Here is a 55,129-nt window from a genome sequence, read left to right on the forward strand (position 1 = left end):
GCCTTTCTGAAGTTAAGCATAATTTCCGCCCCATCTGAACCTTTCCGAAATTCCGCTGACCCTGATTGCAACCTCGCTGCAGGTCAAGCTATTTGATCTTTTCAGAGCACGATCCAATCTGGCTGTCTGTTTTGGGCTCGAACCGGACATTCATTCACACCAGCCCGTCCCAAAAAAAAGCCGGGCCATAAGGCCCGGCAGTCCAACAGGGAGGTGCATGTCATAACCCGGACATGCGCGGGTTGGGAGTACTCTAATTACACATCCAGAGTATCACTTTGATCCACGTCAATCCACCCGGAGTTACGAGACCAAGCGATATCCGCCCGATTCTGTGACCAAAAGGCGCGCGTTCGATGGATCGGGTTCGATCTTTTGGCGCAGACGATAGATGTGGGTTTCCAGCGTATGTGTGGTGACACCGGCGTTATAACCCCAGACCTCGTGCAGCAGGACGTCGCGGGCGACCACGCCATCTGCCGAGCGGTATAGGAACTTGAGAATGTTGGTTTCTTTTTCGGTCAGGCGGATCTTGCGATCCTCTTCGGTGATCAACATCTTCATCGCTGGCTTAAAGGTATACGGCCCCAGCACAAAGACCGCGTCTTCGGATTGTTCATGCTGGCGCAGCTGCGCGCGGATACGGGCCAGTAGGACCGGAAATTTGAACGGCTTAGAGACGTAATCATTGGCACCGGCATCCAAACCCAGAATGGTATCTGCGTCGCTGTCATGGCCGGTCAGCATCAGGATCGGGCTTTTGACGCCTTGTTTGCGCATCAGACGGCACAGCTCACGACCGTCCGTATCCGGCAGACCGACGTCCAGAATGACCAGATCGTAAATCGCCTCGCGTGCACGCTCCATGGCGGATTGACCGTCTGCCGCTTCGAATACGTCGAAATCCTCGGTCATCACGAGTTGCTCGCTGAGCGCCTCGCGCAGATCTTCATCGTCATCCACCAGCAGGATTTTCTTGAGCTGAGCCATGTCCGGTCCTCCTAAGCCTTTTCCACCATTTGCGTGCGGAAGATGCAATCAACAAGATTTACTGCAATGGTCTCACGCCCTCGTGTCTGACGCAGAGGAATTGTTTCACTTTTTCTTCTGTTCGGGTTAGACGAAGACCAACACGTTATAGGGTAACATAGATGAGTCTTATCCCCGATATCTCGGAATTGCTGGCACGGGCCCGCGCGGATCTGCGTATGGGCGTTCCCGTCGTATTGACTGATGACAGCGGGTTCAGCGTCATAGCGATAGCGTCCGAGACATTAAGCGCACAACGGCTGGCCGACCTACGGAACTTCGAAGGTCAGCCTGTGGTCGCGATCACCGTAAGACGCGCAGAAACGCTGAAGGCACGTGCCTATGATGGCGACCTCGCACGGGTAATTATCCCATCAGACACCGACATCGCATGGGTTCAGGCGGTCGCCGATCCCTCGGATGATCTAAATACCCCGATGAAAGGCCCTCTGATGTCCGAGCGTCAGGGTAGTGCCAACCTGCACCGTATTGCCATCGCTTTGACGAAGTCCGCACGCCTCTTGCCGGCCGCCGTGGTGGTTCCAATTGATGACGGTCGCGATTTTGCGGTGGCACATGGCCTGACCTGCATCGACCATACCCGCGCTGCGCCGCATCTGGCAGATCGAAGCGCCCTGCACGCGATTGCCGCCGCGCGCCTACCAATGGAAGTGTCCGAGGCCGGTCGTCTGCATGTTTTCCGCCCCGAAGATGGCGGCGAAGAGCATTATGCCGTGGAAATTGGGCGTCCGGACCGAAGCAAACCTGTGCTGGCCCGTTTGCATTCGGCCTGTTTCACAGGCGACTTGATGGGCAGCTTGAAATGCGATTGCGGGCCGCAGCTGCGTGGTGCGCTTGCCCAGATGGGGTCCGAGGGCGCAGGCGTGTTGCTGTACCTCAATCAAGAAGGGCGCGGCATCGGCCTTGCCAACAAGATGCGGGCCTATTTCCTGCAGGATCAGGGTTTTGATACGGTCGAGGCCAATCACCGATTGGGGTTCGAAGACGATGAACGTGATTTCCGACTGGGATCGGACATTCTGAAAGAACTTGGGTTTTCGTCGGTTCGATTGCTGACAAACAACCCGGCGAAAATCGCGATGATGGAAAAGACAGGCATCGCGGTGACCGAAAGAGTACCGCTGAAAGTGGGCGAAACAGCCCATAATCGGGGATACCTGGCAACCAAGGCCGCAAAGTCGGGCCATTTGCTGTGACCCCGGACGATCTGGTTCTTACTCCGCGGGGCATCCGGTTTGCCGGGCGCCTCTTTCCTTGTTCGATCGGAAAAGGCGGCCTGACGGATGACAAGCACGAAGGCGATGGGGCAACGCCAATCGGTGTGCATCACATAGTCAGTATGCTGTTTCGACCAGATAGAATAGCAGCTCCGTCCTCATGGGCCATCCCAATAGGCCCCGGTGATCTTTGGTCTGATGACAGCGCGGACAGCCAGTACAATCAGATGGTCAGCGCGCCCTATGCCCTCAGCCACGAAAAGCTGCGGCGCGCGGACCCCCTGTACGATCTTGTTCTGATCACCGACTGGAACTGGCCGAACTCTGTGCCGGGCCGCGGGTCCGCCATTTTCCTTCACCAGTGGAGACGCCCCGGCTACCCAACCGAAGGCTGCGTTGCGTTTCGCCGCGATCATCTGCATTGGATCGCGCGTAGAATTTCCCCCGGAACGCGTCTGATTATCCCGCAGGTTTGACCCGCTCGCCAAAGATGGCGGACCCCACACGCACATGGGTGGCGCCCAGTGCAATCGCCTGCTCGAAATCACCGCTCATCCCCATCGACAAGCCCTGTAACCCGTTGCGTTCGGCGATCTTGGCCAGCAACGCAAAATGCAGCGAGGGTTCCTCTTCAACCGGCGGGATTGCCATCAGACCCTGAACCGGCAAATCCAGTCCGCGACACTCGGCGATGAAGGCATCTGCGTCAACCGGCATGATCCCCGCTTTCTGCTCTTCTTCTCCGGTGTTGACCTGGATGAAAACATCAGGGCAGTGGCCAAGCTCTTGCGCCAACCGCGCAAGTATTTTCGCCAGCTTGGGCCGGTCCACCGAGTGAATCGCGTTGAACAGCTCCATTGCCTGCCGGGCCTTGTTGGTTTGCAGCGGTCCGATCAGGTGCAGGTCAATCTCTGAGAATTTCTCTTTAAAGCCCGGCCATTTTTCGGCCGCTTCCTGCACGCGGTTTTCCCCGAAACAACGGTGGCCCTGGCTTAGCACAGCCTCAACACGTTCATTCGGCTGGACCTTTGAAACCGCGATCAGCTTTGTCGAACCCGCAAGTCGTCCGGCGGCGGATTCGGCCTTGGCGATGCGGGCAGTGATGTCGTGCAGCGACATGGATTTCCTCTCTCTGCTTTGGGGCAGGAAAACACCAAGTCCGCGCAAAAGAAAAGGGCAGGTCCGAAGACCTGCCCTTAAACTTTGTGGTTTAGCTCAACTTAGAAGTTGAACTGAGCACCGAAGTCGGCACGTACACGGCTGTCGCCGTCGCCGCGCTTCTCTTGGCCGAGACCACCGCGCAGCGATGCACCGCCGCCCAGGTCGTACTTAACGCCGATACCATACTGCTGCAGGTCGTCATCCGCCGAACCGTCACCGTAAGCAGCGGTCAGAGTGGTTGCCGCGCCCAGGTTGTAGGCCAGCGACAGACCGTATGCGGTGCCGTTGCGATCGTCGTTTACAACGTCATCGTCAGCTACAAACAGTGTGCCCGAGAAGTCACCGAATTCTGCACCCAGGGTCAGAACGGTCAGCGACTGCTTTTCGCTCGCGCTGTTCACGTTCGCCTTGGTCTGACCATAGGCCAGTGCAGCGGTGATGTTGTTGAAGTTGTAGGTTGCGCTGATGTCCCAGCGGTCTGCGTCCTGCGCAACACCGTCAAAAGCAATAGTTGCCTGGTCATATGACGCGCCGAATGCGAAATCGCCAACTGCGTACTGGAAGAACACAGCGTTCGAACCCGAACCGGTCGACGAATAGCCCAGGAAGCTATAGTCAACGCCCGAGTACTGACCGATGAAGGCTTCCAGGCCAGGCTCGTTACCGTAGTAGTTTGCCAGGTTGTCGAAGGCACCCGCAACGTTGCCGGCGTCAACACGCAGACCACCGTAGATGACCGAGAAGCGTGCGCCGTTCAGACCAGCCGAGTTGGCTTCGCCGGTGTCGGCGTTTTCGTCAGCCTGCAGACGAACACGAGCCGAGAACTCAACGCCGCCGTCGGTTTCTGCGGTGCCGTCGATGTTCAGGCGGAAGCGCGAGACCAGGATGGTGCTGTCGGTTTCGACGTTCGCGGTGCCATCGGCAACGATATCGCCGTTTGCGTCTGTGGTGAAGTTAGGAACGTCACCGGTACGGTCTTCATAGTAGCCAATACCAAAACGGCCATAGCCGCTGAATTTAACGTCGGCCGCTGCAACACTTGCGGTTGCGATCAGAGCGGTCGATGCGAAGAGAACTTTTTTCATCTTGTTTCCCTCGGTTTCAAAAGTTTTTCTACTCGACACATGCCTCAGCACATGTCTCAGCACGGGAACCGTTTCGCTCGGATTACCCCCAAAGCGCAAGCTTGCCTTAAATGTGAAGGGTGCATTGGCCCCAAATTGGTGCAAGGATGCCACAGTCGATATTTGGGGACTAAACTGCCGTCCACACTGACATGTGTAACAAGAATAGGGTTGTTGCTGAACTGGACCTTGTCTAGGAGTAACACTTAACAAAGTAGACCAAGTGAAACAGGACCAGTCGACAATGCGCCTGCAGACGATTTTCGGTTTGATCATAATAACTGCTGCCGTGTCGGCCTGCGGACAGAATCAGAGTGCGGCTCCGAATCCCGCATTGCTGTATACAGATAGCACACGTACAGAAGAACGAGAGCTGAACGATCCGGAGCGCACAACAATCTGGGACGTATTCAACCGCGGGAATGCCGAACAGATCGTCAATGTGAATCGGTATCTTTGGGCTGCCTCGCTGGATGTGCTGAATTTCCTCCCGATTCAGGAGGTTGATCCATTTACCGGCGTGATCGTAACAGGTTACGGCACGCCGCCTGGTGGCGGACGCTCTTATCGCGCGACCGTGCATATAAGCGACCCGGCCCTGGCGGCGCGGTCGCTTTCGGTGGCACTGCAGACCAGCGGGGGCGCTCCGGTAAGCGCCGCGACGTCGCGGGCGGTCGAGGATGCGATCCTAAACCGCGCACGCCAGTTGCGCATTGCGGACAACAAACTCTAGCCACCCGCCGAAAATCACAATATTACCACGCCGGGTTCACGCCCGGCGTTTTCATTCACGAAGGACCGCACAATGTCGCGCTACTCGGCCACCGAAATCGAAGCAAAATGGCAAGAGGCCTGGGACAAGGCCGGGATCTTCACCGCCGACCACACGGCAGACAAGCCGAAGTATTACGTGCTTGAGATGTTCCCTTACCCGTCAGGGCGAATCCATATGGGGCATGTGCGCAACTATACGATGGGCGACGTCATTGCGCGTCACAAGCTGGCGACGGGGCACAACGTGCTGCACCCGATGGGCTGGGATGCTTTTGGAATGCCGGCAGAAAACGCCGCCATGGCCATTGGCGGCCACCCGAAAGACTGGACATACAGCAACATCGCCGACATGCGCGGGCAGATGATGCCGCTGGGCTTGTCGATCGATTGGTCCCGCGAATTCGCCACCTGTGACCCCGAATATTATGGCCAGCAACAGGCTCTGTTCCTCGATATGCTCGATGCCGGGTTGGTTTACCGCAAAAACGCCGTGGTGAACTGGGACCCGGTCGACATGACCGTTCTGGCCAATGAGCAGGTGGAAAATGGACGCGGTTGGCGCTCGGGCGCTCTGGTGGAACGGCGCGAGCTGACCCAGTGGTTTTTCAAAATCTCGGACTATTCCGAAGAATTGCTGGATGCGCTTGATACGCTAGAGAACTGGCCTGCCAAAGTGCGGCTGATGCAGGAAAACTGGATCGGCAAGTCGCGCGGCCTGCAATTTGGCTTCGAACGTACTGATGGTGGTGAGCCCATCACCGTCTATACGACTCGGCCCGATACGCTGTTGGGCGCGTCCTTTGTTGGTATTTCGCCGGATCACCCGATTGCCAAGCAGCTTGAGGCCGAAATCCCCGAAGTTGCTGAGTTTGTTGCCGAATGCCGCAAGGGTGGCACCACGGAAGAGGCCATCGAGACGGCCGAAAAGCTGGGTTACGACACCGGCATTCGCGTGCGTCACCCGCTGGACCCGAATTGGGAACTGCCGGTCTGGATCGCCAATTTCATCCTGATGGATTATGGAACTGGCGCGATCTTTGCCTGCCCCGCGCATGACCAGCGTGATCTTGATTTCTGCCGCAAGTATGGCCTGCCGGTCATCGACACCTTCTTTGCACTGGATGACGATAAGCCGGTCGACAAGATCGCCTTTGTGCCGCCGAAAACTGAAAAAGTCCGCTGGGTGGACCACTTCGCAGGCCTGACCGAGGCCTCTGGGGATGAGGCGATCAACGCCACCGTCGATTTCGCGGAAAAAGCAGGTTGGGGTGAAGGCGTCACCAAATATCGCCTGCGCGATTGGGGGCTCAGCCGTCAACGCTATTGGGGTTGCCCGATTCCGGTCGTGCATTGCGACAAATGTGGCACCGTGCCCGAGAAGAAAGAAAATCTGCCGATCGAATTGCCTTACGACGATGGCAACGGCAAACCCATCGACTTCTCGATCCCCGGCAACCCGCTGGACCGCCATGCCAATTGGCGTGACACCCCTTGCCCGTCTTGCGGCGCGCCTGCCAAACGTGAAACGGATACGATGGATACGTTTGTCGATTCGTCGTGGTATTTCGCCCGTTTCACCGCGCCACGCGCTGACACACCCACCGATCTGGCCGAGGCCGAATACTGGATGAACGTCGACCAGTATATCGGCGGTATCGAGCACGCGATTCTGCACCTGCTCTACTCGCGCTTCTTCGCGCGGGCGATGAACATCACGGGTCACCTGCCTAAGAAAGCCATCGAGCCGTTCAATGCGTTGTTCACGCAAGGCATGGTCACGCATGAAATCTATCAGACACGCGACGCCAATGGCCGTCCGGTTTATCACCTGCCTGAAGATGTGACCGACGGAAAACTGGCCGACGGCACCGAGGTTGAAATTATCCCCTCGGCCAAGATGTCGAAATCCAAGAAAAACGTGGTCGACCCGGTCAGCATCATCTCGGCCTTCGGCGCGGATACCGCGCGTTGGTTCGTCCTGTCCGATTCGCCGCCTGAACGGGATGTGGAGTGGACCGCATCCGGGGCCGAGGCTGCGTTCAAGCACCTCAGCCGTGTGCATCGGATCGCCTCGGAAATCGCCGAATCGGATGTTCCGGCCAATGCCGAGGATGAAACCCTGCTGCGCGAGATGCACAAAGCCATCCATGACGTCACAGGCGGAGTCGAATCTTTCGGCTTCAACGCCTCAATCGCCAAGCTCTATGCTTTCACCAACACCCTGGCCAAATCCAAGGCGGGCACCGCAGCCAAACGCGAGGCCGCCAAAACGCTGGCACAGCTGATGTCGCCGATGACCCCGCACCTGTCCGAGGAGCTTTGGCAGCTGCTGGGTGGCGAAGGGCTGGTTGCCACGGCATCATGGCCGGTTGCGGATGCAGCTATGCTGGTGGACGACACCGTCACCCTGCCGATCCAGATCAACGGCAAGCGCCGCGCGGAAATCTGCGTGGCCAAAGATATGCCCAAGGACGAGGTTGAAAAAGTCGCGCTGAGCACCGAAGCTGTGCAAAAGGCGCTGGATGGCGCCACACCCAAGAAAGTAATCGTTGTACCGGGCCGGATTGTGAATGTCGTCGTTTAACCGCAGAACCTTGTTGCTGATGCCCTTGGCGCTTGCCGCCTGCGGGTTTGAACCTGTGTACGCTCCAGGCGGATCGGGCTCGGCCCTTTTTGGTCGCGTAGAAGTGTCGGCACCAAACACGGTCACCAGCTTTCTTCTGGTCGAAGATCTGGAACAAAAGCTAGGCCGTAGCGCAACATCCGGCAGTGAATACAGTCTGGACGTTTCCGTCGTGACCCAGACGGTGGCGGCATCGATCACCTCAACGAACGAAACCAACCGTCTTATCATCAACGGGACCGCCAACTATTCGCTTAGATCGAAAGCGACGGGGCAAGTTCTTGCCTCTGGCTCGGTGACGGACTTCGTGGGGTATTCGGCTGCTGGTTCCACCGTATCCACACTGGCTGATGAGCGGGATGCTACGCAGCGCCTGATGGTGATTCTGTCCGATCAGATCATCAGTAGGCTGTACGCCACGCCGGGCCTGTCCGCATGAAGCTGAGCCCGCGCGAGGCCGAGGGATATTTCTCGAGACCCGACGCGGATAAGACCGGGCTGTTGATCTACGGTGCGGATGCGATGCGCGTGGCGCTAAAGCGGCAACAGGTTTTGGCCGCTCTGCTGGGCGCCAATGCCGAAGAAGAGATGCGGCTGACCCGCCTGCCCGGAAGCGATCTGCGTGGCGATCCGGCCTTGTTGCTGGACGCGGTCAAGGCGGTCGGGTTCTTTCCCGGGCCACGCGCTGTATTCGTCGAAGACACAACCGACACGGCCGCCCCAGCAATCCTTGCCGCGCTGGAAGATTGGGTAGCTGGCGATGCCCAGATCATCGTAACCGCCGGGCAGCTCAAAGCCAGTTCCAAGATTCGTAAAGCGTTCGAAGCACACCGCTCGGCCTATGCGGTAGGTATCTATGACGACCCACCATCCCGGGCCGAAGTCGAACGAATACTTTCTGAGGCCGGTTTGCAGAACATCCCGCGCGATTCGATGGCCGCGATTGCTGAGCTGGCAACCAGTATAAGCCCCGGTGACTTTACCCAAACGATTGAGAAACTGTCGCTTTACAAACGCGATGACAGCTCCGAACTGACCATTGAAGACGTCGAAGCCTGCGCGCCCCGCTCGACCGAGGCCGCACTGGACGATGTGCTGAACGTGGTTGCCGATGGTCGCGCGGGTGAAATCGGCCCGCTGATCCGACGTTTGCAGTCACAAGGAACCAATGCGGTCAGCCTGTGTATCGGCGCGACAAGGCATTTCCGCACTTTGTATGCCTGTGCATCCGATCCCGGCGGAGCAGCGCAGGGAATCGGCAAGCTGCGCCCCCCCGTTTATGGAAAGCGCCGCGACCGCATTTTGCGTCAGGCCCAAGGGTGGGGTGCGCCAAAATTGCAAACTGCATTGACGGTTCTGACCGATACCGACCTGTCGCTGCGCTCGGCCGGGCAAACCGCACCGGCCATGGCATTGGTCGAACGCGCCATGATCCGTCTGGCGATGCTGGCGCGGACCCGCTAACCGCTTTGATCCAACCAATGTGCCGCCGCGCGCCCAGCCCAACGGCCGGTCGCCAGGCAAGCTGTCAGAAGGTACCCCCCGGTCGGGGCCTCCCAATCCAGCATCTCGCCTGCGCAAAACACTCCGGGATATGCAGTCAGCATGAGCCCCTCATTAAGCGCCGCACGTGACACACCTCCTGCTGTGGAAATGGCCTCGTCCATCGGGCGCAGGCCCGCGTGGGTGATCTGCAGATGCTTGATCGCCCTCACGTCCAGCGACTGGATCTGACCGTGGCGCTTGGACATTTCATGAAACAGGGCAACCTTTTGCGGAGACAGGCGCAGAGATTTCTTCAGCCACTGCGAAAGGGTCGTTTTCGATTTCTTTGACGCAAAACGATTGCGCAACGTATCGGCATCCAAATCCGGAAACAAATCGACAAAAAGCGGTGCTCTGTCACGCAAGGCCGGGGTCAGTGAGTACAGTCCGCCCCCTTCCAACCCTTTCGCCGAAACCGCAGCCTCGCCGCGGCTTTCCAACTCTCCGGCCCTCCATCGCACCGATTTCAAAGCCGCGCCAAAATGAGGCTGCATATGGGGGCTCCATTCCACGGAAATGGCTGAGTTTGCGGGTGCGAAAGGTGTGAGGGGCACGCCATTACTCGTCAGCACCGATGCCCATGCTCCGTCTGATCCCAACCGCGACCAGCTTGCCCCGCCCAGCGCAAGAACTGTCACATCGGGGCACAGGTTCTGCCTGCCATCATCCGTGTCGAAAACGGCTTGGGCACCGTCCCAGCCAACCCACCGCCAACGTGTTCTGATCTGAACGCCAGCCTCTGCCAGCCGTGCCAGCCACACCCGCAACAGCGGAGATGCCTTCATCGACGTCGGAAACACCCGGCCGGTCGAGCCCGTGAACAACTCTTGCCCCAGCCCTTGCGCCCAGGTTTGCACGTCCGACGCATCGAATTCGGCAATCATTGGTCGCAACCAGGTCGCGGCCTCACCATAGGACCTCAGCAAAATCTCAAACTGTTCGTCCTTGGTCAGGTTCAGCCCGGACTTTCCCGCCATCAGGAACTTTCGCGCAACCGAAGGCTTGGCCTCTGCTACAACAACAGAGTGCCCGGCTTTGGCCAGTTCCTCGGCTGCCATCAGGCCTGCGGGTCCACCGCCGATCACCAGTGCCTGTGCCATCCCTGCCCTCTTGCCTTTCGCGCCACCCGGCGCAACCTTACCTGTGTGATGACGAACAGCGATCCGATCTGCCCGCTCTGCCGCCGTCCGATCCCGGATGGGGGCGGAAGCCTGCACCATCTGATCCCAAAACTCAAAGGGGGCAAGGGCGGACCCACCGTCCTGCTGCACCAGATCTGCCATAAAGAAGTGCACGCGACCCTGACAGAGGCTGAATTGGCTCGTGAATTCAACACTGTGGAAGCACTGCGCGCCCACCCTCGGCTGGAAAAATTCCTGAATTGGGTCCACAAACGCCCGCCCGGGTTTCGGTCGAAGGTTCCGGGCAAGCGGCGCGGGCGTTGATCAGCCGGGATTAACCGGGTCGCCAAACGCATCCCGCGTCGGCGCGGCAAGCCCCTGAAACTCCAACCCGCGATAATCGGGAACATTGGAAAATTGGGCACCGTCGACATGCTGGAACTCCAGCGTTGTGTAAGGGCGTTTCCAAAGCCATTCGCGGTTTTCCACAGCCCAAGGGTCTGGGTTTGGCGGAACCTCGTCGGTGAATGCGTAAAAATGCAGATCAAAGCCATACTGCCCGACGTCCTGCATCGAAAGCAGGCGCATACCCTGATCACGGCAGAATGCGTCCTCGGCTGCCATATCCCCGGTGCGCAGGGTGATCTGACCGATACAAGCTTGTGCAAACGGCTCGTTCGGGTCTGCGGCATTTGCTGGCCGGTTGCCTTCGAAATCATGCTGAAGCAGCTCGATCACGAACCCCTCGGGGTCTTTGAGGTGAGACATGTACCCGATGTCCATGAACTGTTTCGGGTCCGAGACCTCAACCCCCTTGCCCCGCAGGAACGCGGCGGCCAGATCAACGTCCGGTACTGTAATGCCGATCTTCCAATAGCGTTGTCCTGTGTCATGGGAGTATCCGCCGCCGCCAGGCATCAGCAGCAAATCGGCGTCCTGCCCCAAATAACCGATGCGCAGACTCACCCCCTGGGCCTGAACCGACATCCCAAGGACATCCGTATAGAATGTGCCCAGTTGTTCAGGATCGGCGACGCGCAGTCGCAAGCCAGACAGCCTCATCCGCACAGCCCGGCGATACGGGCTGCGATCTCGGGATCGGCGGCGGTGCTATCAGCGACCAGTTCACGCGCTGTCGGCATCAGCGCGTCCGGCGCCACCACCCGGTCCACCAGACCAAAGGCATAGGCCTCATCCGCCGTGATCTTTTGACCAGCCATCAGGATCATCTTGGTGCGGGACGGTCCGATCAGGGCCGACATGCGGGCGGGATCAGACGGTTGCGGTAGAAAACCCAGTTTCATTACGGGATAGAAAAACTTGGCGGACGGGACCGCAATACGAATGTCACAGGCGAGCACCATCCCGTTCGCGCCGCCGGCCAAAGTGCCATTCAAAGCAGCAACGGTCAGGCATGGCAGGGCAGCGATCGCACCCGACAAACGCTCCCATACGTCCGAGGTTGCAAGCCCGGCGCGCGCCTCGTCCAGATCGGCCCCGGCGCTGAACACGCTGCCCGCTCCGGTCAGGATAAACGCGCGCGCCTCGGTGGCGGCCTCGGCAATCTCGGCCAATTCGGTCAACATCGCCCCGGTCAACGCGTTAGCTTTGCCGGGGTTGTTCAGGGTGACGATCCACAACCCATCTTCTTTGTTCAGTTCGATCACGTCAACCCAACCCTTTGTCGAATATCTTCGCGCCGCAGCGAGATTTCGGACCCCAAAAATTCATCGGCATCCGCCGTGCACATCCACAAAAGCGCCTTGGCTGGCCAATCGGCAGGAATATGATCGCTCCAGTCCAACTGGCTGACGGCGTTGATACCGCTTGTCTTGATGACCCGCTGCATATCCGTCGCCACGGTCCCCGGCGACAGACCCATGGCGCGGATACCGTGCAACGATTCCTCAAGATGGAGGCATTCCGTCAGCATTTTTGCACCTGCCTTGGAGGCACAATAGTGGCTCCATGCCTCGACCGGGTTCGAGGCCGCGCCTGATGATACGGTCAGCACGGTGCCCCCGCCTGCTGCGCGCATGATGGGCAGGGCTGCGCGCATTCCGTAGAACACACCCTTGAGGTTTATGTCGATCGCCTTGTCCCAGGCCGCGACATCCGCGTTCGAGAGATGGAAGATCGGGTCAATGACACCGGCATTCCCGATCAGAACATCCAATCCGCCAAAGCGGTCGACGCAATCTGCCACAGCCTGTTCGACCTGCGCAAAATCACTGACGTCACATTCCAGCGCGATCACATTTTCGCCCAGCGCAGATGCCAATGCGGCGATCTGATCGCGACTGCGCGCGACCAGCGCCACGTTTGCGCCTGCTGCGGCAAAAACGCGCCCTGCCTCTGCCCCGATGCCGCGGCTGGCCCCGGTTATCAGTACGGTTTTCCCCTGCATTTGGATCCTCTACCTCTATCGGTTTGAAATTGTGTGAATGCTTACCGCGCGAAAGGGTAAAGGGTCCAGTCCTTGCCCCTTGACGCCCGACGCCACAAACACGACGATGCCGGCAAAATTATCTAGAAGGGTACTGTAATGTCCGTTTTCCTTCGCCGCAGTTGCGGTGCTGTTTTGGCTTATGCCGTTATCACACAAGGTGCACTTGCCGACCTGACCTCACAGGATGTCTGGAATGACTGGAAAACCTATCTGGGTCAGATGGGGTACACCGTTTCGGGCGACGAAACCGTTGCAGGAAATGTCACGACGATTGCCAACATGGCCATGTCCATGGACTTACCGGAAGAAGAGGCAACTTTTCAGATGGTCGTTCCAGAAATGACCCTGACGGAAAATGGCGACGGTACGGTGAGTATTGGTTTCCCCGAGAATTTTCCGATGACGATTTCCGGAGAGGGGGACGGCGAAAAGTTCTCGGTCAATGTCGATTATTCGCAGAGCGAGATGAACCTGATCGTTTCAGGCTCGCCCGACGAAATGACTTACGACTATTCGGCCGACACGATAGGCATCAAGCTGGATGGTCTGAATGTGGACGGCGAAAAGATGCCCGCTGATGCGTTGGCGCTCAGCCTGAACATGACAGATCTGGCTGGCAGCTCGGTCATGAAAATCGGCGAAAACCGTGACATTGATCAGAAATTCACCGCGGGTGGGATGACCTATGATATGGCGTTCCAGGACCCGGACAGCGGCGACACGGCCAAGGTAGACGGCTCGATGAGCCAGCTGGCGTTTGAAGGTACAAACGTTATCCCATCCGAATTCGACATCTCGGACCCGCAGGCCTTCTATAAGGCGGGCTTCTCGTTCTCGGGGCTGTTCACCTACGGATCCGGCCAGAACGCGATTGCAGGCACCAGCGAAGGCGAGGCATTCTCGGTCGGAAGCGAATCCCAAGGTGGCAAATTTGGCGCCAGCATCGACGCCGAGCGTCTTGCCTATGACATCGAGCAGAACAGCGCGAAAGTCGCAGTGACGACCGCCGACCTGCCCTTCCCGATTGAAATCGCGATGGAGAATGCCGGGTTCAAGTTTGAAATCCCGGTGCAGAAATCCGAGGAAATCCAACCGTTTGGATTCGCCATGAACCTGACCGACTTCACCATGTCGGATATCCTGTGGAGCATGTTCGACCCAGCAGGCGCCCTGCCGCGCGACCCGGCGACTATTGCGCTGGACACGACCGGGACCGCCAAGGTTCTGTTGAACATCTTTGATCCTACCGCAGTCGAAAACCTGGATGCATCTGACGCCGCACCGGGCGAGTTGCACTCGCTGAAGATCAACGAACTGCTGGTGTCTCTGGTCGGGGCCAAGCTGACCGGTGAAGGCGATTTCACCTTCGACAACTCCAACGTCTCAGAGTTCGACGGAATGCCCGCGCCGACCGGTGTTGCCAAGCTGAAACTGAATGGTGCCAACGCCCTGATCGACAAGCTGATCGAGATGGGTCTGGTGTCAGACAGCGATGCAATGGGCGCGCGGATGATGATGGGTCTGATGGCCGTACCGGGTGACGAGCCCGACACGCTGAATTCAGAAATCGAATTCACTGCGGATGGTCAGATTCTAGCGAATGGCCAACGTATCAAGTAGCACTTCGGGAAGGCGGCATCGCTGCCTTCCCAAACCTTCGCCCGCGGTGCGAACCCTGGCATCGGACGCATCGTGCCGAATTCCCTTTCAATAGATTGCTCAACCAAAAATAGCCGCAGGCCTTGCGAGACCGGCGGTCCAAGGCTAGGTCGAATGCACACAGACCGGAGGCCTCATGACCCGCACACCCGAAGAAATCAGCCATAACCTGCTGGACGCGGCCCGCAAAGCCGGGGCTGAAGCGGCGGATGCCATCGTTCTGGATGGCTCATCGGTATCGGTTGAAGTCCGCAGTGGCGCGCTGGAGCACGCGGAACGGTCCGAAGGCACCGACCTGGGACTGCGTGTGTTTCTGGGCAAGCGGCAGGCGATCGTCTCAAGTTCGGACAGTCGCCCCGAAACACTGACGGCGATGGCGCAACGTGCAGTGGCCATGGCAAGCGAAGCTCCGGAAGATCCTTTTACAGGGTTGGCCACGCCCGACCAGCTTGCAAAAGACTGGGATATCGCGGCACTGGAACAATTCGACCCGACGCCCGAGCCATCGGCAGAGGCGCTTTTGCAGGATGCGCTGGCTGCCGAAGCTGCCGCTTTGGCAATTCAGGGTGTGTCCCAGGTATCGGACGCTGCGGCCGCCTATGGCACCCACCGCGTGCATCTGGCCGCCACAAATGGCTTTTCTGGCGGGTATTCTCGCAGCAGCCGCTCGACCTCTTGCGTGGCCATCTCTGGCGAAGGCACGGGGATGGAGCGTGATTACGACGGCGACAGCCGAACGTTTCAAAACGATCTGCGCAGCCCCGATGAAATTGGCCGCACAGCAGGCGAACGCGCCGTTGCTCTGATTGGGGCACAAAAGCCCGCGACAGGCACGTTCCCTGTTCTGTTTGACGAGCGGATCTCGTCTTCGCTGATCGGTCATCTGTTGGCCGCCAGCAACGGCGCCGCCATTGCTCGTGGTGCGTCATGGCTTAAGGACAGTCTGGGAGAGCAGGTGTTGCCTGAGCACCTGTCACTTATCGAAGACCCGCACCGCCCACGTATCTCGGGCTCTCGCCCGTTTGACGCCGAAGGATTGCCAACACAGCAAAGGGCCGTTGTTGAAAACGGAGTGCTGACCGGTTGGACACTGGATTTGGCCAGCGCACGGAAACTGGGCATGGCCTCAACTGGGAACGCGGCGCGTGGCGTGTCTGGCCCGCCGTCGCCCAGCAACTGGAACCTGAGCTTGACCCAAGGCCAACGCAGCCGGGACGATCTGTTGCGTGACATGGGAACCGGCCTGCTGGTGACCTCGATGATCGGATCGACGATCAACCCCAATACCGGCGACTACTCACGTGGGGCATCAGGCTTTTGGGTCGAAAACGGGGAAATCACCCACCCCGTCAACGAATGCACGATCGCTGGCAATCTGCGTGACATGCTGAAACGGATTATTCCGGCAAATGACGCACGCACGTATTTGTCCCGCGTGGTGCCATCGGTCCTGATCGAAGGAATGACACTTGCCGGCAACTGACCTGCAACTGCTGATTGACGCCGCATTAGAGGCCGGAAAGATCGCCACTCAGTTTTCGGGGACCACGGCGCAACGCTGGGATAAACCCGACGGGGCCGGCCCGGTAACCGAAGCTGATCTGGCCGTGAACGCGATGCTTGAGCAAATGCTGCCCGCAGCGCGTCCGGGGTATGGCTGGTTGAGCGAAGAGACCGAGGATTCAGCTGACAGGCTGTCGAAAGACCGTGTTTTCATCATTGATCCCATCGACGGCACCCGCAGCTTTGCCGAAGGCTCGCGGACCTGGGCCCATTCATTGGCCATCGCCGAACAGGGCGAAGTGACGGCCGCTGTGATCTACCTGCCGCTGCGAAACCTGCTATACGCCGCAGCAAAAGGTCAGGGCGCTACGCTCAATGCCGAAAAGATCCGGGTCAGCGAACTCGGTGTGTTGGAAAGCGCCGAGGTTTTGGCCGCGAAACCCAACATGCAGCCGCAACACTGGCGTCAGGGGCAGGTACCCGAGTTCAAACGGAACTACCGGCCATCTCTGGCCTATCGCATGGCCCTTGTTGCACAAGGTCGATTTGACGGGATGATGACCCTCAGGCCCAGCTGGGAATGGGACATCGCCGCAGGTGATCTGATAATACGCGAAGCCCTCGGCCGGTGTTCGGACCGCGCGGGGCTGCCGCTGCGGTTCAACAACGCAATTCCGCGTCTGAACGGTGTGATCGCTGCAGGTTCAGGTGTTTATGGGCTACTGTCGGAACAACTCGAACCGGAAAGCCCTGGAATCGCACCATGAGCAAGCCACGCTCGTTAAGCCTTGCCGCCTATCGCGTGCTGTCCTGGGGTATGCAGAATACCGCCAGCAACGGCGATATTGCGCGCCCCGAGGGCGAGGTTCTGTGGTTGCACATAAATGCGTGGGAACGTCACCGCGCTATTGTTGATTTTTGCCAGCGGTTGCAGCAGACGCGCCCCAATCTGTCGATGGTTCTGACCGCGCCACCCGATGCAGATCTATCAAGATGGGCCAGCAGCGGATACCCTCTGGTCAACCTGCCCACCGAACAAACCGGGGCGGCGCGCGCGTTTCTGGACCATTGGCAGCCGGATATCGGAATTTGGGTCGGGGGCGGCCTGATGCCTAACCTGATCACACGCGCCGAGGAACGTGGGATTCCCATGATGTTGATCGAAGCACAGGCGGACGTGAAAATCGCGCGCGGCGGCCGTTGGCTGCCCGATATCACAAGATACACGATTGACTGTTTTCAGACGATCCTATGTACGACACCGGAAATCGCCCGCCAAATTCGGCGATTGGGCATCGCTTCGAACAAGGTGCAAGAGGCACCGCCCCTACATGTCAGCCCAAACCCGCGCCCATGGCCCGAGGACGAGCTGATCGAAGTGAACCATGCGCTGTCTGGCCGACCGGTCTGGTTGGCGGCGTGGGTCCAGGACAAAGAATTCATCTCGGTCCTCAGCGCCCATAGACAGGCAATGCGCATGCTGCCGCGTTTGGCATTGGTATTGCAAGTGGCCGACATTACAGAAGCCGGGCCGTTGCACCGGCGGCTTGAGGCGATGGATTTACGCTGCACCAACTGGGACGAAAGCGGGACGATCGAGGATATGACTCAGGTGATCCTCTCCGCCGTGCCCGAGGATCTGGGTCTTTGGCAGCGGGTATCGCCCGTTACCTTCATGGGCAGCTCTTTGGAACGCGGTGCCGGAGGCGCAGACCCGCTGATCGCCACGGCGCTGGGCTCTGCCGTGATCCACGGCCCATTTGTGCACAGCCAACAACAGCTATACGATCAGCTCGACCGGGCGGGGGCCGCGCGCACGGTCAGGTCCGCCACCGAGCTGGGCGATGCAGTGGTGGAACTGTTGGCACCGGATCAGGCCGCCAATATGGCGCTGGCCGGGTGGCAGATCGTAACCGAAGGTGCGCCGCAAGCGGATCACCTGATCGACATGATTCAGGACTATCTGGATCAGCGGAGTGCAGACGATGCGAGCACCTGATTTCTGGAATACCGCCCCGGATCGGCTGGATTTGCGCGCTCGTATGCTGGCACCGCTTGGGCAGCTCTATGCCGTGGCAACGGCGCGTCGGGTCGCCTCGGAACCCGGTATTAACCCAGGCGTTCCTGTCATTTGCATTGGCAACCTGAACGCGGGTGGCACTGGCAAGACCCCAACCGTGATCTGGATGATCGAGCAATTGCGCGATGCCTGGCATGAGACACATGTGGTCACGCGCGGCCATGGCGGTTCGCTCGAAGGGCCGGTGCGCGTGGACCCCGGCAAGCATACCGCGGCGCAGGTCGGGGATGAGCCCCTGTTGCTGGCGGCTTTTGCCGATGTCTGGGTCGCCAAAGACCGCGCCGCTGGAGCAAAGGCAGCCGCCGCGGCGGGTGCCACAGTCATCGTGCTTGACGACGGCTTTCAAAACCCCTCGGTGGCCAAGGATTTCTCGGTCATTGTGGTGGACGCGGCACGCGGGTTCGGAAATGGACTGTGCTTACCGGCTGGCCCCCTCAGGGAACCGGTGGAAGTCGGGTTACAGCGCGCTGATCTGGTGCTGTCCCTTGGCGAGGCTGATGCCCAAACCGAGTTTGCCGAGCGCTGGGGGAAAAAACTGCCCGTCCCACATGCGACCGGCGCGGTTGAGCCGCTGCAAACCGGCATGGATTGGAGCGATACGCCTGTTCTTGCCTTTGCAGGCATCGGACACCCCGAGAAATTCTTTGCCACTTTGCGCCAACAAGGCGCGACCTTGCTGCGAGCCGAAGCGCTGGATGATCACCAGCCGCTGACACCCGCCCTGATGACCCGTCTTGAAAACGAAGCCCGCTTGTTGCGCGCGCAAATGGTCACCACGGAAAAAGACGCCGTTCGCCTGCCCGCTGCGTTTCGCAGCAAGGTCATCACGCTTCCGGTTCGTCTGAAAGTCGATGAGGCGGACAAGATCAGGCAGATGCTTTTGCAGATCGCCCCGTCGCCCTAAAGGACGACCGGCCCGGATTGAGCCGGTCGTGAAAGCAATTAGCTGCCCAGTTCGTCTTCGATCAGCTTTTTGAAGCCGTCATAGGACTGATTCTCAACCGGCTTGCCATTCACGATGAAGGACGGGGTCGCCTGAATACCGTCGCGCTCGGCGTTTTCCTGATACCAGGCGACCAGCGTCTGCGCGCGGGTTCCGTCCTGCAGACAGGCTTCAAGCTGATCATTGTCGATACCAGCCAGACGCCCGATTTTGCGCAGCTCGTCCACGATTTCAGCGGGACCACCGGCTTTGGTCCACTCGGACTGTCCTTCGTAGATCAGGTCGGAGATGCCAAAGAACTTTTCGGGCCCGCCGCAGCGCGCAACCATCGACGCCCACAGGCCATAACGGTCAAAGTAGACCTCGCGATAGATGAACTTCACCTTACCTGTGTCGATAAAATCCTTCTTGAGCTGCTTGTACGCTCCCGAGTGGAAATTCGCACAATGCGGACAGGTATAGGACGCATATTCGATGATCTCGACCGGTGCGTCCTCGGCACCCAGAGTCATCTCGACGATGGTCGAGGTGTCCAGATTTGCCTCTTGCGCCTCGGCGCTGCTGATCAGCGGATAGGCGGGGTTGGAATTTGACAGCGACAGCCAATAACCGCCAGCGGCCACGGCGACGGCCGCACAAATTCCGGTTGCAATACGGCTCATTTCTCAGCCCTTTCTCAGCGTTTTTGCTTGGATAAAACGTTACGGCCCAGACGTTCAAGGGCTGCGCGCAGATCACCATCGTGAACTTCTTGCGCAGCGCGGTCTGCCTCGGCTGCTATTTCTGGTTCGATCTTGGGTTTCGCTTGTTTCGGCTTGTGGTCGAAACTGGCCTGCCCCTCGGCAAATCCTGTCGGAGCGGTCTGGGTGATGCGCACCCGGCTGATGGCATTATAGCCATAAACCGCGTTCACCTTGCCGCGCAATTGTTCCTTCTGCATCTCCAGCATCGGGGCCTGCGGTCCGGTGGTCAGAACCGTTAGCGTGGCACCAATGCCACCCTTCCCGTAACCCACTTTTACCGGTCGCGCGATAGCGGCCATATCCTGTCCAACGATCTCGGACCAATGGGTCAGCAGGCGTGATACGGCAAAGCCCCGGCTCTCACCGGCGTGCCTGATCTGGTCGTTCAGCAATGTCGCGGTGCGTTTGAACCCGCGGGTCGAAGAACGTCTGCGCTGCATCTGGTTTCCAACTCCTGCGCCGCTATTGTAAAGGGCAGAACAACAGGCGCCAGCGAAACCCGACAAGGAGATAGATAAAACTTGCGTGACTCTGGTGAATTTGACGTGAGCAGTGCGCTACTGGATTGGTACGACCGCCATGCCCGCGAGATGCCTTGGCGCGTAGCCCCAGCCGATCGGGCTGCGGGCGTGATGCCCGACCCCTACCGCATATGGTTGTCCGAGGTCATGCTGCAGCAGACCACTGTTGCGGCTGTGCGCGACTATTTCGTGCGATTCACAACCCGCTGGCCAACTGTCGAAGCGCTGGCGGCGACGCCCGACGATCAGGTCATGGGGGAATGGGCCGGGCTTGGCTACTATGCTCGCGCCCGCAATTTGTTGAAATGCGCCCGGGTCGTTGCCGAACAACATGGTGGAACGTTCCCCGATACCTATTACGCGCTCCTCAATTTGCCGGGAATCGGTCCCTACACCGCCGCTGCAATTTCCGCCATCGCCTTCGACCGACCCGAAACCGTGTTGGACGGCAACGTAGAACGGGTTATGGCCCGACTTTTCGACATTCACGACCCTTTGCCCGGTTCAAAACCGCAACTGAAAAAGCATGCGGCTGCGCTTACGCCTGCCACGCGGCCGGGAGACTATGCGCAGGCGGTCATGGACCTGGGGGCAACAATCTGTACACCAAAATCTCCGGCCTGCGGTATCTGCCCGGTGCAAGCCACCTGCGCCGCTCGCGCCGCTGGAACGCAATCCGATTTGCCACGCAAGACACCGAAAAAGCCCAAACCCACGCGATACGGCCATGTCTATATAGCCCAAGGCGATAACGGAGCCTTTCTGATGGAACGTCGTCCCGACAAGGGGCTGCTGGGTGGCATGCTGGGTTGGCCGGGATCAGAATGGTCAGACGGCCCGACCGAAGCACCGCCCTTTCCGTGCGAATGGCAGGTGCTGCCGGGCGAGGTACGCCATACCTTTACCCACTTCCACCTGATCCTGCGCATCTGGACGGCCAAACTGCCGGTCGGCTGGTCGCATGACGATCTGATTGTCATGGAAAAACACACTTTCCGACCCGGTGATCTGCCAACTGTTATGCGCAAGGCCTATGATCTCTGGCGCTCTACGTAACCCATTGTGTGGCATTGCCGGGTGGGGCTAGTCTGCCCACAGTTTCTCGGAGCGAAGCGATGATCGCATCAGACAGTCTGTCACGCTGGCAAGCGGCATTGCCCTTCTGGGTGTCCTTCCTGCTGATCCCCGTCGTCTGGCTTACCGCCGTTGCCGGAGGCTGGTGGGTCTTGCTTGTGCCTCTTTCGACTTGGTGGGCGTTTGCAGTTCTGGATCGGTTAACGGGGCTGAACCTTGAAAATGCCGATCCGGGCACGCCGGACGGCGGTCTCAAATGGTACATTCTGCTGACCAAGGCATGGGCCCCGGTTCAGTTTCTTACGCTGTTTGGGTTGCTCTGGTACGCCACACATACCGATCACCTGTCTGTTTTTAGCAAGATTGGGTTGTTCTTCGGGATGGGTGTGATCTCGGGCACCATCGGGATCAACTACAGCCATGAACTGATGCACCAGAAAGGGCGGTCAGAACGTTGGCTGGGTGATATTCTACTAGCCATGGTGCTGTATTCTCACTTCCGGTCAGAACACCTGCTTGTACACCACCGCTATGTCGGGACGCCCCGCGATCCGGTCACTGCGCGGTATAACGAAGGATTTCACCGCTTCTATCCACGCGTCCTGTGGCAGTGCCTTCGCTCTGCCTTCCGCGCGGAGCAGGACAAACTGGCGCGCAAACAACGCCCTTGGACCGACCCGGCAAATCCGTTCTGGCGCTATTGGGCGTTGCAGACGGGCATGCTCGCGCTGGCCTTCGGGGTTGGGGGATGGTCGGGCGTCGCCCTGTTCCTGATACAGGCCGGCGTTGCCATATGGCAGCTGGAGCTGGTGAACTACGTCGAACATTACGGCCTGACCCGCAAACACCTGGGCAAGGGCAAGTACGAGCACGTCCAGCCGCGCCATTCGTGGAATGCCTCGCAAAAAGCGTCGAACTGGTTGCTGATCAACCTACAACGTCATTCCGACCACCACTACAAACCAAACCGGCGCTTTCCGTTGCTGCAGCATCACTCGGAAGACGCAGCCCCACAATTGCCCTACGGCTATCCGGTCATGACGGTTGCTGCGATGATCCCACCGCTGTGGCGCCGCGTCATGAACCCCCGCGTCAGGGCATGGCGGCGTCAATATTATCCAGAAGTCACCGACTGGAAGCCGTACAACAAATCGCTCAACCCGTTGCCGCGGTCCTGACCGCAGCGCGCGCCAGCGCGCTGCCCGGCCCAACGGGATGACCCGCATCTTTGATGCGTGGCAGATCGGCGGGAGCCACCCGTCCTACCGAACCCAGATATCCATAGAGCCCTGAACCCCACGGACCGGCTGGTTCTCATGCCTCACAAAACCTGCTGTCAGATCGGTAGCGTTGTTGCCTTCTTGTATCACCTGTGCCCGTACCGCATCACTCAGCACCACGCGCGCGCCCAGTTCCCGCGTCAGCGCCTCAAGCTTGGCGGAGACATTCACCGCATCCCCGATAACCGCAAATTCCAGTCGGTTCGCTCCGATGTCCCCCAAAACCACCGAACCGTAGTGAACACCGATCCCCACGTGAATCTCGGGCTCGCCCGCGCGCCGCCGTTCAATGTTCCAACGATCGATCACGCCCACCATATCACGGGCGCAGGCGACCGCGTTGCTGGCATCCAATGGGGTCGGCACCGGTGTGCCGAAGGTTGCCATCAATCCGTCCCCCAGATATTTGTCCAACGTGCCATGATGGCGAAACACTTCGGTTTCCATTCGGGCGTGAAACCCGCGCAAAACTTCAATGACGTCATAGGGGTCGCGCCCGGCAGCGAATTTGGTAAACCCCACGATGTCGATGAACAAAACGGCGATGTCTTCTTTGCGAACCTGCTTGAGCGGCTCATCATTCTGGCTGAGCTCGTCCACAACGTTCGGAGAGAAATATCGCGACAGGTTTGCGCGTTCCCTTTCAAGCCCGGCATTTGTCATCAACAATCGATTGAGCCGCCGCATCGAGATACCAAGCGTAACCGCGACCATCAGGAATACGATCACCTGCTGAATACGCTGAGGGACCATGAAACTGTTGGGGTCCAGCAACTCCGCAACATCCGGATACCCGGCCAATGCCTCGAACATGCGCTCACTGATGCCCGGAATTGGCGTAGCGACCCACCAGGCGATGATCCAGCCTACCGTCCACATCGTCGCCGTCCACGTGCCGATTGCCACGACCGTGCGCCACGAATAGGCCAGAGTTCCCGCTGCCAGAATGATGAAGAAATACTGGAAGTTGTCGAACCGGTATTGCATTGCCAGCGGTCGAACATCATCGCTGAACGGGTTCGGCACGATCATCCCCAAAGTCATGATCAGCAAGTCGACGAAGATCAGCAAAAGCTCGACCCGTGACTGGCCCACGCTGCCAGCCCGCCGGATCAACCAACCATTGGCGCAAATCAATAACAGGATGAAGTGATACCACAGAACGTCCCAATGGGGGTTCAGGTAGATCAACAAAATGCCAGTCAGGCCCATCGCTACCCAGCGGGCGCGGACAGCCAGTTCCAACCCTTCGCGCTTGTGCCGTTCCAGCGCAGCCTCGGTGTACTTGTTGTCCAGATCATATTTGTCGGGCTGTGTCACAAAAAACCGCCCAAATCGGGTTTCGCTGGCTGTGGTATCCGACATTGCCAAGGTTCCTTCCGTGAGCAGCAGGACAAGGAATCTCATATCGGAACTGAATGAAGAATAAAACAAAAGACCCCGCCGAGATCGGCGGGGCAAGGCGTAGTGCCTTGTGTCAGGCCACAGGCACCGGCGGCATTCTTGAAATCAGTTGTGCATCTCGGACCGGATCTGCTGACGCAAAACGTCGATCGGCACCGTTTTGCCATCGCGTTTGAAGCACCAATAGGTCCAGCCATTGCATGAGGGCGCGTTTTCCAGATGCGCCCCGACCTGGTGGATCGAGCCTTTGACGTTGTCGCCCACCAGCGTTCCGTCCGCACGCACTTTGGCTTTGTGACGCTGATTCATGGAATAAAGCTCTTCACCCGGACGCAACATACCGCGTTCAACCAATTGGCCAAAGGGCACGCGCGGCTCAGCGCGTTTGCTTGCGCTGACTTCCAGCGCTTCCCGGTCGAATTTGCGGACTTTCGAGATACGCTTCTCGGCAACCTTGCGATAGCTTTCCTCGCGCTCAATCCCGATAAATTCGCGGCCCAGCATCTTGGCAACGGCACCGGTTGTGCCCGTCCCAAAAAACGGGTCCAGAATAACATCACCGGGGTTGGTCGAACCAATCAGGACACGGTGCAGCAGCGATTCCGGCTTTTGCGTCGGGTGCGCCTTGTCGCCATTTTCATCCTTGAGGCGTTCATGTCCGGTGCAGATCGGCAGAACCCAGTCGCTGCGCATCTGCACGCCTTCGTTCAGCGCCTTCAGCGCTTCATAATTGAACGTGTACTTAGCACCCTCACGCTTTGAGGCCCAAATCATCGTCTCATGCGCATTGGTAAACCGCTTGCCACGGAAATTCGGCATCGGGTTCGATTTGCGCCAGACAACATCGTTCAGAATCCAGTATCCGGCGTCCTGCAGGGCTGTACCGACGCGAAAAATGTTGTGGTAGGACCCAATCACCCAAATCGCGCCGTTGGGCTTGAGGAGACGATGCGCCGCTTTCAGCCATTCGCGGGTGAACAGATCATAAACACCAAAGCTTGAAAACTGATCCCAGTGATCGTCGACCGCATCAACCTGGCTGTTATCGGGGCGGTGCAACTGGCCTTTGAGTTGCAGATTATACGGCGGATCCGCGAAAATCAGATCAACCGACTCCGCAGGCAGACTGTTCATCACATCGATGCAGTCGCCAGATAGAATCGTGTTTAAAGGGAGCGTTTTCACGCCCTTTTTGGTGGTTGTTGTCATTTTACTGCCTCAAGTATCCACGGCGCTTTTGCGCTCATTTGGTTGAGACAAGGATGAGTCAAAGTCGATTCGCCGTCAATTTCTTTTTTGAATCAGCGGCTTACGATTTACTCTTGATACAAGATATTGTGTACCGGCTTGAATGAACGCCTATGATGTGGGGTCACACCAAGATTTCGCAGCGCTTCTCTGTGTTGTTTTGACGGATAGCCTGCGTTCTTCTCCCATCCGTAGCCGGGATGCTGTTGCGCCAAATCCACCATCAGTTGATCGCGCCAGTTTTTGGCAATGATAGAAGCCGCCGCAATCGACACCGAATGCGCATCCCCTTTGACAACTGCCTGCGCCGGGATCGTCAAACCGCGAGGGATCATGTTTCCGTCAATCAGCAGATAGTCCGGCGGAGGATCAAGGGCCGCAACCGCTCGTTCCATCGCCAGATGCGAGGCACGCAAGATGTTGTGTTCGTCAATCTCGGCAACCGAGGCTTCAGCTATCGCAAATTCAGCCCGGTCACGAACCGCGATATCCAAAACAGCCCGTCGTTTCGCCGTCAGTTTCTTGGAATCGTTCAGCCCCTCGGGAATATCTTCGGGGTTCAGGATCACGGCGGCGGCAACCACAGGCCCGGCCAATGGCCCACGGCCCACCTCATCCACACCGGCAATGCGCAGATATCCTTGCGCCACTGCCGCCTGTTCAATCGAATAATCTGGCGTTGTCATACCAACCGAAAACCGCGTTTCGCGCCCCACCGCAAGACAAAAAAGAGAGGGCGGCTTGCGCCACCCTCTCCTGCGCGGCGCTTCTGTGGCGCCGCTCCTGCTCGAAAGTGATTACTTGTAAACGACGCGGTATCCCTTCTGGCGCAGGCATGCGGGTTCATATGCCCGCTTCACCTTATTGCCGTTCCAGAATCCGACCTTGCACTCTTGCGGCAGGCTATTGGCATGTTTGTAGTGCTTCTTGAGGCACTTCGGCGCCAGAAGCGGATGATTGTTCGAATACGTATTGAATGTGCGCAGGCATTTCTGCGGCAGATCATATCGCGCGACATGCTGCGGCAGGGGGCGCACCGGGTAGCTGGGCTGCGCTACATAAGGTTGGGGCGTGTAGGTCTGATGACGCGTTGTCCGGGTCCGGTTCTTGCGTTTTTCCTGGTTATAGTAGTGGACCCCTGCCCCGATGATCGCAATAGCGGCAAGCCCACCAAGGATGTCCTTGGCATCCGCAGCCCGCGCCTGCGAGGCTGAGACGCCGGTGATGGTAACAGCAGTAGCGACGATAATAGCGATGAACTTCCGGTGCATAATGCGTGTCCTTCCTGGTGTTTCGGGGCGATCCGGCACAGACCGCAAACGTGATGCCCCAACACTGGGTCCGCTCCCTTCAGACAAGCAATAACGGGCGGGTGTTATCCGATATCACGCCCCTCAAACCCCTTATGTTATTGAATATCGTGCAAACCCATGCGCAGGATGCAGCCTATGAAACCAATCCTCTCTTCTCTGGCCGTTGCGGCCCTGATATCGCTTGGTACCGCCGCGTCGGCAGAGTGCTATGCGGACTACAAGGCCAAGCAGGACAACCCCCTGCGGCTGCATTATGGCGTGATGCAGGTTTCGGCCTGTGACAAAGGCCAGGCCCAACAAGAAGTCGCGCAACGCCTTAGCGCGTCGGGCTGGACCTTGTTGAACGTCATGTCTGTCTTTGGGCCGGAAGGATTGGAAAAAAGGAAGGCCAATGCCGGACAATTCTATCTCCGTTACTGATACCCGGCGATCTGGCACAAGACTGGTCGGCGCAGGCATCGCGGCAATCGTCCTGATCCTGATAACCGCCGCCGTCTTCCTGTTCTGGACCCTGCCAGACGCCAACGCCTTCAACGCGCGAGTGGAGCGGTTGTTTGTCGAAAGCGACCTGACGTCGCAGACGGAAATCCGGCTGCTTGAGATTCTGGCCCAGTCCGGCACCGCCTTTGCCGATACCCTGTCCAGCTATCGGATGGTGATTTTCGTATTGCTGGTCTTTGCCAGCGCCATGCTTGTGACGGCGCTGGTGTTTTTGGTGATGCTGGTCATGCTGAACCGCCGGATGGCACAGATCGAACGCACTGGCATTCAGGTGACCTCGCTGCTGATCAGTCGCGAGGAAAACACCGTCTATCTGAACAACATGGACTTCAAACTGACCCCGGCTGCGATGGAGACCCTGTCTGTCCTCGCCGAATCCCGACTGGATGACGAGGTCCTGTCCGGCGTTCAGATCGAAGCAGTGATTTCGGGCAAAAGCGCCGCCGATTGTGACGAAGCCGCTGGTGCTACACGGATAAAACGGCTGCGTGACGCCTTGGGTAATCAGATGGTCAGCGAATTGCTGGTCAAGAACATCGCCAAGAAAGGTTATATGTTGTCAATCGAAAAGGACGTGATCCAGATGGTCTGATCCAATAGGACCGCACAGCTATCGTGCAGAAAAATGCCGAGGCTGCCCCTTGGAAAACCTCTTCACAAGGCCCATCCTATAGGGACCCCGCGCCAGGGAGGATGAAGATGAACGTCCATGCCACAGCAAGACCAAAAGGCTATGGAATCTCGGTCGAACGGTTAGATGGTAAGATTGCGATTTACCGGGACCAGACCCTTTTAGCCGAAAGCAGCAACGCTAAAGTCATGTACGAAACACGGCTGCCGCCGACGATCTACATTCCGCGCGAAGACGTGCTGGTGGATCTCAGCGACGAAACCGAGTTGCAGACTTTTTGCCCCTTCAAGGGCACCGCGACCTATCACGACGTCATTCTTGACGGCGAACGACTTGCCAATTCCGTTTGGGCCTATGAAGAAGCCCTGCCCGAAAGCGCTGCCATTCAGGGGCATATCGGGTTCTTGCCCAATGCTTATTCCCGGATCGATTTGGGCGACAATCAGCTGCGGGAACCCCAAGACGGCAATATCAGCGGCCCCTTGATCGATTGGCTGATGCGTGGAGCGTCCGCCAAAAACACGCCTGAGGCGTTCACCAAAGCGCTGGCCGAGAAAATGCTGGAACACGGGATTGCCATTCAACGCCTCAGCATTCTGACATGGTCCCTGCACCCTTTGATCGCCGGCAAACACTATATTTGGGAAAAGGGCGAGGCTGAGATCTCGACCAATGTTCCGACCTATGAAATCCACGACCACCCAGCCTATATCAACAGTCCGTTGCGCCATGTGTCGAACGGGCTGGGCGGTGTGCGTCAGCGGCTGAACGCGGAAAACCCCCACAACAGCTTTCCGATCATGGAAGACCTGCGGGAAAAAGGGGCAACAGACTATGTCGCCATGCCGTTGCCGTTCTCGGATGGGCGGACCAACGTTCTGACCCTGACCTGTGATCACCCGAACGGATTCACGACCGAAAACCTTGGGCTGGTGTTCGAATGTTCGCTGGTCATCGCCCGGTTCTATGAGGTTTTCATGCAGCGCGAGAACGCTCAGGTCCTGCTTGAAACCTATGTTGGCAAACGCTCGGGCGCGCGCGTCTTAGGGGGTGAGATCCGGCGCGGTGACGGGGATGAAATTGATGCCGCCATTATGTTCTGTGATCTGCGCAATTCGACCAGCTTGGAAGAGAAACTGGGGCGCGCCGACTACATAAATCTACTGAACGACTTTTTTGAAACCGTTTCTGGCATTGTGCATGAAAACGGCGGCGAAGTCCTGAAGTTCATCGGTGACGCGGTCCTTGCCGTGTTTCCAGCGGGTGAGGATTCAAAAAACGCCCGCGAGAACGCGCAGCGAAGCGCCATCAACATCGTAGAAAAGTTGGGAGAGTTGCGCCAGTCAGGTTCCGACAACCATTGTGATTGCTCAATCGGGGTTGCCTACGGGCGCGTGACCTACGGCAATGTCGGTTCACGTGAACGGCTGGACTTTACCGTGATCGGACAAGCCGCGAATATCGCTGCGCGTCTGGGTGAATATGGAAAAACCAAAAACCACAGGATTGTGGTGTCTGCCGATATTGTGCCCGCCTGCGCCAATGCGCTGCCTCTTGGCGACGTCAAGCTGCATAACGTTTCGCAACCGGTCGAGTCTTATGCTCTCAGAACGTCCGCAGATGCCGTTCTGAACGCTTAAGATACAAAAAGCGCGCAGTTCAAATCAATCAGGGCCACCCGACAATGCTTCTGGTGGTCGTCGCGCGTCCGAAGCACTTTTTTGCCTTAGACACCAAGCAGGATTAGCGCAGTCTGCGCCGGGGAAATCGCGCTTTCAAGCTGGGCGATTTGACTACGGGCAAGGAATTGATCTGTCAGCCGCTCTATTGCGGCCTTATCCTCGAATTGGGCCAGATCATCGGACCCGGTCAGCCCTGACAACCTGTCTTTGAACACTTCCAGTTGCTTGTCGATATTCAACTGGCCAAAGCTGGACGGTAACCCCAGAGCATTTTCCATCATCCGCCGCAGCGGAGGCAAGCTCATCAAATCAAACCACTTGGTATCTTTGCTGCCTTCCTTTTGAGCCAGCTCCCCCAGAGCATGCTGCGCATACAAAGCGATCCGCATCGTTTCATCTGATTCACCCACAGCAATTTCAAATCGCGACACGACACTGTCACGTGCAATCTCTTCCATGTTGGTGATCAGCCCGGTTTTTCGCACCTCGCCCGGCCCAAACCCAAACGCCTCGGAAAACTGCCGGTACCTTTTGTCGGACAGACGATTGGACAACGCATCCTGCGCCTTGGTCCCGTCGGACAGGATCTTCTGGATGAAATAGCGATTGTCCAAGTCGGATTCCAACCCAAAGGCGCCAAGTGCAACTTGCAACAGCCGGCGATCGGACACCAATTCCTCTGCTGTCTGGACCTTTTTGATCTTCTCCAAAAAGTACTCACTGTCCCTTTTGTTGACAGGGGACGAAGAAAAACTGTCGATCTGCGCGTCATATGTCCGCTGCAGGAATCGCCAGCCGACAATGCCGCCCGAAGGTATGACCGGCTGGAACGTCATTACTGGTAGGCCATGAGCCGCTCTTCGCGGGGCAGCAGCGCGCGCAAGGCTTTAAGGCATTTGTAAAACTGCTGATCCAGAAGCGCTTGCGTTGCCTCGGACAGAACCCGGCGACTGTCGGCGTCAGTAAAGACCTGGCTCAGCTCTTCGACGCGCCGTAACAATTGTTGGCGTGCCTGATCGGGTTCCATATCTCCAGACAGCACAAGTTGAGCAGCATAGCAGACACGTCGAACCGGAGTGTTCACCTGGTCCGGGTGGATCGCATCCCGCAGGCGCAGTACATTTGCCTCAGGCGTCATGATCGAAAACCGACTACGGCGGTCGCCATTTTCCACGACTACACCGTTGATCAAAACCCGCTCTTTCGGCGCCAATTTCAAAACCAACCCTGCCATCAGGTAGCCCCCATTTGGCGAAGACCGCGCAGAACCGCCATGTTGATCTCCAACAATGGCTCAACCGAGGCTTTGTTCCCCAATACCTGGCTGCTGTGTTGTTCGGTGAATTCAGCCAGATAGAATATCCGCGCACGCAGATCATTTGGCAGCGCATTGTCAGAGTCCGTGACGCCACTGGCCAGTACGGTCCACAGTCGCCGGTTTTCGTGCAAAGCCTGCACAAACGCGCCGAAATCTGATTTTTGGCGGGCCGCGGCGGCCTTGAGCCTGCGCGTGATTTTCGAAATCGCTTCGTATTCCGTATCGCGCGGGGTGCGCGTTGGCGCGGCGGTCTGTGCATATGCTCGTTGTGCGAGGGCTTGCGGGGTCACTTAATATCCTTCCGGTAATCTGCCACTTGGCGGTCAGTATCGGGGCGCGTTGCCGCGCCCCGACCATGTTCCTTAACTTAGCGGAACAGTGACAGAATCGACTGCGGTGCCTGATTTGCGATCGACAGCGACTGGGTTGCCAGCTGTTGCTGAACCTGAAGCGCCTGCAGACGTGCCGAGGTTTCTTCCATATCCGCATCGACCAATGACCCGATTCCGGATTTGAACGAATCCGCCAGGTTCGAAATGAACTCCTTCTGCGTTTCGATCCGACCTTGCGAAGAACCAAAAGCCGCCGATGCATCGATCGATGTGTCAATCAGCGTCTCGATTGTGGCCAACGCGGCCGTAGCACCTGCACCGGTTGAAACATCAATGCCCGTCAATGCGCCAAGACCGCCTGAACCCGCGTTCACATACTGAGCCGAGAACGAAATGTCCGTGCCGGTGGCATTGGCAACGGACAAGGTGCCCGCGGTGCCCGAGTCATAATCAACAGTCAGACCCGTGATACCAAGTTCATCAATTTTCGCCTTCAAACCCACTGCAACGATATCACCGGTCGTAGAGGCCGCAGCATCCGTTGCAGAAACCGTGTAGGATACGACCTGATCGTCGATCGCCAACACAACCTTGTCACCTGCAGCAAACGCACCACTGGATTCATCCGTTACCAGCGCAGTTGCCGAAGTTGTGCCGTTGTCAATCGTCGCACCAACGCGGTCGTTGCCGCTGGAAGACCCGGTCGAACCGTCAAACACCTGAGCCGCCGTGTACCCGCCGGTAGAAAGGTCCTGACCCGCAACAGTGATAGACGACGCGGTCACGTTGCCAGAGTTGTCCCGGTCAAGAGACGCCAGGATCGAAGCGGAACCCGCCGAGCCGTTAACCAGGTTGAGGCCGTTGAATTGCGCGGCGTTAACAACCGAGTTTATCTGGCCCTTTAACGCGGTGACATCGTCGTTGATCTTGTCGCGATCTACGTTGTCTTCCTGTGCTGCAACGATCTTGCTTTTCATCTGAGACAGCAGATCGGTGACCGTTTCGGACGCGTTACGCGCAACCGCTACGGTGGACTCACCCAGTGCCAGGCTGTCTTTGATCGCGTTGAAGCCTTTGACATCCGATTCCATGACCTTGGAAATCGCCCAGACGGCCGAGTTGTCTTTCGCAGTCGCAACGTCCTTACCGGTGGAGATCGCGTTCCGCGTTGCCCCAAGATCCTTGTTGACCGACTTGAGAGTTTGCAGCGCAACCATGGCGCCATTGTTTGTCAGAATGCTGGACATTAGCTTTCTTCCTTTTCCGTTCGGGCCCTTTTCGCCCATGCTCATCCCGCCACTGGTGCGGGCTTTGACGTCTTTCTGATCGGTGCGATCCGCCGTCGGGCTGTTCGCGCCACCTGATTTGTCCAGGTGCCCGAACACCTTTGACGTCGATCCCCTAACGGAGTGCTAAAGCGCGGAATTCAGAAACCTCGGATTTGAATTAAACCCGTATCTATGCCCGTTTTTCCAGCTTGGCTTGATGGCGGACGGCGAATTCGCTGCGCTGCCCGTCCGCACCATAGGTGCTGAATTCCTGCCGCACGCGCCGTAACTCGGCCATGCGGTTGGCCACCGCGCGAATCCCTTCGGCGGCGCTGTTTAGTAACGCCTGATTCCGCTCGACCTTTCTTTGCAGGCGGATCAGCTCATCACTATCAGGGACATCAAGATCATTGAGTGCCCCAATCAGCTTTTCCTTTTCCGGAGCCGTATGATGCAGACAATCCAGATCGCCCTGCACCAGCGCGTTTCGCTCAAGCTCAAGAACGTCTTCGAGTGATTTTACTAGGTCGGTTTCAGACGTCTTTGGCATCGGTTTTCTCCATCATGGATTGGAACAGGGTTTCGGACAGGCCAACGCCACCGGATCTGGCCAGCGCACGGGCCTGATGCTGAACAAGAAATGAGGCAAACTGATCTTCGCCCGCACCGCCGCCAAAGGATTGGCGCGCTTTGCCCAGCCCGGCCGATTTCAACATCTCACTCAGAAACGAAGCCTCTAGTTCTATCGCCGCCTCCCGCAATTTCTGGGAATAGGCGGGGGGTTGAGATGGGGAGAGAGGCGGGGAAACCTTCATTGCTTTCTCCAAAAATTGCATCGAACTTTTTCGATCAAAAGCGAAAGCAGTTAAAATAAACGTAACTTCCTGCAGGCAGGTTTCCGGTCACACAACCGGAGTCGGAGCATAATGCCCAACCCTCTTTCAGTGATGTCATCCTCGCCAACCGCAACCGCCAAACCCCACGGAATCAATCCCGAGCAGGGGGATGAAAGTGGCGCTACGTTTGAGGCCGTGCTCAATCAACACAAAGGTGAGAACAAAGAAGAAGCAGCCGCTCTTACAGGCGCAGAACCGGACGTGGACGTTGAAACGGACGAGGCTGTCTTGCCTGAAGATGCAGAAGTGTCCGCTGATCTCAACCAGAGTGAGCGGACACCCCTTCTGGACACGCGTCTTGAAGTGGGCACAAAACGCGATCCCTCCGAAACACCCGTGTCAGCTGCGTTAACCGACCCGCGCAGTCCGAAAGTGCCTGAAACCGAGCAAACCGGCCTATCCAACAAGGTCGATAGACTGGATGCAGGCATCAATGATTCGCGCATAGTCACCCCGGATTTTCGGCACAGCGCGGCTTTGAGCCCTGCGTCACAACCAATTGCTGCGCGGGGAAAGGTGGACCTTGCGGCTTTTGCGTTGCAACCTGTGGGCGTATCCCGAAAAGAGACCGCAGACCGGACCGTTCATCCAGAGCGGCACCGGCATGAAACGCAACATCCGCCGCAAAGCAATCTTGCACCTCAACAAACGACCAACCCGGATCGCGCACCAAGCATCGCTCAATTGCAGATGTTCGCGCCGGAAAAAACCCGTGCTCAGACTGACGCGCCAGCATTTCACGAGGTCGAAGACGTTCACGCCCTCAGGGCAGATTCGCCCGTTTCGGCGGGGCGGGATCCGGTAACTTTTACACAAGCCATGGCACAGACTGCCCGGGCCGAGACAGCGCGCGCCGTCGCCGGGCAAATGGCTGCCGTCATCACCACACAGCCGAAATCCGGTTCCGTTGAAATCGCGCTGAACCCCGAAGAACTGGGGCGGGTGTCCATCATGTTGAACGGCCGCGATGACGGATTGCATCTGACAATTTCCGCCGAGCGCCCGGAAACCCTCGAGATGATGCGCCGTCATTTGGCGGTGTTGGAGGAAGAGTTCAAAAATTTTGGCTTAGGCGATCTGTCATTTGACCTCGGGACATCCGGAGACGCCGAACAGAATCAGGCCGGCCACCATGAAGGATCGCCTGCTGAGACCGCGCAACTCACCGATTCCTCTTCAAACGCGCCACCCATTCCCAAAACCGGCCCCGTTGGCCGCATCGACATGAGGTTGTGAAATTGATTACCCCGACCCAATCCAACGCCCAACCGTCAGCCACAGTTCAAACCCAAGACGCGTCAAAGCAAACAGGTCTGGCATCGGACTTTGAGACATTCCTGACAATGCTGACCGTACAGGCCCAGAATCAGGACCCGTTGAAACCGTTGGATGCCTCGGAATATGCATCGCAACTGGCGCAATTCTCGATGGTCGAACAACAGGTTCAGACAAATGATTTGTTGGCGACACTTGGACAGGCGCTGGGTGGCGCAAATCTGGACAAACTCGGCAAATGGATCGGGATGGACGTGCGAGCGCCCGCGGCTTTCCAATATGAGGGCGAGCCTTTGACGCTGTTTGCCACACCCGCACCAGATGCTGACAAGGCGGTCATAGTCATCCGCGACAGTGACGGAGCCGTTGTCGATCGTGTGGCTGTTTCCACGACCGACGATAGAACGGTTTGGACTGGTCAGGGAAGCGATGGGCAGCCTCTGGCGGCGGGGAGTTACTCGGCCACACTGGAAAGTTATGATGGCGACGAGCTGTTATCGACACAGCTGGCAGAGACCTATGGCGAAGTTGTCGAAGCTCAGGTTACGGACAATCAGGTTATGCTGACCCTCGAAAGCGGGAAGGTTGTCGCTGCTACGACGGTAACCGGGGTCAGAGCCGGAACTTGATCTGCCGGGCAAGACAGTTCAAACCTTGGCAGATTCGACTCGCTAACTGCATTGGTGAAACTCCTGCCTGCCCCAACCCGCCCCCCTTCTGATCTGGTCGACGATCTGCGCGCCCGTGACTTTGTTCAGCCCGGCGCAGAGTTTCAAACGTTGTATGGCGGGCGAACAAATCAGGTCTGGAAAGTACTGGGTGGCAGCGGTGACAAGGTTCTGAAGCTGTATCGCGCAACACCGCGCAATCCGCTGTTTCGCAACGACCCGGAACTCGAAGCGCTATGCTTACGCACCCTTGAGCCAACCGGATTTGTTCCTCGCCTGCGTGCGACAGGAACACATGATACAGGCCATTGGGTGTTCTACGATCACGCTCCCGGATCACCGTGGCAAGAAAGGCCTGAGAGTGTCGCTGGTTTGCTGAGTGAACTACACAGGCTTGATGTTTCGGTCCAAGCGCCGGATGGCTGCAATGGCAGTCGGGACCTGGCTGAACATGCCGAGCGTATTCTAAGCGTCTGCACCTCTGATACACGAGCACGGCTCGCGCAGCTGCGCCCCAAAGGCCATGTGCCCGCGACCGCACACACATGCCTGATCCATGGCGATACCGTGGCCGGAAACATCCTTGTCGCGGCGACCGGCATAACCCTGATCGACTGGCAGTGCCCGGCTTGGGGCGATCCGTGCGAGGACATTGCGATGTTCCTGTCCCCAGCCATGCAACGGCTTTACCGCGGCGCACCCCTGAGCGTGACCGAGGAAGAGCGGTTTCTGGCAGCATATGGTCACGATGAAACTGTCGCGCGATACCGGGATTTGCGCCCGTGGTTTGCATGGCGCATGGCTGCCTACTGTTTGTGGCGCATCGAAAACGGGGCTGCAGATTATGCCCAAACGCTCGAACTGGAAGTCGCCGCGCTTTAGAGCGATAACCGATCCGCGATTGCCATCGCAGCATAGGCGGGCGGCATCAAGGCGCGCCGCCAGAACCCAAGAGGAAACCGTCCCGGCGGCTGTGCAATCGGCGCGGGCAACTCGGTCTGTTTATCCAAAACCAGGCGGGCAAGGGCGCGCCCGCAATACGTCCCCATGGCAACGCCGTTCCCGTGATAGGCAAAGGCGGCAAACATTCCGGGTTGATCGGGAACCGGCCCGACATAAGGCGTCAGCTTGCGCGACAGGCACACCATTCCGGACCACATATGGGTCACATCCACTTCTTTCCATTCCGGAAACATGGCCTGAAAGTCCCGACGCATTGTCCGGCGAATGGCGGCCTCGGCCCGAGGGGACGACTGTAACCCTCCGCGCATGCCGAACAGGAACCTCCGATCAGGCATCAGGCGGAAATAGTGCAGCAGGTTTCGGGTGTCATAACACATCTGCTCCGAGGTCCACCCCTGCGCTTGCAACTCAGCGTCTGTCAGGGGCCGGGTCACCAGAACCGTGGATTGCGTGGGCATGTAGCGTCCCGACAACCACGGCGGCATATCCTCGCTGGAGTATCCGTTCGTGCAAATCAGAACATTCGTGGCGCGGATTTGACCTGATCCGGATTCAATATCGAACCCGGCCTGAGTTTTCTTGATGGTTTCAACCGGCGATTTCTGGAAAACCTGTACGCCCCGCGCCTTGGCGGCACTTGCCAAACCAAACAGATACTTTCGAGGGTTAAGAGCGAAACCAACCGGATTTGTATATGCACCATGAAAGAAACCGCCCAGACCCAGGCGCTGCAGGTCACCAGAACCGTGCAAGACACCTGATGCTTCTGCGTTACGACGTAGCTTTTCCATCGCCCGTGCCGAATGGGCCAGTTGGGTTTCCCCTTTCGAATGGGTATCGGCGTCGATCTGATGCTGTTCCAGCAAATCCGCGACAAGCTGAACAGCATCTTCTTCCGCTTGTTCGTAGGACTGCGCAGCCTCAGCGCCAAACCCACGGACCAAAGCCGCATGGCTCAGCTTGGACCCTCCGAGACAGCAAAATCCGCCATTCCGGCCCGAAGCACCCCACCCCGGGGTTGCGGCCTCAAGAACCGCAACTTTCACACCTGCCTCGGCCAGATGCAGGGCTGCCGAAAGCCCCGTGAAACCGCCGCCGACGATTGCGACGTCAACGTTCAGATCACCTTTATGGGTCGGCCAATCAGGTGCCGAAATTGTCTGATCCCACCAGCAGTTCTGACGGGGCCCAGGCCCATAGGTGTAGTCCGGAAAAAGACGCTTCATTCGGTGCGCGCAGCGGCAAGTTCATCCTGCTTTTGCCGAACCATTGCGCGTTTCGTCACCAGCGAGGCGGTGATAACGCCAACCGTGACGACTGCAATCATGATGGTAGACAGCGCGTTGATCTCGGGGCTGACGCCCAGACGCACGGCCGAGAATATCTTGATCGGCAGCGTTGTCGCCGAAGGGCCCGAGGTAAAGGACGCGATAACCAGATCGTCCAGCGATAGGGTAAAAGCCAGCAGCCAGCCTGAAATCACCGCGGGCGCAATGATCGGCAGTGTCACAAGACGGAACGCCTGCGCTGGCGAACATCCCAGATCCAAAGCGGCCTCTTCCAGCGACTTGTCAAATGTCACAAGGCGCGAGGACACGACGACCGACACAAAGCACATCGAAAAGGTTGTGTGGGCCAGAACGATGGTCAGAATGCCCCGATCCAGTCCAATACCGATAAACAGCAGCAGCAACGACAGGCCGGTGATCACTTCGGGCATTACCAGAGGTGCGTAAATCATTCCGGAAAACAGTGTCCTGCCAAAAAACCGCCCGCCACGGACCAGAACATATGCGGCAGCGGTGCCAAGAACCGTGGCCAATGTGGATGAGAACACCGCAACACGTATTGTCACCCAGGCCGCGTTCAGAAATGCCTCATTCTGGGCAAGCTCACCGTACCATTTGGTCGAGAACCCCGCCCATACTGTGACCAGCTTGCTTTCGTTAAAGCTGAAGATGATCAGGATGACCATCGGGATGTAGAGGAACGCAAAGCCCAGTGTCAGAGACACCGCGTTGAACCAACTCAGCCTGTTCATTGCTCGGCCTCCGTCTGTTTCTGCTGGTTGCGCTGGAACAGCACAATCGGAATCACGAGGATCAGCAACAACACAACGGCAACGGCACTAGCCACCGGCCAATCGCGGTTTGAGAAGAACTCTTCCCACAGAACCTTGCCGATCATCAGCGTGCTGGACCCGCCCAATAGCGACGGGATCACGAATTCACCGATCACCGGGATCATCACCAGGAAACAGCCGGCGATGATACCGGGGCGCGACAGCGGTATTGTCACCAGCCAGAACGCCTTCAGACGGGAACAGCCCAGATCTTCGGCTGCTTCGATCAGGGATTCATCCATGCGCTCCAACGACGAATAAATCGGCAGGATCATGAAGGGCAAATAGGTGTAGACGATACCGATGTAGACGGCAGTATTGGTGTTCAAAATGGTCAGCGGGGTCGAAATGATACCCAGCCACAACAAAATCTGGTTCAGATAGCCTTCATTGCTGAGAATTCCCATCCACGCGTAAACGCGGATCAGGAACGAAGTCCAGAACGGCAGGATCACCAGCATCATCAGCGTCGGGCGCCATTCGGCTGGCGCACGGGCCATTCCATAGGCAATCGGATAACCCACCAGCAACGTTAGAACCGTCGAGATCAGAGCGATCTTGACGCTGGACAGGTAGGCTTTCCAGTAAAGGTCATCTTCGGTCAGCCAGACGAAGTTTTCGAAATCCAACTGGCTGAAAAAGTCGGTTATCCCAGACCAACCCTGCGACAGATCCAGTGTCGGCGTGTATGGCGGGATCGCCAGTTCGACATCCGACAGCGAAATCTTCAGAACGATGAAAAACGGTATCAGAAACAGGGCCAGCAGCCAGACGTAAGGAACAGCGATCAGAAGGGCGCGGCGCATCAGTTTGCCAGCAAAACCGCAGCCGTTGCCGTCCACGACAGCCAGACCGGGTCTTCCCATGTAAAGGATCGGCGCGAGATTCGGCGCGTGTTGGCCGATTGCGCCTTGATGATCGTGCCATTCGGCAGTTCCACGTAGTACGTGGACAAGTTGCCCAGATAGGCAATGTCAAGCACCTTACCCTGTACCGCATTGATGGAATCCGCCGGGCGGTCGGCCGAGATCGTCACCTTTTCGGGGCGGATCGCAAGATGGCAGCTTTGCCCGTTCGAGAATTCTGTCGACGAGGTTGCGGTCAGCGGCGATTGCCCCTCGGCCCAGTCGATTTGGTAGGCTTCATCGCCGTTCGCAGTCGCCCGGCCTTCGATGATATTCACATCCCCGATAAAGTCAGCGACATAGACTGAGTTGGGGTTTTCATAGATCCTGTCCGGCGTAGATACCTGCATCAACTTGCCCTGATCCATCACGGCGACGCGGCTGGCAACAGTCATCGCCTCTTCCTGATCGTGGGTCACGATCACAAAGGTGGTGCCGGTCTTTTCCTGAATATCCATCAGCTCGAACTGAGTGTCCTGCCGCAGTTTTTTGTCCAGCGCACCCAAGGGTTCGTCTAGCAACAGCAGTTTTGGCGCTTTTGCCAGTGACCGTGCCAGCGCGACCCTCTGCCGTTGGCCACCCGAAATCTGGTGCGGTTTACGGCGGGCGAATTGCTCAAGCCGGGTCAGGCGCAACATCTCTTCCACGCGGTCTTCAAGATCCCGCTTGGGCATGTTGTCCCGGCGCAGACCGAAGGCGATGTTCTCCCAGATGCTAAGATGAGGAAACAGCGCATAAGACTGGAACATCATGTTCACAGCCCGCTTGTTTGGCGGGATCGGGTCGATGTCCTGCCCGCCCAGCATGATGTGCCCTTCGGTAGGCTTTTCAAACCCTGCCAGCATCCTCATCATGGTCGTCTTGCCGCAGCCGGATGGACCGAGCAAAGCAAAGAATTCCTGTTCAAATATGTCCAGTGACAGGTTGTCGATCGCCGTGAATCCGCCAAAACGTTTGGTCACATTCTGGAATTGGATCAATGGTTTCGCCTGTGGATCTTCCCACGGCGCAAAGACGTTTGTGTTCAAGGCGGCCCCCGTTCGACGGTCTGATTGAAAGGGCAAGGCGGTCGGGCCGCCTTGCTCAGATACTTCGGTTCAGGTGCCCGATTTGATTTTGGTCCACAGGCGGGTCACGCTCCGCTGCGTTTTGACGGGATAAGGCGTCGTGATGTAGAGATTCTGCATCGTGGCATCACTCGGATAGATTGCCTGATCACCAATCACGTCTTCCTCAAGGAACTCCTGAGAAGCCTTGTTGCCATTGGCATAGTACACATAGTTCGATGCGGCAGCCATGTTGTTGGCGTCCAGAATGAAGTTCAAGAACTGGTGTGCGCCTTCCGGGTTCGGAGCATCCGCCGGGATGGCCATCTGGTCGAACCACATCAGCGAACCTTCAGCGAATGGGTGGTATTCAATTTCCACGCCATTTTCGGCCTCGGCCGCGCGATCCCGCGCTTGCAGGATGTCACCTGACCAACCGACAGCTACGCAGATATCGCCATTTGCCAGCGCGTTGATGTATTCCGAGCTGTGGAATTTCTGGATATGCGGGCGAACGCCAGCCAGAACTTCTTCGGCTTTACCGATCACATCGGTGTCATGGCTGTCCGGATCTTCACCGATATACTGCAGCACCATCGGAATAATCTCGGCCGGAGCGTCCAGGAAATGGACGCCGCACGAGGCCAGCTTTTCCATATTCTCTGGTTTCAGAACCAAGTCCATGCTGTTCAGAGCCACGTCATCGCCTAGCACTTCCTTAACCTTACCAACGTTAACGCCGAGGCCGGTCGTCCCCCACATGTAGTTGATCGAATAGGCGTTGTTCGGGTCATAGCCTGCGGTACGTTCCTGAATCACGTCCCATAGGTTTCCTGAATTCGACAGCTTTGCTTCGTCCAGTTCCTGAAAGGCGCCAGCCTGAATCTGACGCTGTAGAAACGTGCCCGACGGCACAACTACGTCATAGCCTGATCCACCGGCAAGCATCTTGGTTTCCAGAACCTCATTGCTGTCGAACACGTCGTAGATCAGGGTCAGCCCTGTCTCTTCTTCAAATTTCTTCAGCAGATCCTCGTCGATATAGTCGGACCAGTTATAGACGCGCACCTCTTCGGCAAAAGCCGCCGAAGTCCCCAGCGCGACAATCGCTGTCATTGTCAGCGTTTTGATTGACATATTTCTCTCCCTGCAAGTGTACGGGTATTTTCCCGTTTTTTTTGATTTGATCAAGTTTTGCGTTTTCCCCCGATCCATCGTATGGTTTCACGAGGTCAGGCGTCTGGCAAGTCGACACCACGCGAAACAGGGTAAACTAATTGGATTTGATCAAAAATAAAGCATCTGGCCCGAATGTGGATGAGGGTAAAAGACCGGCTCATGAACAGGTGTACCAAACCCTGAGATCGCAGATCATGTACGGTGATCTGGTCCCGGGACAACCCGTCACGATACAAGGTTTGACCGAATCGCTCGGGGTTGGAATGACCCCCGTCCGCGAGGCGATCCGGCGGCTGATTTCGGACGGCGCGCTGGTGTTTCAGGGCAATCGACGGGTCAGCGTGCCCTTATTGTCAGGTACCGATGTCGAGCAGATGATTTTTGCCAGAATATCAATAGAATCAGAGCTTTCCAGGCGGGCAACCGCGAATCTAAAACCTGCTGATATCGACCAGCTCGAGAAGCTTGATCAGCGATTGGATCAGACCATCACAGACGGCGACGTCAGTGGTTACCTGCGCTTGAACCACCAGTTTCATGAAACGTTATATGCGCATGCGGATGCTCCAATTCTCAACGATCTAGCCGAGAGGCTTTGGCTGCGGTTCGGCCCCTCACTACGCGTTGTTTGCGGACGATTCGGAACACATAGCCTGCCGGATCGACACAAGGACATCATCGCAAGCTTGCGGGCGAAAGATGCGGAAAAGGTGGCGAAAGCAACCGCTCAGGACATTGAGCAGGGTATGGAATTGATGTCGGACGCTTTGATCCGCGCCTGATTCACGTCGATTCGATTGACAGCAAAAAATTTGATCATATTGTGACAGGTAACCGCCTTTTGCAGGAGATTCTCTGATGTCGACCATCACCAATCACATGCCAACCGCCGAATTGCAGGCGCTGGATGCGGCGCATCATATGCACCCGTTTTCGGCCAACGGATCATTGGGCGAGGAAGGTGCGCGTGTCATCACTCGTGCCAAAGGCGTGTACCTGACCGATAGCGAAGGCGAAGAGATTCTGGACGCCATGGCGGGTCTTTGGTGCGTCAATATCGGTTACGGTCGCGATGAGCTGGCCGACGTTGCGGCCCGTCAGATGCGTGAACTGCCCTATTACAACACGTTCTTCAAAACGACCCATATTCCGGCCATCGCTTTGGCTGCCAAGATTGCGGAACTGGCGCCGGGGGATCTGAACCACGTGTTCTTCGCGGCGGGCGGGTCCGAGGCAAATGACACCAACATTCGTCTGGTTCGCACCTATTGGGCTGAGAAGGGTCAGCCCGACAAGAACATCATCATCAGCCGCCACAATGCCTATCACGGGTCCTCTGTCGGTTCCGCCTCGCTAGGCGGTATGGCGGGCATGCATGCGCAAGGCGGCATCCCAATCCCGAATATCCACCACATCAACCAGCCGAACTGGTGGGCCGAAGGCGGCGACATGACGCCGGAAGAGTTTGGCCTTGCCCGCGCGCGCGAGCTGGAAGACGCGATTCTGGAACTGGGCGAAGACCGCGTCGCGGCCTTTATTGCCGAACCCGTGCAGGGTGCGGGAGGGGTGATCGTTGCCCCCGATACCTACTGGCCCGAGATCCAGCGCATTTGCGACAAATACGATATCCTGTTGATCGCCGATGAGGTGATCTGCGGCTTTGGACGCACAGGCAACTGGTTCGGGTCCGAAACCGTTGGTATCAAACCGCATATCATGACAATCGCCAAGGGACTCAGCTCGGGTTACGCGCCCATCGGTGGATCCATCGTGAATGACGAGATTGCCGAGGTGATCGGCGGCACCGAGTTCAATCACGGCTATACCTATTCCGGCCACCCGGTTGCGGCGGCTGTCGCGCTAGAGAATCTGCGCATCCTCGAAGAAGAAGGCATCGTCGACCACGTCCGCGACGTGGCCGCCCCCTATCTGAAAGAGAAATGGGAGGCCCTGGCCGATCATCCACTCGTCGGTGAGGCCAAGATCGTCGGCATGATGGCCTCGATCGCGTTGACGCCGGACAAGGCCAGCCGCGCCAAATTCGCGTCCGAGCCCGGTACGGTCGGCTACATCTGCCGCGACCGCTGTTTTGCCAACAACCTGATCATGCGCCATGTGGGTGACCGGATGATCATCTCACCCCCGCTGGTCCTGACCCCTGCGGAAATCGACGAGATGTTCGTGCGGATTCACAAGTCACTGGACGAGGCGCAGGCCGAGATCATCGCGCAGGGTCTGATGAAGGCAGCGTCATAGCCCAGATTGCTACTATTCAGGTTTAAGGGGCGCACTGGATGCGCCCCTTCCCACTTTCTGAGTCGCAATTACCCGTCAATCGATACAGCTCAATTGCTGAACACAACTAGTTTCGATCAAATCGAGCGGTAAAAAGAAGTAATTTTGTATCGCGCGACAACCAAAAATTTATCGCGCGATAAATATCTTGATTTGATGTAATTCAGATTCAAGTATGCGAATGCGACTCGGTTAATTGTATTACCTCTACCGGCGTCGCGACCCGCTCTTCTGCTGGGTCCACCTCCCGTCTATCGTAGTGAGTGCCGGTAGTCGGGAGGTTGCACAGCCAATACCTGAGAGAGTATCCGCAGTGCATACCCAGGCAATAGATCAACGCCCCTACATTGTCACCGCAACGCTTCCAAGAGGTTCAGACTGGCGTATCCGTCTGGCAGCAACCCCTGCGCCAATTGATAAGCCCGAACAGCTTTGACTGTGTTTGGCCCTGTGCGCCCGTCGACGCCTTGGGTATCAAAGCCAGCCTCGGTCAGGCGGGATTGCAATTCCTTTTTCTCGGTGAAACTCAACACCCGGTCACCACGCGGCCATTCGGTTTGGAACGCCCCCCGTCCGGCAAGACGGTCAGACAGGTGTCCTATCCCGATCACATAGGCGTCGGCACCGTTGTATTCCTCAATCACCTTGAAATTGTCGAAGATCATCAGCGCGACGCCCCGCCCTCCGGCGGGTAACAGAATTGCCGCTTGTCCGTGATCCGAAATGTGGGCGCCACTCGCCGCCACCACGCCACGTGCGGTCCATTGTGAGGGCATCAATGTGTGATCCCGCCTTGCGGTGGAATAGTCGAACCCTTTGGGCAGGGTCACCTCAACGCCCCACGGCTGCCCCTTGGTCCACCCATGCCGCGCCAGATAGGCGGCGGCCGAGGCCAGCGCATCGGTTGGATCGTCCGACCAGATATCGCGACGCCCATCCCCGTCGAAATCAACTGCGTGGTCCAGAAATGAGGTTGGCATGAACTGCGTATGCCCCATCGCCCCAGCCCAGCTACCCACCATATTGCGCGGGCTGACGTCGCCCGCCTGAATGATCTGCAATGCGGCGATCAACTGGGTTTCGAAAAACTGCGCGCGTCGTGCGTCAAACGCCAATGTCGCCAGTGATCGGATCGTGTGATCACTGCCCCGATAGGTCCCGAACGAGGTCTCAAGCCCCCAAATCGCTGTCACAACCTCTTTTTCGACGCCGTATTTGGCTTCGATACGGGCCAACGTTTCACCGTGACGTTCCAGCCCGGTCTGGCCGTTTCTGATCCGCGTGTCCGAAACGGCGGAATCCAGGTATTCCCAAATGGGTTTCGAAAACTCTGCTTGGTTGCGGTCGCGCCTGATCACGTCCTTATCGTAGGTCAAACCTGCCAGCGACCTGTCCAGTGTTGAGGCTGATATCCCCTGCTCGGACGCCCGTTCACGAAATGCTCCAAGCCACGCCTGGAACCGCGCGTTTCCTTCCGTCGACACCCGGTACTCCTTAGCTGAGGGCCGTAAAGCTGGCCGGATCGATATCGCCACGCCAGCTGACGCCAGCTGTATGGCCTGTGACCCGCCCAGAGTATTGATAGATTCCGCCTGCACGATGGATGCCCATAATGCGGCGGTCATAACGCCACCTATGCATTTACGCATTCCGAATTTTCCTGGTTTCTGCTCAACCTCAGAATACCGCAGAATTGGAATTTTCCAAAGCGTTCAGCTTGACCCTTCGCGATCTTTTGCTTTGTGCTGTGCGCGGATCTTGGCAAGGGCCTCGCGCAACAAAGGGATACGGTTCGGCCTAAAGCTTTCATCTGTCACGGACATTTCGCGTATCCGGTCCAGCCGAAAGACGCGGAAATCCTGCCTCAGATGGCACCAGGAAATCAGAACGTTGGAGCGATCCATATAGACGATACTCAGTGGGTTCACCTTACGACGGGTGTCATCGCCCTTGGCGTCCGTGTAGGCGAACTCGATCGTGCGCTCATCCCACGTGGCTTGTCGCAAGTCCCCGACCGTGATGGTGGGCTTGGCCGGGCGATCAAACCGCGTCGCTGTCAACACGGCATGGGTCAGGCGGTGCGACTGACGCTGGGGTAGGCGTCCCTGAAGTTTTCGTAACGCATTGCCCGCCGCATCCGCTAAACCGGGGTCGCCAATGGCCTGAACCTCTCGCAACCCCAACACCAGCGCTTCAAGCTCATCATCTGTGAATCCAAGCGGCGGCAGTGTTGCGTCTTCGATCAGGGTAAAGCCAAAACCGGCCTCACCGTCGATCACCGCCCCAAGCCCGCGCAACGATTCAATATCGCGATGAACGGTACGCGGCGAGACACCCAGATCCTGCGCCAGTTGCTGGGACGTTTTCGGCGAAGGACCAGAGCGCAAGGCTTGCATCAATTGGAACAGGCGGGCGGTTCGGGACATAGTGCAGATTAATCTAAACCTGATGACAGAAACTGTCATCAGGTAAAGCTATTCCTCGGGCATCCCGAATTTGGAGCCTCCGATGTTGACCCTTATGATTTACCCTTCAGCCTTTGGCCTGTTCAGCGCCAGCCCCTTTTGCGTCAAGGCCGCTTATATGCTGGAACATGCGGGCCAGCGTTGGCAGCGGTCCGATATGTTGGACCCCCGCAAGATGCCACATCAGAAACTGCCGGTTCTGCGCACGCCAGAGCGTCTTGTCCCCGACAGCGACCTGATCCGCGATTGGCTTGAGGCGCAGGGCGCGAACTTCGACACTGGGCTAAGCGACATCCAAAAAGCACAGGCGCGCACGCTGATCCGCATGGCAGAGGAGCATATCTATTTTCAGGTCGTCCAGGACAGATGGGCCAATGACGAGGTTTGGCCAATTCTGCGCAAGACCTTCTTTTCGGTTATTCCTGCGTTGATCCGAACGCCAGTGTCGAACTCAATCCGGAAAAAGGTCGTCCAAGGATTGGTGTTTCAGGGTGTCGGCCGTTTCTCACCCGCTGAGCGTCAGGACCGTCTTGAGCGGGACCTTGAAGCGATATCCGCTTATTTGTGGCAATCACCGTACCTTCTGGGCGACCGGCCAACCTCAGCAGATATGAGCGTTGGGCCTATGTTGGCCGCAATGCGCGCAACACCGGTGGAAACCCCGCTGACCCAGCGGATCAAACAGGATAGGCTGCTCAACGACTACGTAGACCGAATGGAGCAGGCAATACCGCTGCCATGACACCTTTTGACGACCCTGCTGTGCAGACCGCCTTTGAAGCGTTCCCCGAAGACACCCGTTCGGGTGTCCTCGTCTTGCGCGAGCTGGTGTTTTCAACGGCCGGGACTTTGCCTAAAGCCCAGCCATTGAATGAAGCACTGCGTTGGGGTCAACCCGCTTATCTGGCGCCCAAGGGGTCGACCATCCGGCTGGGCGGGCACAAAGCGGCATCCTTTGCGCTGTTCGTGCATTGTCAGAGCCGACTAATGGGTGATTTCACCACTGCCTTTCCGGGCGAGGATCGGTTGGAAGGCAACCGGGCCATTCTGTTTGATGACCCGGATCAGATTGATGAAACCCGGCATGGCTGGCTGATCGCACGGGCGCTGACCTATCACCTTTGACGGCGTTTGCGTTCGACCTTGCGCTTGATCTTGTCCTTCTTGCGCTTGGTACTGACCGCCTTGCGCCGTGCGCCCCCCCGCTTAGCGGGCCCGCCTCCGCGCGGCAGGGCCTGGTCATCGATGGACAGCAGCTCCAGCTCGAGCCCGCCGGTAACGGGCGTGGCCTCGGTCAGGCGCACGGTGACCCTTTGGCCGATGGCAATGATCAGCCCTGAGTCCGATCCCATAAGCGTTCCGGCTTCGCGGTCGAAATGGAAAAACTCGCGCCCCAGTGACCGGACGGGCACTAGGCCGTCCGCGCCGGTTTCGTCCATCTTCACAAATGCACCGAACCGCGCGATGCCGCTGATGCGGCCACTGAATTCATTGCCCACACACTCGCTCAGATAAGCGGCAAGGTATCGATCTGTCGTGTCCCGCTCGGCCATCATCGAGCGACGCTCGGTGTCCGAAATATGCGTCGCCGTTTCATCAAGGCGCGCGATCTCATCCTCGGTCAGCCCGTCATCGCCCCAGCCATGCGCCGTGATCAGCGCCCGGTGCACGATCAGGTCCGCGTAACGACGAATGGGAGAAGTGAAATGCGCATAGTTGCGCAGCGCTAACCCGAAATGGCCGAAATTCTCGGGATTGTAATAAGCCTGTGCCATCGAGCGCAGAGTTGAAAGGTTGATCAGCTCTGCATCCTCGGTCCCGGCGGCCGCGTTCAGCAGTGCATTGAGATGCCGGGTCTGCAGGACCTGCCCCTTGGCCAGGTTCAGACCAGCTGCCTGTGCGGTTTCCCGCAGGCTTTCCAGCTTTTCTTGCGCCGGTTCCTCGTGCACACGGAACAGCAACGGGCGTCGCTTGGCGATCAATGTCTCGGCGGCGGCGACATTGGCGAGGATCATAAACTCCTCGATCAGCTTGTGCGCATCTAGCCGGTCACGGAAGGCTACACTTTGAACCTCGCCCGCGTCACTGAGAACGATCTTGCGTTCGGGCAAATCCAACTCCAGCGGTTGCCGTTCCGCCCGCGCTTTCTTTAGCGCGGCATAGGCGGAGTAGAGCGGCTTCAAAACAGGCTCCAACAAAGGCCCAGTGCGGTCATTTGTATTGCCGTCGATTGCGTCTTGCACCTCGGCATAGTGCAGCGAGGCGGCCGAACGCATCAGACCACGTACAAAGCGATGACCAATCTTGTTTCCATCGGCATCGATCTGCATCCGCACAGCTATACAGGCGCGCGGAACACCTTCGTGCAGCGAACACAGGTCTCCAGAGAGGCGATCCGGCAGCATTGGCACCACCCGGTCGGGGAAATAACTGGAATTGCCGCGCTTGCGCGCCTCACGATCCAGCGCGGTACCGGGCTGCACATAGGCGGCAACATCGGCAATGGCGACCCAGATCACATGCCCGCCAGGGTTCTTGGGGTCATCGTCGGCATGGGCACAACAGGCATCGTCATGATCCCGCGCATCTGACGGATCGATGGTCAGCAGCGGCATGTCCCGCAGATCTTCGCGGCCTTTCAGCCCCACGGGTTTGGCCTTGTCAGCTTCGTCAATCACCTTGTCGGGGAAATCATCCGGAATGCCATGCTGGTGGATGGCGATCAGCGAAACGGCCTTGGGTGCAGACGGATCGCCCAGCCGTTCCACGATACGCGCACGCGGCAAACCCATGCGGTTCTTTGGCCCGGCCTGTTCGGCTTCGACCAGCTCGCCGTCCTTCGCACCCAGTACGGCACCGTCAGCAACCAGCCATTCGGTCTGACCGGCTTTGTCGATTGGCACGATCCGACCGCCTTCGGCCCCTTTGCGAAAGATGCCGACGATCTTGCGCGGGTTGGTTCCGATACGGCGTATCAGTCGTGCCTCGTAATTGTGGTCTTCCTCATGCACCACCGTCAGGCGGGCCAGAATTCGGTCGCCCTCTCCCAATGCAGGATCGCTGGCGCGGGTGATGATCAGAACAATGGGCTCGACGCCTTCGCCATGCCATTCCAAAGGCCGCGCGAACAGGTCGCCATCCGCATTCGGAGCCTTCACCTGCAGCACGCTGACCGGTGGCAGGCGGTCCGGGTCGCGATAGCTGCGCTTGCGCTTTTCCAGATGCCCCTCGGCCTCTAGCTCTTTCAGAATGCGTTTCAGATCGATCCGGTCCGCGCCCTTGATACCAAAGGCTTTAGCGATATCGCGTTTCGAGGTCAGGGTGGGGTTCGCCGAGATCCAATCGAGGACCTCCTGCTTGGTGGGTATCCGAGTCATACTTCCGGCCTATCATGGGTATGCGACGGCGTCATGATCAAAAAGCTCAGGGGTTCAGGTCTGCCACCGTGTCAACATCGCGCAGATGGTCCAGCAATCCGACACGACACCCCGGAACCGAAGCCAGAGTGTCGGCCAGGGCGGTTTCGGTAGACCAGCGCACATTGCGAAACAAGTTGTTCGGCAACGCCCCGTATCGTTGGGCCCCTACCAGCCAATAGCCTCCGTCCGGCGCAGGGCCAAAAACGAATTGCGAACGCCCCAATTCCTTGAAGGCCCGTGCGACATGCTGCGATGTGATCCCGGGAATATCAGCGCCGATCAGACAGACCGGTCCATGTGGCATCCCGCGTAGCATACGCCCCATACGATCGCCCAGATCGCCGTGCCCTTGCGCCGCGCGGGGCAGGTCAACAGGCCAGATGCGGCTGGTCAGACCTTCGCGATCCGGGGCAACGGCAAGCACAATCTGCCAGCGTGGGTCTCGCAATCGCCGGATCAGCGCGCGTGTCTGATGGCGGAACCACCACGCGGCACCAACCATGCTGATGTCGCGCCCCAACCGTGTCTTGACCCGACCCGGGCGGGGTTCTTTCACCATGATGACCAATGTTCGTTGCATGGATCAGGCGAAGTAGTCCTGAAGGATACGCGTATAGATCGCCTTGAGCTGTTCAATCTGCGCCACCTCGACGCATTCATCGACCTGATGCATCGTTCGGCCAACAAGGCCGAACTCAACCACTGGGCAATAGTCTTTGACAAACCGCGCATCAGATGTGCCACCTGTTGTCGACATCTCGGGGCGCACACCGGTTTCGGTCTCGACCGCTTTCGCGACCAGATCAGACAGGGGGCCGGGCGGGGTCAGAAAGCTCTCGCCTGAGATCTTGATCCGGATGTCGATCGCGACATCGTAGGTTTCAGCCACGGCTTTGGCTTCGGCCTCCAGCCACTCACTGAGGCTGGCGCCCGAGTGCAGATCGTTAAAGCGGATATTAACGGCTCCGGTACATTGCGCCGGGATCACGTTGGTAGCTGCGTTGCCCGTATCAATGTTCACAACAGCCAGGGTTGAGGCATCGAAATGGTCCGATCCCTGGTCCAGTTCGTGGCTGGCCAATTGATGCATCAACCGCGCCATGGCGGGCAGAGGGTTCTTGGCCCGGTGCGGATAGGCCGAATGCCCCTGCTCACCGGTCACCGTGAACCAGGCGGTCATCGAACCACGCCGCCCGATTTTCATCATCTCGCCCATTGTGTTTGGGCAGGTCGGCTCACCCACCAAACAGGCAGACATGCGTTCTCCGGCCTTGGACATGTAATCAAGCAATGCCGTGGTTCCGTCCACCGCGTCCGCCTCTTCATCGCCCGTGATCGCAAGAATAATTGCCCCGTCCGGGGGGGTGTCGCGCACGAAATCCACAGCGGCCGCCGCAAAGGCCGCCACGCCGGATTTCATGTCTGTGGCCCCGCGCCCATACATCACACCTTCGCGGATTTCTGCACCAAACGGGGGCATCGACCAGGCCGCCTCATCTCCGACCGGTACAACATCGGTATGTCCGTTGAATCCAAAGCTGCGCGGATGCGCTTTCGACCCCCAGCGCGCATACAGATTGCTAACATCACCCCGGTCCACACGGGTGCAATCAAAGCCTGCCGCCGACAATACCTGCTCCAGCAACACAAGCGCGCCGCCTTCCTCAGGTGTGACTGATGGGCAACGGATCAGGTCCGCCGTCAACTTCACCGGATCTGTCATTTCTGGGCCCTTTTGGTTGGTTCAATCGCGGGATCGTGCACAGATTCAACGAATTGGACCAATTGCCAACCCCTCGCCACTGGTTTCCGGGCGCTTTTTTTCGCGAGTCTTGAAATGACACCCCAATAAAACATGGCGGTTTACCTAGCGGCCACCTTGCCGTGCCTTTCAAATCTGCGTTAGAGGGCCGCGAAACAGGTGAATTGACGATGATACGTGCGCTTCTCGTTTGGATCTGCCTGACTTTCGCCGTTCTTGCACAGCAAAGCCAGGCGCAGACGCTTTCGGTCACAACCGTGACCCGCCCCCCGTTTTCCTATTTCGAGGACGGGGCCCAAACTGGTTTTTCCATGGACCTACTGCAGGCTCTGGCTGAGGCCCTGAACTGGGATTACTCAGTCAACCGGGTCGAGGCGTTCGGCGACATGCTAGGTGCCGTGCAGGACGGAACAGCCGACATGGCTGTGGCCAATATCTCGATCACGGCTGCGCGGGAAACACAGATGGACTTCAGTCAGCCCATATTCGAGGCCGGCCTGCAGATCATGGTGCCATCAGATGCAGCCCGCAGACCTTCGCTGCTACACGCTTTGCTGTCTGTCGAGCTGTTCATTGCCATTGGTCTGGCCTTTGCGATCCTGCTTGGCGGCGGGATGCTGATGTGGGGGTTTGAGCGTCGGGCCCAGCCGTATTTCGACCGCAAGCTGAATGAGGCATGGTTCCCTTCTTTCTGGTGGGCGCTGAATCTTGTGGTCAACGGCGGGTTCGAGGAACGCATGCCGCGCACTCCGTTCGGACGTTTGCTGGGCGTGGTTCTGGTTGTGTCCTCGTTGTTCATCGTTTCGGTTTTCACGGCGCGGATCACGTCGGTCATGACCGTGGATGCCATCAGCGGCAACGTGAACTCGGTCAACGATCTTTATGGCAAACAGGTGGGCACAATCTCGAACTCGACTGCCGCAAACTTCCTGAACCGACGCGAGATCGAGTTTTCCGGTTATGAAAACCTGGATGATGTGCTGACCGCATTCCAAGATAAGGAGTTGGACGCCGTCGTCTTTGACGCGCCGATCCTGTCCTATTTCACCGCGCATGAAGGACGCCGGATCGCGACGATGACTGGCGGTATTTTCCTGCGAGAGAACTACGGGATCGCGTTCCCGACCGGCTCGCCATTGGTCGAGGACGTGAACCAGGCCTTGTTGGCGCTGCGCGAAGACGGCACCTATGACGAAATTTACCGCAAATGGTTCGGGGTCCGGAACTAAGCCGGTTCTTCATCCCCGAAAAACGGCGTCATTTGCGCCACGATAACGGCGTTTTCGTCCAGCGCCCTCTGCATCAGGGCGCGTTCGTCAGGATCAATATCGTGACCTTGCGCTTCACGCTCGGCCAGGGTGCCGTATCCTGTAACGTCCAGTGGCGCAGTGTCCGCCTGCTTCAGAATCGCAACGGTTTCACGCACGGCCTCGGCCTCATCCACACCGCTGGCAAAACACATCAGCGCCGCTCCGGTCGCGCCTTCGGGCAGGCCGTCGCCTTCTTTGCGGCCGATCTGAACGAGCAATGTATAAACTTGCTGACGGGACGGTTTCTTTTGCTTTTCCATGCAGGGGGCCATAGCTGCGCGTCTGTCCGCGGTCAAGCAGCCGGGAATTGCGGGAAGCCCTAAGCGCGTCCATAGTACCCGCGAAAACCCATTTCAAACTGCAAAGGATTTTTCATGGCCTACCCAGATTTCATCACAGACTTCCCTAGCCTCGACGTGCCATTCCCCGAGGATGTGGTTCAGACCGCCGTCGTCCGATCAGATGCGGGTTTGGTTGCGTTCTTCACGTTCCTCAAAGATTTCGAACTGCCACCGCATTCACACAAGGCGCAATGGGGCACGGTGGTCGAGGGCGAGGTTGAACTGACAATCGATGGAGAGACTAAGACCTATCGACCCGGCGACAGCTATTCGATTCCGTCGGGCGTGGAACATGGCGGAAAAATCAAGGCGGGCTCGCGGGTGATCGACGTATTTGAGGAGCCTGACCGCTATCCAGTCAAAGGATAAACAGAAAAGGGCTGCGGCGAGATACGCCACAGCCCCGTTTCAAATCCGCGCTTAATTTAGTCGCGCAGCAGTTCGTTGATCCCGGTTTTCGAACGGGTCTTCTCGTCCACGCGCTTTACGATCACGGCGCAATACAGGTTGACGTTGTTCTTGGATGGCATCGAGCCCGCGACAACAACCGAATAGGGCGGCACTTCGCCATAAGTGACTTCGCCGGTTTCGCGATCCACGATCTTTGTGGACTTGCCGATAAAGACGCCCATTCCCAAAACCGAGCCTTTGCGCACGATGCAGCCTTCGACCACTTCCGAGCGTGCGCCGATAAAGCAATTGTCTTCGATGATGGTCGGGCCAGCTTGCATTGGCTCCAAAACTCCGCCGATGCCAACACCGCCTGACAGGTGTACGTTTTTACCAATCTGCGCGCAGGAACCAACGGTGGCCCAAGTGTCGACCATGGTGCCTTCGTCGACATAGGCGCCCAGGTTCACGAAGGACGGCATCAGAACCACGCCGGGTGCGACATAGGCGGATTTACGGACGACACAGTTCGGCACCGCGCGGAAACCAGCGGCACGCCACTGGTTTTCACCCCAACCGGCGAACTTGCTGTCCACCTTGTCCCACCAGCCGCCGTCCTGCGGACCACCGGTCTGGATTTCCATATCCTTGATGCGGAAGCCAAGCAGAACCGCCTTCTTGGCCCACTGGTTCACATGCCAATCGCCGCTCTCCAGCTTTTCAGCAACCCGCAACGTGCCGCTGTCCAGCGCGTTCAGTGTGTCTTCGATAGCTTCACGTTGTTCGCCGGTGGTGGCGGGCGTGATGGTGTCTCGCGCCTCCCAGGCGGCTTCGATAGCGGTTTCCAGTTGCGCGTTGGACATCGGATGGCTCCCTGCAGAATCTGTTCACGTTTGTTTGGCCTATACGCAACTGCATCTCGCGGTGCAATGCGACGCAGAAGGTACGATTTGCGGCTAGCTTGACCTGTGTTCAGCTGGCGCGGCGGATATGGCGCGTCAGAATGGCCGTCGCCGTGGCCGCGTCCTTGCGCTTGAGCGCCTGAACGATGGCTGCGTGGTCACCATCCGCGCGGTGTACCCACTTGGGGCGCCAATGGGCAAACAGATGGCGCGCGCCGGCGATATGCAGGTCATCAATCGCATGCAGCAGGCGTGGCAACCCGCATGGCGTCAGGATCGAGCGATGAAAGGTACGGTTGCACGCTTCCCACTCGGGCATCGTTTGCGCGGCATCACAGGCGATCCGAGCGTCATCCGCCTCTTTCAGCGCACCAGGCGTCATATTCTGTACCGAATGCTGCAAGGCGAGAGATTCCAACACGACGCGCATTTCAACCACTTCGCGCACTTCTGCCGGGTCCAGCGCCGAAACACGCATACCGCGGCGCGGCTCACTTTGGGCCAACCCGTGCGCTTCGAGTCGCAGCAATGCCTCGCGCACCGGTACATGGCTGGTCTCAAAGGCCCGCGCGATGTGATCCTGACGCAGCTTTTCACCGGCAAGCAGTTCGCCGGTGATAATCTTCT

The 55,129-nt window shown here is 58.0% G+C and carries 59 protein-coding genes (2 of these 59 cut by a window edge); 26 read left to right on the forward strand and 33 right to left on the reverse strand.

Annotated features, from left to right (window positions below):
- Both AC2FI8_RS12870 and AC2FI8_RS12875 read right to left on the reverse strand, forming a co-directional pair.
- Positions 1–20, reverse strand: partial view of an alpha/beta fold hydrolase gene (locus tag AC2FI8_RS12870; RefSeq protein WP_472724564.1) — the 5' end (the start) only. 790 nt of this gene lie to the left of the window's left edge; the window shows 20 of its 810 coding nt (coding positions 1–20); the start codon lies at positions 18–20; its stop codon lies off the left edge, out of view.
- 283 nt (positions 21–303) lie between these two features.
- A complete protein-coding gene (locus AC2FI8_RS12875; protein WP_058272567.1) occupies positions 304–990 on the reverse strand; it encodes a response regulator transcription factor in 687 nt (228 codons plus the stop codon).
- Between the two features lie 161 nt (positions 991–1,151).
- Between AC2FI8_RS12875 and ribA the strand changes: the two genes are divergently transcribed.
- Both ribA and AC2FI8_RS12885 read left to right on the forward strand, forming a co-directional pair.
- Entirely contained in the window at positions 1,152–2,246 is a 1,095-nt protein-coding gene (gene ribA / locus AC2FI8_RS12880) for a GTP cyclohydrolase II (protein ID WP_058272568.1), read from the forward strand.
- Positions 2,243–2,743: a L,D-transpeptidase family protein gene (locus tag AC2FI8_RS12885; RefSeq protein WP_496779397.1), complete on the forward strand. Its 501-nt coding sequence runs from the start codon at positions 2,243–2,245 to the stop codon at positions 2,741–2,743. Before ribA ends, AC2FI8_RS12885 begins: the two co-directional genes overlap by 4 nt.
- On the opposite strand, the gene AC2FI8_RS12890 is transcribed toward AC2FI8_RS12885, so the two are convergent.
- Both AC2FI8_RS12890 and AC2FI8_RS12895 read right to left on the reverse strand, forming a co-directional pair.
- Positions 2,727–3,386 carry a YggS family pyridoxal phosphate-dependent enzyme gene (locus tag AC2FI8_RS12890; protein WP_496779399.1) on the reverse strand — a complete coding sequence of 220 codons (660 nt, stop codon included), beginning with the start codon at positions 3,384–3,386 and terminating at the stop codon, positions 2,727–2,729. The genes AC2FI8_RS12885 and AC2FI8_RS12890 overlap by 17 nt on opposite strands.
- Positions 3,387–3,487: 101 nt before the next feature.
- Entirely contained in the window at positions 3,488–4,513 is a 1,026-nt protein-coding gene (locus tag AC2FI8_RS12895) for a porin (protein WP_496779401.1), read from the reverse strand.
- 283 nt (positions 4,514–4,796) lie between these two features.
- On the opposite strand from AC2FI8_RS12895, the gene AC2FI8_RS12900 reads away from it, so the two are divergent.
- The 4 genes from AC2FI8_RS12900 (at position 4,797) to holA (ending at position 9,413) form a co-directional block, all read left to right on the forward strand.
- Positions 4,797–5,285, forward strand: coding sequence for a DUF3576 domain-containing protein (locus AC2FI8_RS12900; RefSeq protein WP_496726561.1), 489 nt, complete (start codon positions 4,797–4,799; stop codon positions 5,283–5,285).
- Between the two features lie 72 nt (positions 5,286–5,357).
- Positions 5,358–7,910 (forward strand): leucine--tRNA ligase, encoded by a 2,553-nt coding sequence (leuS, locus tag AC2FI8_RS12905; RefSeq protein WP_496768563.1) that lies wholly within the window; start codon positions 5,358–5,360, stop codon positions 7,908–7,910.
- Positions 7,897–8,388 (forward strand): LPS assembly lipoprotein LptE, encoded by a 492-nt coding sequence (gene lptE, locus AC2FI8_RS12910; RefSeq protein WP_472724567.1) that lies wholly within the window; start codon positions 7,897–7,899, stop codon positions 8,386–8,388. The genes leuS and lptE overlap by 14 nt, the downstream gene beginning before the upstream one ends.
- On the forward strand, positions 8,385–9,413 hold the full coding sequence (gene holA, locus AC2FI8_RS12915; RefSeq protein WP_496768566.1) for a DNA polymerase III subunit delta: 1,029 nt from the start codon (positions 8,385–8,387) through the stop codon (positions 9,411–9,413). The genes lptE and holA overlap by 4 nt, the downstream gene beginning before the upstream one ends.
- On the opposite strand, the gene AC2FI8_RS12920 is transcribed toward holA, so the two are convergent.
- The gene (locus AC2FI8_RS12920; RefSeq protein WP_496779403.1) at positions 9,410–10,594 is read right to left on the reverse strand and encodes a TIGR03862 family flavoprotein; all 1,185 of its coding nucleotides are present in this window, start codon (positions 10,592–10,594) and stop codon (positions 9,410–9,412) included. The two genes, holA and AC2FI8_RS12920, sit on opposite strands and share 4 nt — an antisense overlap.
- A 48-nt stretch (positions 10,595–10,642) precedes the next feature.
- Between AC2FI8_RS12920 and AC2FI8_RS12925 the strand changes: the two genes are divergently transcribed.
- Positions 10,643–10,939 carry an HNH endonuclease gene (locus tag AC2FI8_RS12925; RefSeq protein ID WP_480792021.1) on the forward strand — a complete coding sequence of 99 codons (297 nt, stop codon included), beginning with the start codon at positions 10,643–10,645 and terminating at the stop codon, positions 10,937–10,939.
- On the opposite strand, the gene AC2FI8_RS12930 is transcribed toward AC2FI8_RS12925, so the two are convergent.
- From AC2FI8_RS12930 to AC2FI8_RS12940, 3 genes are read right to left on the reverse strand one after another with little or no spacing between them, the layout of a single operon-like run.
- Entirely contained in the window at positions 10,940–11,677 is a 738-nt protein-coding gene (locus AC2FI8_RS12930) for a VOC family protein (RefSeq protein ID WP_496779406.1), read from the reverse strand.
- The gene (locus tag AC2FI8_RS12935; RefSeq protein WP_496779408.1) at positions 11,674–12,282 is read right to left on the reverse strand and encodes an enoyl-CoA hydratase/isomerase family protein; all 609 of its coding nucleotides are present in this window, start codon (positions 12,280–12,282) and stop codon (positions 11,674–11,676) included. Before AC2FI8_RS12935 ends, AC2FI8_RS12930 begins: the two co-directional genes overlap by 4 nt.
- Entirely contained in the window at positions 12,279–13,028 is a 750-nt protein-coding gene (locus AC2FI8_RS12940; RefSeq protein WP_496779490.1) for an SDR family oxidoreductase, read from the reverse strand. Before AC2FI8_RS12940 ends, AC2FI8_RS12935 begins: the two co-directional genes overlap by 4 nt.
- A gap of 132 nt (positions 13,029–13,160) precedes the next feature.
- On the opposite strand from AC2FI8_RS12940, the gene AC2FI8_RS12945 reads away from it, so the two are divergent.
- The 5 genes from AC2FI8_RS12945 (at position 13,161) to lpxK (ending at position 19,210) form a co-directional block, all read left to right on the forward strand.
- The gene (locus AC2FI8_RS12945; protein WP_496779410.1) at positions 13,161–14,684 is read left to right on the forward strand and encodes a DUF2125 domain-containing protein; all 1,524 of its coding nucleotides are present in this window, start codon (positions 13,161–13,163) and stop codon (positions 14,682–14,684) included.
- A 175-nt stretch (positions 14,685–14,859) separates the two neighbouring features.
- The gene (locus AC2FI8_RS12950; protein ID WP_496779412.1) at positions 14,860–16,206 is read left to right on the forward strand and encodes a TldD/PmbA family protein; all 1,347 of its coding nucleotides are present in this window, start codon (positions 14,860–14,862) and stop codon (positions 16,204–16,206) included.
- A complete protein-coding gene (locus tag AC2FI8_RS12955) occupies positions 16,193–16,993 on the forward strand; it encodes a 3'(2'),5'-bisphosphate nucleotidase CysQ (RefSeq protein ID WP_496779413.1) in 801 nt (266 codons plus the stop codon). The genes AC2FI8_RS12950 and AC2FI8_RS12955 overlap by 14 nt, the downstream gene beginning before the upstream one ends.
- A complete protein-coding gene (locus tag AC2FI8_RS12960) occupies positions 16,990–18,225 on the forward strand; it encodes a 3-deoxy-D-manno-octulosonic acid transferase (RefSeq protein WP_496779415.1) in 1,236 nt (411 codons plus the stop codon). Before AC2FI8_RS12955 ends, AC2FI8_RS12960 begins: the two co-directional genes overlap by 4 nt.
- The gene (gene lpxK, locus AC2FI8_RS12965; protein WP_496779417.1) at positions 18,212–19,210 is read left to right on the forward strand and encodes a tetraacyldisaccharide 4'-kinase; all 999 of its coding nucleotides are present in this window, start codon (positions 18,212–18,214) and stop codon (positions 19,208–19,210) included. Before AC2FI8_RS12960 ends, lpxK begins: the two co-directional genes overlap by 14 nt.
- A gap of 38 nt (positions 19,211–19,248) precedes the next feature.
- On the opposite strand, the gene AC2FI8_RS12970 is transcribed toward lpxK, so the two are convergent.
- Positions 19,249–19,911, reverse strand: coding sequence for a DsbA family protein (locus tag AC2FI8_RS12970; protein ID WP_472724577.1), 663 nt, complete (start codon positions 19,909–19,911; stop codon positions 19,249–19,251).
- A 14-nt stretch (positions 19,912–19,925) separates the two neighbouring features.
- Complete coding sequence (locus tag AC2FI8_RS12975) at positions 19,926–20,432, reverse strand: DUF721 domain-containing protein (RefSeq protein ID WP_496726549.1); 507 nt, start codon at positions 20,430–20,432, stop codon at positions 19,926–19,928.
- 81 nt (positions 20,433–20,513) lie between these two features.
- Here AC2FI8_RS12975 and mutY point away from each other — a divergent pair, with 81 nt between their 5' ends.
- Both mutY and AC2FI8_RS12985 read left to right on the forward strand, forming a co-directional pair.
- Positions 20,514–21,569: an A/G-specific adenine glycosylase gene (gene mutY, locus AC2FI8_RS12980; protein WP_496779419.1), complete on the forward strand. Its 1,056-nt coding sequence runs from the start codon at positions 20,514–20,516 to the stop codon at positions 21,567–21,569.
- Positions 21,570–21,628: 59 nt separating this feature from the next.
- Positions 21,629–22,765 carry an alkane 1-monooxygenase gene (locus AC2FI8_RS12985; RefSeq protein WP_496768593.1) on the forward strand — a complete coding sequence of 379 codons (1,137 nt, stop codon included), beginning with the start codon at positions 21,629–21,631 and terminating at the stop codon, positions 22,763–22,765.
- 84 nt (positions 22,766–22,849) lie between these two features.
- Here the strand turns inward: AC2FI8_RS12985 and AC2FI8_RS12990 are convergent, their stop codons facing one another.
- From AC2FI8_RS12990 to AC2FI8_RS13005, 4 genes are all read right to left on the reverse strand, one after another.
- Positions 22,850–24,232, reverse strand: coding sequence for an adenylate/guanylate cyclase domain-containing protein (locus AC2FI8_RS12990; protein WP_496768595.1), 1,383 nt, complete (start codon positions 24,230–24,232; stop codon positions 22,850–22,852).
- Between the two features lie 144 nt (positions 24,233–24,376).
- Positions 24,377–25,480 carry a site-specific DNA-methyltransferase gene (locus AC2FI8_RS12995; RefSeq protein WP_496768598.1) on the reverse strand — a complete coding sequence of 368 codons (1,104 nt, stop codon included), beginning with the start codon at positions 25,478–25,480 and terminating at the stop codon, positions 24,377–24,379.
- 107 nt (positions 25,481–25,587) lie between these two features.
- Positions 25,588–26,205: a ribonuclease HII gene (gene rnhB / locus AC2FI8_RS13000; protein ID WP_496739368.1), complete on the reverse strand. Its 618-nt coding sequence runs from the start codon at positions 26,203–26,205 to the stop codon at positions 25,588–25,590.
- A gap of 111 nt (positions 26,206–26,316) precedes the next feature.
- Entirely contained in the window at positions 26,317–26,790 is a 474-nt protein-coding gene (locus AC2FI8_RS13005; RefSeq protein ID WP_496768599.1) for a hypothetical protein, read from the reverse strand.
- 177 nt (positions 26,791–26,967) lie between these two features.
- On the opposite strand from AC2FI8_RS13005, the gene AC2FI8_RS13010 reads away from it, so the two are divergent.
- From AC2FI8_RS13010 to AC2FI8_RS13020, 3 genes are all read left to right on the forward strand, one after another.
- Complete coding sequence (locus tag AC2FI8_RS13010; protein WP_496779421.1) at positions 26,968–27,252, forward strand: hypothetical protein; 285 nt, start codon at positions 26,968–26,970, stop codon at positions 27,250–27,252.
- Complete coding sequence (locus AC2FI8_RS13015) at positions 27,224–27,925, forward strand: winged helix-turn-helix domain-containing protein (protein WP_058272592.1); 702 nt, start codon at positions 27,224–27,226, stop codon at positions 27,923–27,925. The genes AC2FI8_RS13010 and AC2FI8_RS13015 overlap by 29 nt, the downstream gene beginning before the upstream one ends.
- Before the next feature lie 107 nt (positions 27,926–28,032).
- A complete protein-coding gene (locus AC2FI8_RS13020) occupies positions 28,033–29,604 on the forward strand; it encodes a DUF427 domain-containing protein (RefSeq protein ID WP_496779423.1) in 1,572 nt (523 codons plus the stop codon).
- Between the two features lie 86 nt (positions 29,605–29,690).
- Here AC2FI8_RS13020 and AC2FI8_RS13025 read toward each other — a convergent pair whose 3' ends face one another.
- The 6 genes from AC2FI8_RS13025 to AC2FI8_RS13050 form a co-directional block, all read right to left on the reverse strand.
- Positions 29,691–30,482, reverse strand: coding sequence for a DUF1217 domain-containing protein (locus AC2FI8_RS13025; RefSeq protein WP_496779425.1), 792 nt, complete (start codon positions 30,480–30,482; stop codon positions 29,691–29,693).
- Complete coding sequence (gene flbT, locus AC2FI8_RS13030; RefSeq protein WP_109310643.1) at positions 30,482–30,880, reverse strand: flagellar biosynthesis repressor FlbT; 399 nt, start codon at positions 30,878–30,880, stop codon at positions 30,482–30,484. Before flbT ends, AC2FI8_RS13025 begins: the two co-directional genes overlap by 1 nt.
- Positions 30,880–31,254 (reverse strand): flagellar biosynthesis regulator FlaF, encoded by a 375-nt coding sequence (gene flaF, locus AC2FI8_RS13035; protein WP_496726538.1) that lies wholly within the window; start codon positions 31,252–31,254, stop codon positions 30,880–30,882. Before flaF ends, flbT begins: the two co-directional genes overlap by 1 nt.
- Before the next feature lie 77 nt (positions 31,255–31,331).
- A complete protein-coding gene (locus AC2FI8_RS13040) occupies positions 31,332–32,543 on the reverse strand; it encodes a flagellin N-terminal helical domain-containing protein (protein WP_496779492.1) in 1,212 nt (403 codons plus the stop codon).
- A 211-nt stretch (positions 32,544–32,754) separates the two neighbouring features.
- Entirely contained in the window at positions 32,755–33,114 is a 360-nt protein-coding gene (locus AC2FI8_RS13045) for a flagellar biosynthesis protein FlgN (protein WP_496739363.1), read from the reverse strand.
- Positions 33,098–33,379, reverse strand: coding sequence for a rod-binding protein (locus AC2FI8_RS13050; protein WP_496726536.1), 282 nt, complete (start codon positions 33,377–33,379; stop codon positions 33,098–33,100). The genes AC2FI8_RS13045 and AC2FI8_RS13050 overlap by 17 nt, the downstream gene beginning before the upstream one ends.
- Before the next feature lie 111 nt (positions 33,380–33,490).
- Here AC2FI8_RS13050 and AC2FI8_RS13055 point away from each other — a divergent pair, with 111 nt between their 5' ends.
- Genes AC2FI8_RS13055 through AC2FI8_RS13065 form a run of 3 tightly spaced genes read left to right on the forward strand, consistent with a single transcriptional unit; the run spans position 33,491 to position 36,285 of the window.
- A complete protein-coding gene (locus AC2FI8_RS13055; protein WP_496779427.1) occupies positions 33,491–34,696 on the forward strand; it encodes a flagellar hook-length control protein FliK in 1,206 nt (401 codons plus the stop codon).
- Complete coding sequence (locus AC2FI8_RS13060; RefSeq protein ID WP_496726534.1) at positions 34,693–35,364, forward strand: flagellar hook capping FlgD N-terminal domain-containing protein; 672 nt, start codon at positions 34,693–34,695, stop codon at positions 35,362–35,364. Before AC2FI8_RS13055 ends, AC2FI8_RS13060 begins: the two co-directional genes overlap by 4 nt.
- A 54-nt stretch (positions 35,365–35,418) precedes the next feature.
- Positions 35,419–36,285, forward strand: coding sequence for a phosphotransferase (locus AC2FI8_RS13065; RefSeq protein WP_496726533.1), 867 nt, complete (start codon positions 35,419–35,421; stop codon positions 36,283–36,285).
- On the opposite strand, the gene AC2FI8_RS13070 is transcribed toward AC2FI8_RS13065, so the two are convergent.
- The 5 genes from AC2FI8_RS13070 to AC2FI8_RS13090 form a co-directional block, all read right to left on the reverse strand.
- Positions 36,282–37,592 (reverse strand): NAD(P)/FAD-dependent oxidoreductase, encoded by a 1,311-nt coding sequence (locus AC2FI8_RS13070; RefSeq protein WP_496779429.1) that lies wholly within the window; start codon positions 37,590–37,592, stop codon positions 36,282–36,284. The genes AC2FI8_RS13065 and AC2FI8_RS13070 overlap by 4 nt on opposite strands.
- A complete protein-coding gene (locus AC2FI8_RS13075; RefSeq protein ID WP_058272596.1) occupies positions 37,589–38,407 on the reverse strand; it encodes an ABC transporter permease in 819 nt (272 codons plus the stop codon). The genes AC2FI8_RS13070 and AC2FI8_RS13075 overlap by 4 nt, the downstream gene beginning before the upstream one ends.
- The gene (locus AC2FI8_RS13080; protein WP_108861206.1) at positions 38,404–39,294 is read right to left on the reverse strand and encodes an ABC transporter permease subunit; all 891 of its coding nucleotides are present in this window, start codon (positions 39,292–39,294) and stop codon (positions 38,404–38,406) included. Before AC2FI8_RS13080 ends, AC2FI8_RS13075 begins: the two co-directional genes overlap by 4 nt.
- Complete coding sequence (locus AC2FI8_RS13085; protein WP_496768619.1) at positions 39,294–40,421, reverse strand: ABC transporter ATP-binding protein; 1,128 nt, start codon at positions 40,419–40,421, stop codon at positions 39,294–39,296. The genes AC2FI8_RS13080 and AC2FI8_RS13085 overlap by 1 nt, the downstream gene beginning before the upstream one ends.
- 69 nt (positions 40,422–40,490) lie before the next feature.
- Positions 40,491–41,576, reverse strand: a complete 1,086-nt coding sequence (locus AC2FI8_RS13090; protein WP_113791802.1) for a polyamine ABC transporter substrate-binding protein — start codon at positions 41,574–41,576, stop codon at positions 40,491–40,493.
- A 140-nt stretch (positions 41,577–41,716) separates the two neighbouring features.
- Here AC2FI8_RS13090 and AC2FI8_RS13095 point away from each other — a divergent pair, with 140 nt between their 5' ends.
- Both AC2FI8_RS13095 and AC2FI8_RS13100 read left to right on the forward strand, forming a co-directional pair.
- Positions 41,717–42,400, forward strand: a complete 684-nt coding sequence (locus AC2FI8_RS13095) for a GntR family transcriptional regulator (RefSeq protein WP_496768621.1) — start codon at positions 41,717–41,719, stop codon at positions 42,398–42,400.
- Positions 42,401–42,476: 76 nt separating this feature from the next.
- Positions 42,477–43,874, forward strand: coding sequence for an aspartate aminotransferase family protein (locus AC2FI8_RS13100; protein WP_496768623.1), 1,398 nt, complete (start codon positions 42,477–42,479; stop codon positions 43,872–43,874).
- A 389-nt stretch (positions 43,875–44,263) separates the two neighbouring features.
- Here the strand turns inward: AC2FI8_RS13100 and AC2FI8_RS13105 are convergent, their stop codons facing one another.
- Positions 44,264–45,562: a lytic murein transglycosylase gene (locus tag AC2FI8_RS13105; RefSeq protein ID WP_496779431.1), complete on the reverse strand. Its 1,299-nt coding sequence runs from the start codon at positions 45,560–45,562 to the stop codon at positions 44,264–44,266.
- 63 nt (positions 45,563–45,625) lie between these two features.
- On the reverse strand, positions 45,626–46,339 hold the full coding sequence (locus AC2FI8_RS13110; protein WP_496779433.1) for a helix-turn-helix transcriptional regulator: 714 nt from the start codon (positions 46,337–46,339) through the stop codon (positions 45,626–45,628).
- An 82-nt stretch (positions 46,340–46,421) separates the two neighbouring features.
- Between AC2FI8_RS13110 and AC2FI8_RS13115 the strand changes: the two genes are divergently transcribed.
- Together AC2FI8_RS13115 and AC2FI8_RS13120 are read left to right on the forward strand one after the other, a co-directional pair.
- The gene (locus tag AC2FI8_RS13115; RefSeq protein WP_496779435.1) at positions 46,422–47,120 is read left to right on the forward strand and encodes a glutathione S-transferase family protein; all 699 of its coding nucleotides are present in this window, start codon (positions 46,422–46,424) and stop codon (positions 47,118–47,120) included.
- A complete protein-coding gene (locus AC2FI8_RS13120) occupies positions 47,117–47,503 on the forward strand; it encodes a DUF1801 domain-containing protein (protein ID WP_496779437.1) in 387 nt (128 codons plus the stop codon). Before AC2FI8_RS13115 ends, AC2FI8_RS13120 begins: the two co-directional genes overlap by 4 nt.
- Here AC2FI8_RS13120 and rnr read toward each other — a convergent pair.
- From rnr to dapE, 3 genes are read right to left on the reverse strand one after another with little or no spacing between them, the layout of a single operon-like run.
- Positions 47,494–49,755 (reverse strand): ribonuclease R, encoded by a 2,262-nt coding sequence (rnr, locus tag AC2FI8_RS13125; protein WP_496779439.1) that lies wholly within the window; start codon positions 49,753–49,755, stop codon positions 47,494–47,496. The two genes, AC2FI8_RS13120 and rnr, sit on opposite strands and share 10 nt — an antisense overlap.
- A gap of 46 nt (positions 49,756–49,801) precedes the next feature.
- The gene (locus AC2FI8_RS13130) at positions 49,802–50,377 is read right to left on the reverse strand and encodes a TIGR04282 family arsenosugar biosynthesis glycosyltransferase (protein WP_496779441.1); all 576 of its coding nucleotides are present in this window, start codon (positions 50,375–50,377) and stop codon (positions 49,802–49,804) included.
- A gap of 3 nt (positions 50,378–50,380) precedes the next feature.
- Positions 50,381–51,520, reverse strand: a complete 1,140-nt coding sequence (dapE, locus tag AC2FI8_RS13135; RefSeq protein WP_496779443.1) for a succinyl-diaminopimelate desuccinylase — start codon at positions 51,518–51,520, stop codon at positions 50,381–50,383.
- A gap of 209 nt (positions 51,521–51,729) precedes the next feature.
- Here dapE and AC2FI8_RS13140 point away from each other — a divergent pair, with 209 nt between their 5' ends.
- Positions 51,730–52,788 (forward strand): transporter substrate-binding domain-containing protein, encoded by a 1,059-nt coding sequence (locus AC2FI8_RS13140; RefSeq protein ID WP_496779445.1) that lies wholly within the window; start codon positions 51,730–51,732, stop codon positions 52,786–52,788.
- Here the strand turns inward: AC2FI8_RS13140 and AC2FI8_RS13145 are convergent.
- Positions 52,785–53,129 (reverse strand): DUF8846 family protein, encoded by a 345-nt coding sequence (locus AC2FI8_RS13145; RefSeq protein WP_058272663.1) that lies wholly within the window; start codon positions 53,127–53,129, stop codon positions 52,785–52,787. The genes AC2FI8_RS13140 and AC2FI8_RS13145 overlap by 4 nt on opposite strands.
- Positions 53,130–53,243: 114 nt before the next feature.
- On the opposite strand from AC2FI8_RS13145, the gene AC2FI8_RS13150 reads away from it, so the two are divergent.
- Positions 53,244–53,579, forward strand: coding sequence for a cupin domain-containing protein (locus AC2FI8_RS13150; protein WP_496779447.1), 336 nt, complete (start codon positions 53,244–53,246; stop codon positions 53,577–53,579).
- Positions 53,580–53,635: 56 nt separating this feature from the next.
- Here the strand turns inward: AC2FI8_RS13150 and dapD are convergent, their stop codons facing one another.
- On the reverse strand, positions 53,636–54,463 hold the full coding sequence (gene dapD, locus AC2FI8_RS13155; protein WP_496726520.1) for a 2,3,4,5-tetrahydropyridine-2,6-dicarboxylate N-succinyltransferase: 828 nt from the start codon (positions 54,461–54,463) through the stop codon (positions 53,636–53,638).
- Positions 54,464–54,572: 109 nt separating this feature from the next.
- Positions 54,573–55,129, reverse strand: the 3' portion of a protein-coding gene (locus AC2FI8_RS13160; protein WP_496726519.1) for a GntR family transcriptional regulator. It continues 43 nt past the right edge of the window; 557 of the gene's 600 nt are visible here — the last part of the coding sequence; its start codon lies off the right edge, out of view; it ends in the stop codon at positions 54,573–54,575.

It is taken from the genome of Ruegeria sp. CDSB029, assembly GCF_059611125.1.

Bases quoted from the DNA above. Each gene is read 5' to 3' on its own strand.
- AC2FI8_RS13050 (WP_496726536.1), bottom strand. From the start codon at position 33,379: ATGAAGGTTTCCCCGCCTCTCTCCCCATCTCAACCCCCCGCCTATTCC.
- AC2FI8_RS13045 (WP_496739363.1), bottom strand. From the start codon at position 33,114: ATGCCAAAGACGTCTGAAACCGACCTAGTAAAATCACTCGAAGACGTT.
- AC2FI8_RS12995 (WP_496768598.1), bottom strand. From the start codon at position 25,480: ATGACAACAACCACCAAAAAGGGCGTGAAAACGCTCCCTTTAAACACG.
- lptE (WP_472724567.1), top strand. From the start codon at position 7,897: ATGTCGTCGTTTAACCGCAGAACCTTGTTGCTGATGCCCTTGGCGCTT.
- AC2FI8_RS13090 (WP_113791802.1), bottom strand. From the start codon at position 41,576: ATGTCAATCAAAACGCTGACAATGACAGCGATTGTCGCGCTGGGGACT.
- AC2FI8_RS13005 (WP_496768599.1), bottom strand. From the start codon at position 26,790: ATGCACCGGAAGTTCATCGCTATTATCGTCGCTACTGCTGTTACCATC.
- AC2FI8_RS13105 (WP_496779431.1), bottom strand. From the start codon at position 45,562: ATGCGTAAATGCATAGGTGGCGTTATGACCGCCGCATTATGGGCATCC.
- AC2FI8_RS13110 (WP_496779433.1), bottom strand. From the start codon at position 46,339: ATGTCCCGAACCGCCCGCCTGTTCCAATTGATGCAAGCCTTGCGCTCT.
- AC2FI8_RS13015 (WP_058272592.1), top strand. From the start codon at position 27,224: ATGCCGGACAATTCTATCTCCGTTACTGATACCCGGCGATCTGGCACA.
- AC2FI8_RS12950 (WP_496779412.1), top strand. From the start codon at position 14,860: ATGACCCGCACACCCGAAGAAATCAGCCATAACCTGCTGGACGCGGCC.
- AC2FI8_RS12985 (WP_496768593.1), top strand. From the start codon at position 21,629: ATGATCGCATCAGACAGTCTGTCACGCTGGCAAGCGGCATTGCCCTTC.
- AC2FI8_RS12960 (WP_496779415.1), top strand. From the start codon at position 16,990: ATGAGCAAGCCACGCTCGTTAAGCCTTGCCGCCTATCGCGTGCTGTCC.
- AC2FI8_RS13040 (WP_496779492.1), bottom strand. From the start codon at position 32,543: ATGTCCAGCATTCTGACAAACAATGGCGCCATGGTTGCGCTGCAAACT.
- AC2FI8_RS13025 (WP_496779425.1), bottom strand. From the start codon at position 30,482: ATGACGTTCCAGCCGGTCATACCTTCGGGCGGCATTGTCGGCTGGCGA.
- AC2FI8_RS12930 (WP_496779406.1), bottom strand. From the start codon at position 11,677: ATGAGGCTGTCTGGCTTGCGACTGCGCGTCGCCGATCCTGAACAACTG.
- dapE (WP_496779443.1), bottom strand. From the start codon at position 51,520: ATGACAGATCCGGTGAAGTTGACGGCGGACCTGATCCGTTGCCCATCA.
- AC2FI8_RS13020 (WP_496779423.1), top strand. From the start codon at position 28,033: ATGAACGTCCATGCCACAGCAAGACCAAAAGGCTATGGAATCTCGGTC.
- flbT (WP_109310643.1), bottom strand. From the start codon at position 30,880: ATGGCAGGGTTGGTTTTGAAATTGGCGCCGAAAGAGCGGGTTTTGATC.
- AC2FI8_RS13075 (WP_058272596.1), bottom strand. From the start codon at position 38,407: ATGAACAGGCTGAGTTGGTTCAACGCGGTGTCTCTGACACTGGGCTTT.
- lpxK (WP_496779417.1), top strand. From the start codon at position 18,212: ATGCGAGCACCTGATTTCTGGAATACCGCCCCGGATCGGCTGGATTTG.
- AC2FI8_RS13055 (WP_496779427.1), top strand. From the start codon at position 33,491: ATGCCCAACCCTCTTTCAGTGATGTCATCCTCGCCAACCGCAACCGCC.
- AC2FI8_RS13120 (WP_496779437.1), top strand. From the start codon at position 47,117: ATGACACCTTTTGACGACCCTGCTGTGCAGACCGCCTTTGAAGCGTTC.
- AC2FI8_RS12875 (WP_058272567.1), bottom strand. From the start codon at position 990: ATGGCTCAGCTCAAGAAAATCCTGCTGGTGGATGACGATGAAGATCTG.
- AC2FI8_RS13145 (WP_058272663.1), bottom strand. From the start codon at position 53,129: ATGGAAAAGCAAAAGAAACCGTCCCGTCAGCAAGTTTATACATTGCTC.
- AC2FI8_RS13130 (WP_496779441.1), bottom strand. From the start codon at position 50,377: ATGCAACGAACATTGGTCATCATGGTGAAAGAACCCCGCCCGGGTCGG.
- AC2FI8_RS12990 (WP_496768595.1), bottom strand. From the start codon at position 24,232: ATGTCGGATACCACAGCCAGCGAAACCCGATTTGGGCGGTTTTTTGTG.
- AC2FI8_RS12900 (WP_496726561.1), top strand. From the start codon at position 4,797: ATGCGCCTGCAGACGATTTTCGGTTTGATCATAATAACTGCTGCCGTG.
- AC2FI8_RS13150 (WP_496779447.1), top strand. From the start codon at position 53,244: ATGGCCTACCCAGATTTCATCACAGACTTCCCTAGCCTCGACGTGCCA.
- rnr (WP_496779439.1), bottom strand. From the start codon at position 49,755: ATGACTCGGATACCCACCAAGCAGGAGGTCCTCGATTGGATCTCGGCG.
- AC2FI8_RS12925 (WP_480792021.1), top strand. From the start codon at position 10,643: ATGACGAACAGCGATCCGATCTGCCCGCTCTGCCGCCGTCCGATCCCG.
- AC2FI8_RS13070 (WP_496779429.1), bottom strand. From the start codon at position 37,592: ATGAAGCGTCTTTTTCCGGACTACACCTATGGGCCTGGGCCCCGTCAG.
- AC2FI8_RS13140 (WP_496779445.1), top strand. From the start codon at position 51,730: ATGATACGTGCGCTTCTCGTTTGGATCTGCCTGACTTTCGCCGTTCTT.
- AC2FI8_RS12975 (WP_496726549.1), bottom strand. From the start codon at position 20,432: ATGCAGCGCAGACGTTCTTCGACCCGCGGGTTCAAACGCACCGCGACA.
- dapD (WP_496726520.1), bottom strand. From the start codon at position 54,463: ATGTCCAACGCGCAACTGGAAACCGCTATCGAAGCCGCCTGGGAGGCG.
- rnhB (WP_496739368.1), bottom strand. From the start codon at position 26,205: ATGACAACGCCAGATTATTCGATTGAACAGGCGGCAGTGGCGCAAGGA.
- AC2FI8_RS13115 (WP_496779435.1), top strand. From the start codon at position 46,422: ATGTTGACCCTTATGATTTACCCTTCAGCCTTTGGCCTGTTCAGCGCC.
- AC2FI8_RS12890 (WP_496779399.1), bottom strand. From the start codon at position 3,386: ATGTCGCTGCACGACATCACTGCCCGCATCGCCAAGGCCGAATCCGCC.
- AC2FI8_RS12920 (WP_496779403.1), bottom strand. From the start codon at position 10,594: ATGGCACAGGCACTGGTGATCGGCGGTGGACCCGCAGGCCTGATGGCA.
- AC2FI8_RS13010 (WP_496779421.1), top strand. From the start codon at position 26,968: ATGAAACCAATCCTCTCTTCTCTGGCCGTTGCGGCCCTGATATCGCTT.
- AC2FI8_RS12945 (WP_496779410.1), top strand. From the start codon at position 13,161: ATGTCCGTTTTCCTTCGCCGCAGTTGCGGTGCTGTTTTGGCTTATGCC.
- ribA (WP_058272568.1), top strand. From the start codon at position 1,152: ATGAGTCTTATCCCCGATATCTCGGAATTGCTGGCACGGGCCCGCGCG.
- holA (WP_496768566.1), top strand. From the start codon at position 8,385: ATGAAGCTGAGCCCGCGCGAGGCCGAGGGATATTTCTCGAGACCCGAC.
- AC2FI8_RS13100 (WP_496768623.1), top strand. From the start codon at position 42,477: ATGTCGACCATCACCAATCACATGCCAACCGCCGAATTGCAGGCGCTG.
- AC2FI8_RS13080 (WP_108861206.1), bottom strand. From the start codon at position 39,294: ATGCGCCGCGCCCTTCTGATCGCTGTTCCTTACGTCTGGCTGCTGGCC.
- AC2FI8_RS12970 (WP_472724577.1), bottom strand. From the start codon at position 19,911: ATGAGCCGTATTGCAACCGGAATTTGTGCGGCCGTCGCCGTGGCCGCT.
- leuS (WP_496768563.1), top strand. From the start codon at position 5,358: ATGTCGCGCTACTCGGCCACCGAAATCGAAGCAAAATGGCAAGAGGCC.
- AC2FI8_RS12895 (WP_496779401.1), bottom strand. From the start codon at position 4,513: ATGAAAAAAGTTCTCTTCGCATCGACCGCTCTGATCGCAACCGCAAGT.